Here is a 57,671-nt window from a genome sequence, read left to right as displayed (position 1 = left end):
TCGGCGGCATCATACCATTTTGGACAAGTTCTGCACAAAATTATTAGCGATACTTTTGATGCTACTCAAGTGGCAGTCATCACAGATGCTGGTAATCATGCTGATGATGCACTTGCCAAGGCGTTCGGCTGCCTGCCTTTTGATAAGCTGATCTTCACAGGATCAAGCGTGGTTGGGCGAAAAGTGATGCAGCAAGCGGCGGCAAATTTAACCCCTGTGATTTTGGAGCTGGGCGGTAAATCTCCTGTGATTGTCCATCCATCGATGCCGCTTACCGATGTGGCTGAGCGTGTGGCGTTTGGTAAGCTTTGGAACGCAGGGCAAACTTGTGTTGCGCCTGATCATCTGTATTTACCGCGCGGCAAGGTCGATGAGTTTGTCAGCCTTTATCGCGCGCAAGTGAGTAAGATGTATCCAAGCCTTATTTATAATGATGATTATACCAGCATCATTCATGATCGGCAGTTTGATAAACTGTTTGGATTTATTAATGATGCTAAACAAAAAGGCGCGACCGTCACTGTGATTAATCCCGCTGAAGAATCTGATGATGCGCTGTCTGCTATGCGCAAGATTGCCCCAACAATAATCACAAATGTCAGCGATGAGATGACGGTGATGACTGATGAGATTTTTGGGCCGATTTTACCGATCATTGAATATGATGACATGGATGCGGCGATCGATCGGATCAATGCAGGCAATAGACCACTTGCGCTGTATTATTTTGACTATGACAAGCGTCGCGCGCAGTTGGTGGCAAGCCGTACGCATTCGGGACATTTTGGTGTCAATAGCGTGCTGACCCATGTTGCCCAAGATGATTTGCCATTTGGTGGGGTAGGTGCATCGGGCATGGGCAAGTATCACGGGCCAGAAGGGTTTTATAGTTTTAGTCATGCGCGCTCTGTGATGACGATGCCAAAGATATTTGGACTGCGGCTGATTTTACCACCATTTCATGAAAAACCTGCACTAGCTTGGATTGAAAAATTGTTTTTAAAAAAGTAGTAATTAATTAAAATAACTTAATTATAAAACACAGGAAGTTGCCATGAATTTACCATCATCCAATCTTTCGCCCAGCATGATAGACAAGGTACAGCCAAACGCAAGCACCAAAGCTCAAAGTCGCTATGTGGCGATGATGTTTGACATCGTCTCACGCAGTTTGGTATTGGCAAGTCGTATTGATACCGTAATCTTGGATGAAATCAGTGCGCTGCCTGATGGATTGGTGATTGCGATGAGTATTTATGGGACAAATTTAGGCTTTGCGCTCAAGATTACACCTGCATCAGATGGCGGTGGCAAAAGCCTAGCGCGCGTGACAGACTTTGATGAATCATATCTAAAAGCCGTACCAAAGCATCAGCTACTACACATTCGCTTTAAGCACTTGGCATATGCTTATCAAGTGCTATCGTTTCAAAAAAGCACCGCGGCGGCATTTGCAGCCAATCACATGGTGGTCGATGGTGATCTTGGCTGTGCGGTGACTTTGGTGCGATGTTTGAACCGCTTAGAGAGTGTGATTTTGCCAAAAGCACTGGCGCGCCGAGCGATTAAAGTCTATCCTAAGCAGCTGAGCCTTGCCCAAAAGCTGAATTTGGCATTGCGAATTTATGGCAAATTGATCGTTTCATTGACAAAATAATCTTAACAATCATCAAAGGATCTGATATGAAAGAGTATTATGAATTTTATTGTCCTGTTAAGCTGATTGCAGGGTCTAGTGCGCTTGAGAATATTCCTTTTGAGCTTGAGCTGCTTGGCGTGGAGCGGCTGATGGTTGTGACGGATGCGGGGGTGCGTGAGCATGGACTGCTTGCGATTATCATGGATGTGTTTGCTGCTGCAGGTCGCGCGATTACTTGTATTTATGATCAAGTGCCGAGCGACTCAAGCCTTGCGGTGATTGATGAAGTCAGCAGGCTGTACCGCGCGCATCATTGCCAAGCGATCTTGGCAGTGGGCGGCGGCTCGGTGATGGATACGGCGAAGCTTGCCAATATCTTGGTGAGTACAGGCAGTGATGATCTGATGCAGTTTGCAGGTGCGCATAATTTGGCGCAGTCGCTCAAGCCCTTATTGGTCATTCCGACGACGGCAGGCACAGGCTCGGAAGTGACGATGGTGGCGGTGGTCTCTGATACCGTGCGCCAACAAAAAATTGCGTTCGTCTCTTACCATCTCTTCCCCAATGCGGCGATCATCGATCCGCGCATGACCTTGACACTGCCGCCGAAAGTCACAGCGATGACTGCGATGGATGCACTGACGCACGCGATTGAAGCTTATACAGGGCTTGCGCACAATCCCATCAGTGATGCGTATGCTGTCGCTGCGATTGAGAAAATCAGCCAACATCTGCTGCCAGTGCTAGAGCGTCCATCTGATAGTGAAGGCAGGCTTCACATTGCTCAAGCGGCAACGATGGCAGGCATTGCATTTTCTAATTCGATGGTGGGGCTTGTGCACGCTTTGGGTCATGCCTTGGGTGCGGTGGCACATCTGCCGCATGGGATGTGCATGAATGTGTTTTTACCTTATGTGCTGGCGTATAATCTATCAACCGATCAAGCGCGGATCGCACAGCTACTCTTGCCATTGACCAATCATGAAGTGTATGTCAAGACATCGCCAAATCAGCGTGCCAAAGCTGCCATTGATACCATCTTACAGCTGCGTGATGAGATGTATGCGCGTACAGGGTTGCCACGCACGCTGCAAGAATGCATGACGGTGAGTCAAGATCAATTTGATGAAATCAGCCAAAAAGCCATCAATGATGGGGCGATCATTTATAATCATGCCGAATCGGATATTGATGATATTAAGCAAATCCTACAAGATGCGTGGGATGGGCAAGCTTGGCGTGATAGATTGAACAAGATGTAGAATGTGCATAAACAAAAAAGATGGCAAAATCTGCCATCTTTTTTGTTTAGATAAAATAATCAATCAGCGATTAATCGCGCGCCAACCGATGTCACGACGGTATTGCATGCCATCGAAACTGATGTCAGCAATCGCCGCCAAAGCATCTTTTTGGGCATTGGCGATATCATCTGCCAATGCTGTGATGCACAGCACGCGACCGCCATCAGTGACGATGTTGTCGCCTTGCTTTTTTGTGCCTGCGTGGAAGACTTTTAGGCTGTCTGTGTCATTGCCAAGCCCTGTGATAATATCGCCTTTTGAGCTCGATTCTGGATAGCCACGGCTTGCCAAGACCACACCAAGCGCGACTTTTTCTGACCAATTTGCACTGGCAGGCAGCGCGCCTTTTAGACCTGCTTCGATCAGCTCAACCAATGAGCTTTCTAGGCGCATCATGATCGGCTGGGTCTCAGGGTCGCCGAATCGGCAGTTGAACTCAATGACATATGGGTCGTTGTTTTCATTGATCATCAGACCCGCGTACAAAAAGCCTGTATAAGGCGTACCGTTGGTTTTCATCGCATCGACGACAGGGCGAATCACACGCTCGATGACCTTGTCATGCACATCAGCGGTGACCACTGGTGCGGGTGAATACGCACCCATACCGCCAGTGTTCGCGCCTGTATCACCTTCAAAAATGCGCTTGTGATCTTGGCTTGTAGCCATCGGCAAAATGTTGTCACCATCGATCATGCAGATGAATGACGCTTCTTCGCCTGCCAAGAACTGCTCAATCACCACGCGACTGCCCGCATCGCCAAACTTATTGCCCGATAGCATATCATCGATGGCATCAAACGCTTCTTGTTCGGTCATGGCGACGATGACACCTTTACCTGCGGCTAGGCCATCGGCTTTGATGACGATTGGCGCGCCATTTTTCTCAACGAACGCCTTGGCAGGGGTGATCTCGGTGAAAACTTCATAAAAAGCGGTTGGGATACCATGCTTTTGCATAAAGTTTTTGGCAAATGCCTTTGAACCTTCAAGCTGTGCACAGTATTTGGTCGGGCCCCAGACACCGATATTGGCCGCGCGCAGATCATCGACAATGCCTGCGACCAGTGGCGCTTCAGGACCGACGACGACAAAGGCGATGTTATTATTTTGACAAAATTCAATGACAGCTGCGTGATTGCTGACATCCAAATCAATATTAGTAAGTTTATCTTCAATATCTGTACCGGCATTACCGCGTGCGACATAGACAGTATTGACGCGGTTGTCTTTGGCGCAAGCCCATGCCAATGCGTGTTCGCGACCACCAGTACCCAAAACTAAAATATTCATAACGACCCCAAAAAGACTAAGAAAAGTTGGCAATATTTTAACAAAATTTCGCCAATAAAAAAACAAAAATCTGCACAGAGTTAATCTGTGCAGAGTGCGATAGTGGATATTATTTCATGGTCAAATGATACACATCATCATCTAATTTCACCACAAGCTGATCACCGCTGACCAATTTGCCCACACCTTTTGGTGTGCCTGTATAAATCAAATCGCCTTGTCTTAAGCCAAAGTACTTGTGTAGAAATTTTAATTGATACAGCACATCAAACAGCATCTTATCGGTGCTGTCATGTTGGCGGATTTCATTATTGACCGATAAATACAGCGTGCAAATATCAGGAATGCCTTGTGTCAAAGGAGATAGCCATGCTGCATCACGAAAGCCTTTGGCAAGCGACCACGGCAAGCCTTTATTTTTAAGATTTGATTGAATGTCTCGCGCGGTTAAATCCAGACCCACGCCATAGCCTGCGATACACTCAAGTGTCGGCGTGGCATCATCTGCGACATCCTGCCCGATATATACCACAAGCTCCACTTCATGATGAATGTCATCAGAAAATGTCGGCAAGGTCAAGCTATTCGCTTGGCTTAATGAAGTGGTCGGCTTCATAAATACTACAGGCTCGCCTGTCGGTGTATTGCCAAGTTCGCTGATGTGCTCTGCATAGCTGCGACCGATGCAGTAGATATTGGCGATAGGGGTCCTTTTGCCGTCTTGAAAGCTGATTTGTTTCATTGCTCATCCTTATTTTGGCGTGTTTGTCAGTGATAATTTGCCACATCATAACAAACTGCCGCACTCTAAATCAAGCTAAAAGCAAGCGAAAAGTAAGCCAAAATAAACAGTGGCTTTATAATAATTTTTTATTATTTACAATGATTACTAATCAGATTAGCAAGATAAGGATGATAATAAGCAGGCAAATCATGCCCCATGCCACTGACCAAGACAAAATGCGCATTGGGAATGACTTTGGCAAGAAACTTACCATGACTTGGCGCAACCAAGCCATCTTTATCGCCATGAATCACCAAGGTATTGGCTCTGATTTGTTTGGTGAATTTCAAAATCGACCCTGATGCCAAAATTGCGGTCAATTGCTGTGCCACACCTAGCGGATGGAAATTGCGTTGATAGCGTTTCTCAGCGATGGCACGCGTGCCTTTGATGTCAAGATGCCCTGGTGAACCAACTGCTGTCATGAACCACACGCTATGACGCACCATATCACGCTCCGAATGGCTCTCGGGGCGACGCACAAAGGTCATGAACTGCTTAGGATTGGGCGGTCGCAAAAACGCACGGTTGGCAGTCGAAAATAGCAGGGTGAGATTTTTGATGTATTTTGGGTAGCGAGCAGCGACGATTTGGGCAATCATACCGCCCATTGATGCACCGATGAGATTGACTTCAGATAGATGCATGGTCTTAATCAGTCGCGCCACATCTTCTGCCATGTCGGTGAGTGTATAGGGTACTTGCTCGCCTTTATTGGACAGACCTGCTTGCACCTTGAGCATCATTTTGAGCTTATTGAGCCGTGGTAGGCCTTCGATTTGGATTTTGCTTGACAGTCCCGTATCTCGGTTGTCAAAGCGAATCACAAAAAAACCAGCATCAATAAACAGCTTCAGAAAACTGTCCGACCAAAACAGCATCTGCGAACCAAGCCCAGTCACAAAAATCATCGGCGGATGCTCAGGATTGCCCCCAGCTTCGACACATAGCTGTATGCCATCACCGATATCAATGATGGCTTGATACAGATGCTCGGAGAGATCTGATGGATACCAGTGGATATCACCGAATTTCTGCCAACCGTCGGGTATGGCATTTGGCTGTGTGTGAAAAGGTGTTTCGCGAATCATGGCGATTGATTAGATTTCGACCATTTCAAAGTCGGCTTTACCGACACCGCACTCAGGACATAGCCAGTCTTCAGGAATATCTTCCCAGCGAGTGCCAGGGGCAAGACCTTCTTCTGGACAGCCAAGCTCTTCGTCATAAATCCAGCCGCAGACGATACATTGATATTTTTTCATAATTCACCTTAGTGCCTTGATTGTGCCAATCTTGGACTGGCACAATGCTGGGTAACAATCATCAGATGATTAGTTTACAGATGTATCGAAATTTTGCAAGTAAAATTTTTGAATTTTAAAAGTTAATCAAAGTTTGACAGTGTGAGAACGCACGCTGAACTATCTGGATTTACTCGATCTACTGAATACTCACAAGAATAATCTAATTTTTTGTTCTTATCTAGCATACGGATTGTATTACCCTTAATTTGGTAATAATACTCACCGCCTTCCATTGGTAGTAGATTTTTATATTTTCCTTTATAAAGCGTGATTGATGACCCAGCTTCAGCTTTAACAGTTACATTACCCTTTTTTGTGATGGTAATGCTTTCCCAAGTATCCATACCGCCTGCAATATTAAAATGACGAGTGCCAACAAACGGTAATTTTTGTGCTTTTGCCAAAGCAGGGTTGGTAGCGGTTAATAGTGCAAGTGCAATGATAGCAGGTTTTAGCATGATAATTTCCTTATGATGGCTTAATAATTAAGATAGTATCATTAACTATTTACCAAATCAAGAAAAAACCGCTTGCACTAGTTAGCACAAACGGTTTTGAAGTTGGCTTGATTTATAAACCTGCCAATTGCTCGACCAACTTTTCACGAGCAGCGACAAAGCCATCAATCCCCTTAATCAGTAGAGAGTTTAGCGGATGCGACTCTTGGGCTTGCTCAAAGTCAGCTTGGCTTAGCGGTGTTGGCTTGCTGCTGATTTCGCTATTTTGGATAAGCTGTTTTGTGACAGGTAGTTGACTGTTTGCCAATTCATCGAGTAGGGCAGGCGAGATGGTCAATAAATCGCAACCTGCCAACGCGATGATTTGTTCGATACTGCGAAAGCTTGCCCCCATCACTTGGGTGTGGTAGCCGTGTGATTTATAAAATTGATAAATCGACTTTACAGAGTTTACGCCCATATCTTCACCGATGGCGATGTCTTGGCGGTTTTCGTGTGCTTTTTGCCAATCGGTGATACGACCGACAAATGGCGAAATCAAAGTTACGCCAGCATCCGCACACGCACGGGCTTGGGCATCAGTAAATAGCAGAGTTAGGTTGCAGTGGATGCCTTGTTTTTCAAGCTGTTCGGCGGCTTTGATACCTTGCCAAGTGGATGCGATTTTGATCAGTACTCGCTCTTTATCGACGCCAAGTTTGGCATAGCGATCGATATAATCATAAGCTTTGGCGATGGTGGCATCAGTGTCAAACGATAGGCGTGCATCCACTTCGGTAGAGACACGGCCTTGGATCAGAGTGCTGATTTGATGACCCAGTGCCACGGTCAGCGTATCAATGGCGGTATCAGTATCCAAGCCTTTGATTTGGCTTAATAATTCATCATGTTCGCCACTGGCAAAGGCGGCGGTAATCAGGCTTGGGTTGGTGGTGGCATCAACAGGCTTTAGGCGGGCAATGGCAGATAGATCACCGGTATCGGCGACGATGGTGGTGAGCTGTGATAATTGTTCTAAGCTATTCATAAAAACTCTCAATGGTCTAAAAGGTGGGTTAAAAGTAGCACATTTGGGCGATTTTCGCTACTGGTTTTGATATGATTGGCAGTCAATTCTTATATCAATCGATTGAATAACACCTTTGTATCGCCGTGGTGCGCTGTCGTATCGGCTAAAACGATTATAAAAGAAAGTTTGCCAAAATCACTACACCAAAACATAAAAATCGTGTATCATTGACATATTTATGTTGATTTAAAAAGGAAGCTGTCATGAGCGAAACGCCAACCTTGCCGATTAATACAGACGAAATCAAAAGCTACCGCAATCAAATTGATAGCATCGACGAACAAATTCAAACCTTGATCAATGAGCGTGCAAAAGTCGCCCAAAAAGTCGCCATCGCCAAAAAGAACCATGAAGATCATCCGATTTTTTATCGTCCTGAGCGTGAAGCTCAAGTGCTAAAAGCGGTGATGGCGCGTAACGAAGGCCCATTATCAGGCGAGAAGATGGCTCGCTTATTCCGTGAAATCATGTCGGTATGCCTTGAGCTAGAAGCACCACAAAAAGTGGCATATCTAGGGCCTGTGGGTACATTCACTCATGCAGCAGCACTGAAGCATTTTGGCAAGGCGGCGACCACCGTATCACTTGCCACCATCACGGATGTGTTTCGTGAAGTTGAATCAGGCAGTGCGATGTATGGCGTCGTGCCAGTTGAGAACTCATCAGAAGGTGTGGTCAATCATACCCTAGATGCATTCCTTGGCTCTAGCCTAAAAATCATCGGTGAAGTGGAGCTACCTATCCATCATAATTTTTTGGTCGCTGAGCATACGAAGGTGAAAAACTTAAGCTGCATCTATGCGCATCAGCAAGCCTTGGCACAATGCCGTCATTGGCTGGATGTCAATTTCCCAAGTGTGGAGCGTATCGCAGTATCAAGTAATGGCGAAGCGGCTCGCCGTATCCAAAATGAATGGCATTCAGCTGCTATTGCAGGGGATGTGGCAGTGGCAGAATACGGCCTACACAAGCTACACGAAAATATCGAAGATAATCCAAATAACACCACGAGATTTTTGATCATTGGTCGTGAAGATGTCGGTGCATCTGGCGCGGATAAGACATCAATCATGGTCTCAAGTCCTGATAAAGCAGGTGCGTTGATTGAGATTCTTGAGCCGCTGCGTCGCCATGGCGTATCGATGACCAGTATCGAGACTCGTCCAGAGCGTCCGAACAAATGGGCTTATGTGTTCTTTATTGACATGAATGGCCATATCAGTGATGCTCATGTGGCTGCTGCTATCGAAGATATTCGCCCATTGGTCAAGGATTTGCGAGTGCTGGGTTCTTATCCAAAAGCCGTATTATAATTGATGATATCTCTTAGTTTTTGTTAAGAATTGAGTGATTATTTTAATGCAAATTATCATCAGTCAAATCGGGAAATATCACCAATGGATGAGATGACAAAGCCGCTATTTGCCCATCTGTGCGTGATTGGGCTTGGGCTGATTGGTGCGTCGCTGGTGCAGGCGGTGCATAATGCCAATCAGCGTCGCAGTACACCGCTCGTCGGTAAAATCACTGCAATGGATACCAACGCCACAAGCATCAAAGACGCCATCAATGCTGGTGTGATTGCTGATGGTAGCACCCAGATTGACAAAGCTGTCAAGGGTGCGGATATCGTGGTGATTGCTGTACCTGTCAAGGCGATGGCATCTGTGATGCACTCGCTCAAAACGGCGATGGATGCAGGTGTCTTGGATGCAGACTGTCTAATCAGCGATGTTGGTAGCACTAAGCAAAGTGTTGCAGCACTTGCTGATGAAGTTTTTGGCGACCATCATCATTTTATCGGTGGGCATCCGATTGCAGGTGCTGAGAACTCAGGCTTTCATGCCAGAAATGGCGAGCTGTTTGTACAGCATAAACTGATACTATGCCCGACAGACAGTACGGATTTGACACGACTTGCAAAGCTGCGTCAGCTATGGCAAGGCGTGGGTGCTGATGTCATCGAGATGGATGCCAAGCGTCATGATGAGATTTTGGCTTATACTAGTCATTTGCCGCATTTATTGGCGTTTAGCTTGACGCATCAGCTGGCAAGCCATGATGATAATTTGGATATTTTTCGTTATGCCGCAGGGGGCTTTCGTGACTTTAGTCGCATTGCCGCCAGTCATCCTGTGATGTGGCATGATATTTTTATCGCCAATAAATCAGCACTGCTCAACTCTCTAAATGAGTTTCAACAACATCTGAATGAATTTAAAGAAATTATCGAGACACAAAATTCAGAAAAATTACTTGATTGGCTGGCGACCTCTCGCCATGCACGCCGTCATTTTGGGCATATGCTTGCCAAAAAATCCACACACAAACCCAATAGCATCATCACAACCGATGCCATCAAGGACACGATTATGAGTCAAAGCTACCATATCCGCCCCCAAAACCACATTGCAGGTACCATCACCGTACCAGGGGATAAATCTATTTCACATCGCAGTATCATGTTTGGCTCGCTTGCTGATGGCGTGACTCATGTGAGCGGTTTTTTGCAAGGTGAAGATGCACTGGCGACCTTACAGGCATTTGCTGATATGGGTGTCAAAATCGAACGCGATGGCGATAAAGTTACCATTCATGGCGTAGGTATCGATGGCTTACAAGCACCAAAAGAGCCGTTGTATATGGGCAACTCAGGCACAAGTATGCGTCTATTGGCAGGGATTTTATCTGCTCAACGCTTTGACAGTGTCATGACTGGGGATGTAAGCCTATCTAAGCGTCCGATGGAGCGTGTCGCAAAGCCACTGCGTGAGATGGGTGCTGTGATCCAATCGACAGGCGAAAAAGGTACAGCACCGCTATCAATCACAGGTTCGCAGTCATTGACAGCGATTGATTATACCTTGCCTGTGGCATCAGCACAGATTAAGTCATGCTTGATCTTGGCATCACTTTGGGCAAATGGCACGACCACCATCCGTGAGCCTGAAGTCAGCCGTGACCATACTGAGCGTATGCTGAACGCCTTTGGTTATCCTGTACACACTGATGGTAATGTCATCACAGTGACAGGTGGCGGACGCTTGACAGCGACGGATATCATCGTACCTGCTGATATCTCAAGTGCGGCATTTTTTATGGTGCTGGGTGCAATCGGTGGTGGTGAAGGCTTGACCATCCAAAAAGTCGGCATGAATCCAACTCGTACTGGTGTGATTGACATCCTAAAGCTAATGGGTGCTGACATCACAGTGACTAACGAAACCATCGTCGGCGGCGAGCCAATCGCTGATATTACTGTTAAGCCATCGGATTTGCACGGCATTGATATTCCTGAGCATCTCGTGCCGCTAGCGATTGATGAATTTCCTGTACTGTTTGTCGCAGCCAGCTGTGCCACAGGTACAACCAAGCTGACTGGTGCCAAAGAACTCAGAGTCAAAGAATCTGACCGTATTGCAGTGATGGCAGATGGTTTGGCGACTTTGGGCGTAGAATCAACTGTCCTAGAAGATGGCATCATCATCCAAGGTCGTGGTGTGGCAGGCGAGCGTAATGCCATCTTTGGCGGTGGTGTGATTGAATCGCATCATGACCATCGCATTGCCATGAGCTTTGCGGTGGCATCGGCTCGTGCATCTGATGAGATCATCATCCAAGGTACTGAGACGGTCAATACCAGTTTTCCAAACTTTGCCGAACTTGCCAATTCGGTCGGTCTAAGCATTGATGTGAAATAACCCTCTTTATATTTCATTCATTGAGATATGATTTGTGCTTGATGATTGACCCATGAGCTCATCACTGTTTGTATCGTCAAATGGTGGTGGGTCAATAAGGAAAATACATCGTGAATCAGCCAACCAAAACGGTCAAGACTACCACCCAAGGCATCATCACCGCTTTGGTGGCTTTTTTGTTATGGGGTAATTTCCCCTTATATTTTAAAGAGTTAAGCCATTATGATGCCGTCGAAGTCATCGCGCATCGCGTGGTGTGGACTTTTGTGCTGCTTGCAGTGTTCTTACTGGTTACGCGCCGCACGGCATGGCTTGGGGTGATTCGCCACAATCCCAAGTGGCTTGCTTTGACTTTCATTGCTGCACTGCTGATTGGGACCAATTGGCTGACTTATGTGTGGGCGGTGACGCACGATCAAGTGCTGGAAGCCAGTCTTGGCTATTTTATTAATCCGCTGATGGGCGTGGCGTTATCATTGGTTTTTTTGAAAGAAAAATTAAGAAAACTACAAAAAATCGCCGTGCTGCTTGCCGCCATCGCGGTTGGCATCCAGGTAGTGTGGCTTGGCGGCTTGCCGTGGGTGAGTTTGCTTCTGGCATTAAGCTTTAGCATCTATGGGATTTTGCAGCGGCAGACACCGTTTGATGCCATTGATGGCTTGTTTCTTGAGACGGCGCTGCTGTTGCCGATTTGTCTGTTGTGGCTGTCGCAAGCAAGCGTGGCAAGCTCAAGCCTTGATTTGTGGCTGTCGCATGACATTTGGTTATTGATGCTTTCAGGGCCGATCACGCTGATTCCGCTATTGCTTTATAATAAATCCACCAAGATGGTAAGTTTTACTTTACTAAGCTTCATGGGATATTTAACGCCAAGTATTGTATTTTTATTGGCGGTGTTTTTGTACCAAGAGCCATTTACGCTCCAAAATATCGTGGTATTTGGTCTGATTTGGTTGGCATTATTGATTTTTAGTGTGGATTTGCTGAACAAACAACGCAAATCGACGGCAGGATGACAGATGAGTGATATTGTTTTTATTGAAGGTTTGCAAATTAACACTTTGATCGGCGTGTATTCGTGGGAGCGCGCCATCAAACAGCAGCTGATCATCGATGCTGAGATGGTCTGTGACATGACGCACGCCATCAAGGATGATGATGTGGCGCATGTGATCAATTATAAAACCGTCTGTGAAGACATGGAGCGGCTATGCCACGAGATTCAGGCTGAACTGCTTGAGACCTTAGCAGATAAGATTGCTGATCATGTACTACGCCATTATCCATGCAGTCAAATCACGCTCACCATCCATAAGCCGAACGCCATCAAGGCAGCCAAAAGCGTCGGTGTAAAAATCGTCCGCAGGGCAGCTGTATGAGCGATAAGCAGGTTAGCGAAATCGTCATCGCGCTTGGTAGTAATCATGATGCCGAAGCAGCTTTTGCCTGTGCAACCGATGCGCTCAGTCAGCTTGGGAAGGTAATGATGTCTGATATAATATCAGGGCGCGATTTCACAGGGCGCAGTAAACGCATCTATCATAATTCTTGTGCGTATATTGTACTTACACAGACTGTTAATTATACAGACATAGAAATTAAGCTTAAAACCATCGAGCGGCTATGCGGTCGTGATCCAGCCAAAAAATGCGCCGAGTACGATTATCAAGTGGCGATGGATTTGGACATCTTGGCGGTGTGTGTCGATGGCAAGTGGCAGCCAAGCAATGCACGCCTACCGTTCAAAAATCATGATCTACAAGGATTAAGACAGGTCGCGGCTTTTTTATTAGACTAAAAATGGAGTGGTGATGTTTATTCCAAGATCATTTAGCCAAACTGATCAATCAGCTATTGTTGATTTGATCAAAAATCATCCATTGGCAACCATCATCACAAGTGCCAATGGCGTACCTGTTGCTAGCCATGTGCCTGTGATTTATGTCAATGATGAGAAAGGTGAGCGACTGATCACTCATGTTGCACGCGCCAATGATATGTGGCAACATACTGATATGCCTTGGCTGATCGTATTTACAGGGGCGAGTCATTATATCAGCCCAAACTGGTATCCAAGCAAGGCTGCCACGCATAAAGAAGTGCCGACTTATAATTATCAAGCGGTGCATATCACCGCACAGCCAAAGATAGTCGATGGCGTGGGTGCGGTAGAAATCTTGGCAAAGACAACGGACTTTTTTGAAGAAAAGCTTGCCAATCAAGCACCCGATCATCAGCCGTGGCAGCTGAGTGATGCGCCTGATAATTTTATCCAAACCATGTGCAAGGCATTGGTGGCGATTGAGTTTGATATCGTTGATATCAAGGCGGCTTTTAAACTGAGTCAAAATAAGTCTGATGAAAATCGGGCAGGTGTGGTGGCAGGCTTACAAGCATTGGACACGCATGATGCGCGTATTATGGCGGATTTGGTCATGGCTGCAAAATAACGCGATAATCTACCGCACTAAGCAATCTTAAAATTGGTCTTAAAACGGAATATCATCATCAGGATCTGAAATGCGATAGCTATTCAGCTCAATGATATGTTCGACTTGTGCCAGCGTGTCTGGATCAATGACTTCATCATAGTCATCAATTTCATAAAAACAATCATAATCATCAATCATCAGATAATAGCAGCGTGTCTCATCGATGTCTTTTTGGCTGGCGGCTTGATATAGTATTTCGCTTAGCTGATCTAGACTGGTAAAGCTTTGGTACAGCCCGCGCACACCAAACTGATCGATGGATTTTTGGTTGTTTTTAATCAATAAATCTAAAAAATCATCTGCCAATACTAATTTACAATTATACCGCTTAAGCTGAGTTTGTACTTGTACAAAAGGCGATATCGGACTGTTTAAAAAGATGTCCGTGAGCATACTGTGATCAAGCGGACTCATGATGATGATCTTGCCCATGCGACCGATCAACTCATCAGGCAAGCCAAACTCTGCAAGGCTTTTCAGGCTTGTGGGGACGAATTTTTTGCCATCACTGGGTGCGGCGATCTCTTGGGTAAAGCCGATGCTTTGGTTCGGTCTGAAGTGCTGTGCAAAGCTACCACCTAGAATGAACAGCAGATTTGAGCTGTCAAAAGATGCGTTATCATCTGTAGGAAAAGGTGCTGTTCCTTCAATAATACTTAACATTTCCATCGCCAAAGTTCGTCGATATTGTCCATGCTGATCTCTGGCATCTGTGGCGAAAAGTTTATCAAATTCATCAAAGAACACCACGGAGTGGCGCAGCTTGACAGCGTCATTCTCAGCCATCGCTTTTAGCCGTTTGCCGACATGCACCAAGTTTGTGCCGCGATAGCTGGCAGGGCTGAGATGGGTAGAATCGACGATGATAAAATTGATGTCAAACATTTGGCACAGCTGCTTGACCAAATGCGTCTTGCCGCTACCTGTACCGCCTGTCAAGAAGATCGGCGGCTGCTTTGTGCCAGTGGGCCTGGGCGGTGAATAGCGCGTGGCATCACCTGATAGCTCCAACTTGTCTTTTTGCGTCCGAAGCTGATCATATAACAGCCAGCGGGCGTTGTATTTTTGTTGATTTTCGATGGCTAATAACTGCGTATGGATCGCACTGGCAAGCTGTTTGAGTGCAGTATCTTGGTGCAAGATCACCTTAGATGCACGCTCAAAGATTTCTTGGGGTGTCGGAACTTCGCTCTCATAGGGGTGAGTTTTTAGACCGACTGCCAATTTGTGCAAAAGTTTTGACATAATACATTATTTACCAAATTTAAATAATTACCAAACTGTATTGGCAGGCTCGTAATGCATCACTGATGTGATGTGGTTATGCCCATCGACCAAGACAACATTGGGCTTATGAGTCTGTGCCTGTTCATCACTCATCATAACATAAGACATGATGATGACGATATCACCTGCTTGTACCTTGCGCGCGGCTGCACCATTTAGGCATACCACGCCGCTGCCGCGTTCGCCTGCGATGGTATAAGTTTCAAAGCGTTCGCCGTTGTTATTATTGACGATGCTCACCTTTTCATTGACCAAAATTCCAGCAGCGTCTAGCAAATCGACATCAATGGTGATGCTACCGACATAATTTAAATTGGCTTCGGTGACGGTAGCGCGGTGAATTTTACCACCCAAAAGTGTGCGAAACATAGTGTTCTCCTAAGTTTATTTATAAATAATTTAAAATATACAATCAATCATGAATAATATTTTGTGCCATCGGCTTGGTTCTTGTAGCGGCGGTGAAACCACATCCACTGGCTGATATCTTTTAAGATATTCTGTTCAATCAAACGATTGACGCGTTCGGCATCTGCCACTTCGTCCGCCGATGGATAATCAGTCAGTGCAGGGCTTAGGCTGATGTGATAATGCGGACGGCGACCTGATGGAATGTGATCGGGCGTTTGGCGCACCATATCCATCATCAGCACCGCAGGCGGATTGGCTTTATCACCCATCTTGGCAAGGCGGCGCTGTGCGGTGATGGTCGCGGCAGGTACGCCAAAAAATGTCGCCATCACACCATTTTCTAGCCCAAAATCTTGATCAGGTGAGTACCAAATCACGCGACCAGCTTTGATGCGTGAAATCAGCTTTTTCATATCGCGGCTTGAGATTTGCTCATCAAAAATCCGACGACGCGCGTTATAAATAAACCACTCAAACAGTGGATTATTTTGGCAGCGATACACACAATCTGCACCAAAAAACTGTGTGCATAAACGACCGCCCAGATCAAGCGTGGTATAGTGTCCGCCTAACAAAATCACCGCTTTGCCGTCCTGCTGCGCGCGTACTAGGTGCTGCAGACCTGAGATGCTAAAGCTTTTGATAAAGACATTCGGGCGATACCAAGCACATAGGCTTTCAAAGATACCGATGCCTTGATTGATGAACACTTGGCGGGTGATTTGCGCGCGTTCATCATCGCTTTTATTGGGAAAAGCTAGGCGCAGATTGGTCATCGTGTCCTTGACGCGGCGTTTGGCAAGGCGATGCACAAGCTTGCCGATGGCTTTACCGATCATAAACTGCACGCGCAGCGGCAGATAAATCAAAGGCAAAAGCAGCAGTATCGCGCACCAAATGCCCCAATAGCGCGGGTGCAAAAACGACCACTGAAACGGCAATGGCTTGGCAAGGTTGGTTTGCTTGTGATTGTCCGTCAGTTTTACCGCGCCTTTGGTCGATGTGGGCGTCGGGGTATTACCGCATGAATTTGTAGATCTGCAGCTCATTTTGCAATGCTCTCAAGTTCGTCCCAGCGTTCTAGTTTGTGAAGTAATTCTTCATCAATCGCGCCCAATCGCTCGCTTGCTGCTGTCGCTGCTGCAAGGTCGGTGGTGAACCAGCTGCCATCTTCTAATTTGGTAGAAAGTTCGGCTTGTTCAGCTTCTAGCGCGGCGATCTCATCAGGCAGGCTGTCAAGTTCGCGCTGCTCTTTATAAGACAGCTTACGCTTTTGGGTGGTGTCGGCTTTGGCAGCAGGTTTGGGGGCTGCAGTTTGGTTGTCGGGTTTTGCTTCAGTTTTATCCGCAGGTTTGGCAGGCTTGGGATTGGCTGCCAAAAACCGCTCATGCTGCACCAAATAATCTTCATAACCGCCGACATATTCGCGCACCACGCCATCGCCGTGCTTGTCAGTGTCAAATACCCAAGTCTGCGTCACCACATTGTCCATAAAGGCGCGATCGTGGCTGATGAGTAGCACCGTGCCTTCAAAGTTCACCACAAAGTCTTCTAATAGCTCAAGCGTCGCCATGTCAAGGTCATTGGTCGGCTCGTCAAGCACCAGTACATTGGCAGGCTGTAGCAAGAGTTTGGCGAGTAGAACGCGCGCTTTTTCACCGCCTGATAGTGCTTTGACAGGGGTGCGAGCGCGGTTTGGCGTGAATAGAAAATCTTGTAGATAGCCTAAAATATGCGTCTTGCGACCCGCGACTTCGACATGGTCTGAGCCTTCAGACACATTGTCCGCCACGGATTTTTCAGGGTCAAGATCATCTTTGAGCTGATCAAAAAAAGCGATGTTCAGATTCGTGCCAAGCTTGATCTTGCCGGCCTTGATCGCCGATTCATCAAGTCCTAAGATGGTCTTGATTAAAGTGGTTTTGCCCACGCCGTTTTTGCCGATAATACCAACTTTATCGCCACGAAGTAGCAGGGTGCTAAATTCTTTGAGCAGAATTTTATTGTCGTATTCTAGCGTTAAGTGATTGACTTCACAGATGATTTTGCCTGATTTTTCAGCGGTATTTTGGGCAAGGCTGACATTGCCGACGACATCACGGCGTGCTTTGCGCTCTTCACGCATTGCCTTTAAAGCACGGACGCGACCTTCATTACGCGTGCGGCGCGCCTTGATGCCTTGACGAATCCATGCTTCTTCTTGGGCAAGTTTTTTATCAAATTCAGCAAAGCTTTTTTGTTCACTGGCAAGCTCTTGTTCTTTAAGCTCTTGGTAGCGTGCATAGCCGCCTGAGCCTTGATTGACATCGTAGCTTGACAGCTGACCACGATCAAGCTCAATGATGCGCGTGGCAAGTTTATCGACGAATTTACGATCGTGGGTGATGAATAGCACTGTTAAGCGTTCGTTTAATAAGAAATCTTCTAGCCAATCAATGCTTTCGATGTCGAGATGGTTGGTCGGCTCATCAAGCAGCAGCACATCAGGCTCGGTCACCAGCGCGCGAGCCAATAGTACACGGCGCTTACGACCACCTGATAATTCTGACAGCTCAGCATCAGCATCAAGCCCCATGCTATCAATGATGGCGCGCGCTTTTCGTTCAAAGTCCCAACCGTGTAGCACATCTAAAGTATGCTGTAGATGACTCATCTCATCACAAGCCTTGTTATCACCAAGGCCGCACGCATCGCTCGCCGCATGATAGGCTTTGAGCGCATCGGCGATTTGTGGATTGCCACCCATCACCACATCCAAGACGCGCGCTGATTGATTGGGGACATCTTGGGCAAGCATGGCAATTTTTGTGCCATCTTTAATCAAAACTTCACCATCATCCGCATGCAGCTCCCCTGTGATGAGCTTAAACAGCGTCGATTTGCCTTCGCCATTTCGCCCAATCAAACACACGCGTTCAAACGGCTCAAGGCTAAAATTCACGCCATCTAAAATCGGCGCAACTCCAAAAGCCAAATGGATATTTTTTAATTGAATCAGTGCCATAATAATTAATCAATCGTCATAATTTATAAAAATTGTCGTTCAACCTTTTATCATATCAAACTTTGGCGGTGATTTGTGCGAAAAATTGTGACGATTTTGTGCAAAATAGCGTAAAATAAGCGGTCAATTTACCCATGTTTTCGCCTTTAGTGGTGATTAAAAGTCATTTATCAGAGTAATTTATGCCAAAGACAACCCATGCTGATCACAGTGTAGAAGACGCACTGATAGAGCTGCAGACGCGTATCAGTTTTTTGGAAGATATGTGCGATAAGCTTAACGATGTCATCGCGCGCCAAGACCGCCAATTGACCGATTTACAAGACCAATTGCGCCTTGTGTATCAGCAAGTAACCACCAAAGATGAAGTGGGCATTGCACCATTTGATCTGCTTGCTGATAAGCCGCCGCATTATTAATATACATAAGCTGCGCATAAGTGATGGTGTCCAAATTGCGAGCAATGACGAATCAGTATTCAAAAATTTCAAACTATTTCTTGAATTTGTGCATTTTTTCGCTTGTGTTGCGTTTTGTTTTGTTTTAACATACGAAAGACAAGACGGCTGCCGAACTAAAGGAATATGGCGCGTTTTGTTTTTAGGGAACTTTTATTGGAGATTAATATGACTGTATCATTTGGCTATAAAGCACTAAGCCTGGCTGTCGTTGCAGGATTGGCAGCGACCACCGCCCAAGCGGCAGGCTTAGATCGTTCAGGTCAAGATGTGACTGCATTTTTACAAGATGGCACTTATGCGGAAGCGGTTTATACCTATATCGACGCTGATGTGACTGGTAAAGACACCAGTGGTAACAGTGTGGGTGACGCGGCTGAAGCGTATGACTTTTTCCGTTTCGGTGTCAAAGGCGATATCAATGATCGCTTTAGTGTTGGTGTGTTGTATGATGAGCCATTTGGTGCAGCGGTCGAATATCACGGCGACAATAACTTTGTTGGTCAAGGGGCTGATGCTACCATTGCAGCATTAACCGGTGGAAAGGCTACAACCATAGCAGATGCTCAAGCTAATCTAGGCAAGTTGCAAGATGGCTTAGCGAGTATCGAAATGGCAAATGGCAGGATTGCCGATCTAGAACAAAAGCAATCTTTATTAACTGCTGGTATTGCTCAAGCAAAAGCCGCAGGTGCTGATGCAACCGCTTTGGCTTTGAATGAGCAATTAAAACAGGTTGAAGGCGGCCTGGCTCTTGTAAATAAAAATTTGTCAGCGGGTGAAGCTGCGTTATTAGAAGCAACAGGAGCAAAGGATTTAGACGGTGTTAAGAAAGCTGCTACTGATTTAGGGACTGCTATCAAAGCAGCAGGGCTTGCTGAAGCCACTAATGGTGAAGGCACTAATGTAGAAATTCGTACCAACAATGTTACTGCTTTGGTCGGTGCTAAATTTGGTGAAAAGCGCAATTTCCAAATCTACGGCGGTCCAGCGATTCAACGCCTAAATGGTCAAGTACATCTGCGCGGTGTGACTTATCAAGGTTCACAAGGTTATGATGCACGCATGAGTACTGATACTGATGTGGGTTGGGTAGCAGGTATTGCTTATAGCAAGCCTGAGATCGCTCTAAAAGCAGCACTGACTTATCGCTCTGAGATCGAGCACGAAACGCACATGGCTGAGACTTTCCCGAACTTGGCATTGCGCGGTATCGAGCCAACCACAGGTCGTAACTTTAAAGTAAAACTACCAGAGTCGGTAAACCTTGACTTCCAAACAGGTGTCAATCCAACCACGCTATTGACTGCCAAAGTACGCTATGTGCCATGGTCAGACTTTAACATCACGCCGCCAACTTATTCAGATGCAGCGCGTATGTCTAACCCAACCGCTTATCCAAATGGCTTGCCAATCGTCAGCTATTCAAAAGACCAATGGTCAGCTGAAGTGGGCTTGGGTAAAAAGCTAAGCGACAAACTGGCAGTATCGGGCGCAGTGGGCTATGACTCAGGCGCAGGCAACCCAGCAACTTCTCTAGGCCCAATCGAAGGCTACTGGAGCTTTGGTCTGGGTGCTAAGTATAATGTGACCCCAGAATGGTCAGTGTCAGTAGGCGGTAAATATCTGAAATTCGGTGATGCAACCGCGCAGCTGCCGACTGGCGCGCATGTGGGTGAATTCACGGATAATGACGGCTTTATCGCTGGTGTGAAACTTGCTTATCAAGCAAAATAATCCGTCGATGACACACGAAAACGGTTTGGCTCATTGCCAAGCCGTTTTTGTTTGTGCTGAATTTCTTTTCGTTTGGGTATAAATTTGGTATCATAAGCGAAATTTATCATTATTTTGGAAAACTGATTATGACCAAGCCTTTTTTGATTGCACCATCGATTCTTTCAGCTGATTTTGCCCGTCTTGGCGATGATGTCAAAGCCGTGATGGATGCTGGTGCTGATGTGGTACATTTTGATGTGATGGACAATCATTATGTACCCAATCTGACCTTTGGTGCGATGGTTTGCCAAGCGCTCAAAGACTACGGCATTACCGCACCCATTGATGTGCATCTGATGGTATCGCCTGTGGATCGTATGATTGAAGAGTTTTTAAAAGCTGGAGCGGATATCATCACCTTTCACCCCGAAGCGACTCAGCACATCGATCGCAGCTTACAGCTGATCAAAGATGGCGGTGCTAAGTGTGGCTTGGTATTCAATCCTGCCACGCCGCTACATTATTTGGATTATACCATTGATAAAGTGGATCAAATTCTATTGATGAGCGTAAACCCTGGCTTTGGCGGTCAAAAATTCATCAATGGCACGCTCAATAAACTCAAAGAAGTGCGTCAGCGTATCGATGCTAGTGGTCGTGATATTCGCCTAGAAGTTGATGGCGGTGTCAATGTTGCCAATATTCGTGCGATCGCTGAAGCGGGTGCGGATATGTTTGTTGCAGGTAGTGCGATTTTTAATCAGCCTGATTATAAAGCAGTCATCGATGCGATGCGTGCTGAGCTTGCCAAGGTAGGTGCTTGATGAGCGGACAAAAAAGCGTTGTACCGATGAGTTTCACCATCGGGCTTTGCTTGGCGAGTATCTTGCTGAGTATAGCAGGCTATGGCTTTCGCTTGATGTTCGGTGATGATGTGGCTGCGGTGATGCGTCATGCGATGGTGGTTGTGCCGTTTTTTGTCATCGTATTGCCTGTGCTGATGTGGCTTGGTAGTGTCGGGATGAATAAAATGGGCAAGGCATCGATTCATCCACGCAATGCTTTGACACTTGGCTGGCTATTGTCAGTGGTGGCATTATTATCCATTATGGGGGTGTATAGCTGATGATTAACAAGCTGATTCCTGATGCGATTACGCCAGTCGGCATACCCAAGGGATTGATTTTCTTACTGATTCTTTCTTGCCTATTGATTGGGCTATCGGGTCTGCGTTATGGTGGGCTGGAAGGGTGGCTGCACGTACTTGAAAATTGGCTGGTTTGCTTGATTATCATCCCTGCGTGTACAGCACTCGTGGCGATGCCGATGAAATGGCGTGATGATAGCTTTGATATCAAGATGGCGTATTATTTGGGGATGTTTGTGGCGTTTTTATTTATGATGGCAAAGCTTCGCTACTGGCGATGAGCTTGAAAATCTCAAAATAAGCCTTATAAATAGGACAAATTGGCTAGGAAAAACAACAAAGATATGTACAATACCGAACAATTACAAGAATGGCAAGACTTAACCATCGCTGAGCGTCTGCAGATGATCAGTGATTTGTGCAGTGCGGATCTGAGCGATGATGACGCGCTGGCGGTGCTGCATGAGTTGTTTTTTATGGAAATGGAGTTTGGTGCCAATCCTAAAGTCACCGATGCACTGGCGATGGCGATCGCTGAACGCATTGATCCACAGATTGTCGAGAAAATGGCAGAAGGGCTTGGCGTGCCATCGCCTTTGGCTGCCAATGATGCACCAAAAAAACGCCGTACGCGACGCAAAAAAACTGCTGATGCTGATACTGATGCTAATGCAGCACAAAATGATCAATCAGCTTTAGCGGGCGCTGATCAAGCCGAAACCACACCAAAAAAACGCACGCGTCGTAAAAAAGTCGCTGATGGTGAAAATACTGCTTCCGATGTCGATACCGATGTCAAAGCAGAGCAGTCTCAGGCAGAAACCGACGCACCCAAAAAACGCACACGCCGTAAAAAGTCTGACACACAAACCAAAGGCAAATCAAGAAATCGTCAGCTTGCGCAAGAAACGATGCTGGAATTTGTCGAAAATGAGCAAGGCGTGATGGTGCTGCGAGAGATGGGTAGTGATGAGATGCTTGTGAGTATCGAGTTTTCGGATAAAGTCAAAGAAATGCTTGGTATGGATGTGCGCATGGTCGGACAAGCCATGATTCATGCAGCGATCGCAAGTGTGGTTCAGCGTCAGGCGAATTTTTGGCACGCACACGTCTATGACGAAGAGCCGGCGCATTATAGCTAAATCACTGACGCTTGAATTAGGTATAAAGCTCAAATCATAGATTTGGGCTTTTTTGTTTGGGCCGTGTTATGTAAAACCTTGTCCAAAAATCCCTAAAAATGCTACAATTTGCCAATTTATCATTGATATACCATAGGAAAAATTCATGGCAAAGGCCAAATCTAGCTATGTCTGCCAAAATTGCGGTGCGATGTATGGCAAATGGGCAGGGCAATGTACTGACTGCGGTGAGTGGAATACACTGATCGAAGCGCCTAACACTGCCTTACCACATCACACCAAAAAATCAAGCAGTACAGTAGCTACACCCCGTAAGACTGCCAACTATGCAGGGGCAACCAGTGGCGTGATGACGCTGGATAATGTCGGCGTGACGCTTGAGACTCGGATGCCGACAGGGATTGGTGAGTTTGACCGTGTACTGGGTGGCGGACTTGTGGCAGGGTCGGTGGTACTGATTGGCGGTGATCCAGGGATTGGCAAATCGACGATTCTATTGCAAACTGCCATTAATATGGCAGCAAGTGACAGCCTGTCAGGCTCTGCGCTTTATATCACTGGTGAAGAGAGTCTGTCACAGGTGGCGATGCGCGCCAAGCGATTGGGCTTACCGACTGACCGCTTGCGAGTGCTGGCTGAGACCAATGTCGATACCATCTGTATGGCGTTGACCGCAGAGCAGCCTGCCATTGCGGTGATTGATTCGATTCAGACGCTATTTACTGAGATGATACAGTCCGCACCCGGGGGTGTGGCACAGATTCGTGAGTCGGCGGCGATTTTGACTCGCTATGCCAAGCAGACAGGCACAGCGCTGTTTTTGGTGGGTCATGTGACCAAAGAAGGGGCACTTGCTGGTCCAAGAGTGCTTGAGCATATGGTGGATACGGTGCTGTATTTTGAAGGGGAATCGGACAGTCGCTTTCGTATGATTCGTGCGGTGAAGAACCGTTTTGGGGCGGTCAATGAACTGGGCATCTTTGGCATGACGGATACGGGGCTAAAAGAAGTTGCCAACCCATCGGCGATATTTTTAAGTCGTTATGATAAGCCCATCGCAGGTTCGGTGGTGATGGTGAGCCGTGAAGGCACTCGTCCGCTACTGGTTGAAGTGCAAGCCTTGGTGGATAGCTCGCAAGCTCAGCCACGGCGTATGGCACTGGGTCTGGATTATCAGCGTCTTTCCATGCTCTTGGCAGTCATGCACCGTCATGGTGGCATTCATACCAGTGGCATGGATGTCTATGTTAATGTCGTCGGTGGTGTCAAGGTGATGGAGACAGGCTCGGATTTGGCGGTATTGCTCGCCTGTGCATCCAGCATCCGTGAAAAAGCTTTACCAAATCGTCTGTGCGTATTTGGTGAGGTAGGTCTGTCAGGGGAGATTCGCCCTGTGCCAAACGGTCAAGAACGCCTAAAAGAAGCCATGAAACACGGCTTTACCCATGCCATCGTCCCCAGAGCCAACGCTCCACAAGCAGGCAGTCGTCAGTTTGCAGGTATCACCATCATTGCGGTAGATAGACTAGATGATGCGATTTATCAAGCGTTTGAGATTGACGGATAGGGTGGTATTTGGATGAATAAAACACCCCAAAGGCTTATCTTAAGCGTTTGGGGTGCAGGCTCTTAGCTTGGCTTATGAATATTTGATGCTCTACATTGCTGCTTTAAAGATTTCCACAACTTGTGCATGCGTGGCTTTTCTTGGATTGGTTAGCATACAAGCATCATTTTGGGCATTGGTTGCCATGACATCCAAATCCTGCTCTTTGACGCCCAGTTTCGTCAGACCATTTGGAATGCCAACATCGGCCGCCAAGTCCTTGATGGCATCAATGGCAGCATAGCCTGCTTGCATCGGTGTCAGTCCATAAGTGTCAACACCAAGAAGCTCGGCGATGGCAGCATAGCGTTCAGGTGCGGCGATGAGGTTGAATTCACATACATGTGGCAATAATACGGCATTACACACGCCATGCGGTAAATTATAAAATCCACCAAGTTGGTGTGCCATCGCATGTACATAGCCCAGTGATGCATTATTAAATGCCATACCTGCCAAATATTGGGCATAACTCATCGCTTCTCTTGCTTCAATATTTTCGCCATTAGCCACCGCTTGACGCAGCCATTTTTGGATCATGACGATGGCTTTTTCGGCACAAGCATCAGTAATTGGCGTGGCATCGGTTGATACATACGCTTCTATGGCGTGCGTCAATGCATCCATACCAGTTGCCGCTGTCAGTGAAGCAGGCTTGGGCACCAATAAGCGAGGATCGTTAATAGCGATCAATGGCGTGCAACGCCAGTCAACAATCGCCATCTTTACATGCGTATCGGTATTGGTAATAATACAAAAACGGGTCATTTCAGACGCTGTGCCAGCGGTGGTATTGACAGAAATCAGTGGCGTCATCGGTACGCTGCTTTTATCCAGTCCTTCATAATCTCGGATATTGCCGCCGCCTGCTGTTACCAGCCCAATGCCTTTGGCACAGTCGTGCGATGAGCCACCACCCAAGGAAACAATAAAATCACAACCTTGATCGTTAAATACATCCACGCCATCATGAACATTTTTGTCAGTTGGGTTGGGTTCGGCACCTGAATAAATATGGCTATCCACATTGGCTTTTTTTAGATGCTCGGCGATGGTATCGGCAACACCAGCTTTGTGCAGACCTTGGTCAGTAACAATTAATGCTTTTTTTGCACCCAAATTTTTGGCTTGTTCGCCAATCTCTTGGACGCAACCTGCACCAAATAAAGAAACGCAAGGGATATAAAAACCACGGGTGTAGTCTTGAATTTGCTTAAACGCCATAACAACTCCTTTGAAATTAGCTCAGTTAAATGATAAATTCCGTTATCATGTAACCGCTTTCCATTTAAAATACACCATAAACAGTGTGTATTAACCCACCACTTGCAGCACATGTGAAATTAACTGAATGAACAAGTGATAACTTAATATACTGATTTCATCCGATTATGGCAAGTTAAATTTTTGTCATAATTCTTGATTATTTGTTATTTTTACATAATAAATCATAAAATTTACACTTGCTTAAGGTTCTTTGCATCACAAGAATCCTCAAAATAAAGCAGCAGCTTAGATTAATTCCAGCTGCTGCTTGATATAAATGACAAACAAGACAGATTTATCTAAACTGATTCAACGGAATCTTAAGATAGCTGATGTCATTATCCTCTGCTTGTGGCAAATTACCCGCTTGCAAATTGAACTGAATGGATGGCAAAAGTAGCTTAGGCATGGCTAGGGTGCGATCTTTGGCATCACGCATGGCAACGAATTCATCTTGGCTGATGGTGATATTGGCATGGATGTTGTGCTGCTTTTGTTCGCCGATGGTGGTTTTGAAGGCAAACGCTTGCCGTGACGGTGGTAGATAGTCATGGCACAGATAGACGGTGGTGTCATCGGGCAGCTGGTAGAGTTTTTGGATAGATTGATACAAAGCACGGCTACTGCCCTTAGGAAAATCACAACGAGCTGTGCCATAGTCTGGCATAAATAGCGTATCACCAACAAAGACAGCATCATCAATCCAATAGCTCATGCATGCTGGTGTATGACCCGGTGTGGCAAGTGCTCGAGCGGGCAGTGTGCCAATGTTAAAGTACTCATCGTCTTCAAAAAAATAATCAAACCCCATCATTGCATTGGCGGACTTAAAATCCAGATGATAAATCTCACCAAAGATACTTTGTACTTCATCAATGCGATGACTGATGGCGATTTTGCCACCAAGTTTTGATTTCAGATAACTGGCAGCACTTAGATGATCGGCATGAATATGCGTCTCAAGATGCCATGCCACCGTCCATGCTTGTGCATTGATATAGGCGATGATGTCATCGGCAAGTGTGGTATCAGTGCGAGCACTCGGCATATCAAAGCCAAGCACACTATCAATGATGGCACAGATACCACTTGTGTCATCAGCGGCAACATAGCTAAAGGTTTGACTATCTTTATCAAAAAACTCTTTAATAATCATCTGATTATCCTATATTGAGAATATCATGCAGAGACATGGTTATCAGCATTGGCAACATAAAATACAGTGATTGCAGTTGACCCAGACCCACTAGGCTGATCGCAGGTGCAGGACAAATCCCCACCAAGCCCCAACCAACACCAAACAGCATCGCACCAATAATCAGCCGAGCATCGATGACGGTTGCCGTCGGCAAGCTGAAAGTTTCACCCATCAGCGTATGTGCTTGTCGTTTGGCAAGGCTAAATGGCAATATGGCAACCCCAATCGCACCTGCCATGACAAAAGCAAGGCTGGGATCCCATGTACCAAATATATCCAAAAAACCGATGACTTTGGCGGGATTTGCCATACCAGACACTAGTAAACCTGCACCAAACAAGAGTCCAAATCCAAGCGCTAAGATGTTTTTGATCAATTGACTCATCATGCACCTACACCACTATAGCCAATAATCGCATCATAAACACGGTCAATATCCCTGCTGTCATAAAAGTCAATGTCGCTACCACTGATCGCAAGGATAGTCGTGCAATGCCGCAGATACCATGACCGCTTGTGCAGCCTGAGCCGAGCCGTGTGCCCAAACCTACCAGCACGCCTGCTATGATGAGCAGACCAGTTGAGTCTGTCAGGATGATGTCATCTATAGTTATCCAGCCAAACATCGATGCCAATAGGGCAGATAAACCAATACCGATCAGAAAAAATAAGGCAGGGCTGATTTTGGTTTTGGGCAAAGTTGCAATCATGCCACTGATGCCAACGACTTTACCAGTGGTATGCAGGTAGCCGACAGTCGCTGAGCCAATCATCACACCACCAAGTAGAGCTAATAAAAACGGATGCATTTCAATTCCTAATTCACAACAATTTATTTTATTATAATATATAAAATTATATAATGATAGTCGATTTTAACGGTAAATATGTTAAAATATGCCAAGCTTATAGCCCAACTACCTCTTGAGGATTTCAATGGATCAAAATAACAAATCCAAACCGTTTGATAAAGATATAAATTTTGACGCTTTACCACGGGTCATGGATGTGCTCAAAATACTTGCCAATCCTGAGCGACTGAAGATTGTTTGCGTACTTGGTGGGGGTGTTCTTAATGTCGGTGAGATTGAAGTCTTGACTGGCGTGACACAGCCAACGCTATCGCAGCAGTTGGGGATTTTGCGTAACTCAGGGATTGTTCACACCCAAAGACAGGGCAAGTATGTTTATTATTGTGTGGCAGATCAAAAAGTAGTACAGCTCATCACTCAGCTTCACGAATTGTATTGCCAATAAGCTACCGCATTTTATTACCTAGAGCAGGTTAAACCATGCCCAAGAGTATGGTATTTTTGGGTATTTTCAATATAATTAATAATTATTTTAAAAACAATTATTAATTTACCCAACCGAATCATGCCATACTTTACTATAGTTAATCAAAAACGCTTCAAACGCCATGACAGCAGGAGAAGTTGAGCGATAGCGATGTTTGTATAACAAAAATTTGTAGCTGATTTGTGGTTCGCTGATGGGCACCATGACAAGGTTCTGTTCATCGACCCAAGCTTTGGCATAGCCCAGTGCCATTGTCATACCCAAGCCTTGCTTGACCATACCAAGTGCCGTGGATAAAAAATTGACTTCATAATCACTGCGAAATACCTTAGTACTGATATCAAGTGGCAGATGATCGGCGATATAGTTGGCAAATGGCTCTTGTAAGGTGATTAATTCGCCATCGCTCATCTCACTCCAAGTCAAATCAGAGCGAGATGCCAAGGGGTGATCAGGGCGTACCACCAAGCGAAATGGCGATGAAAACAGCTCAGTCGCTGACAAATCGGTATGATAAGCAAACGCAGGACCAACGCCCAGATCCGCTTCTAATGTCTGCACCGAGTTAATGACATCTTCGACAGAGCAATCAATCAGATTGACCTGAATATCTGGATAAGCCTGTTTAAACTGCTTAATCAGCTCAGGCATGGCAGATGCGGCAAGCTGCTGTGGTGCTGCGATGCGCACTTTGCCTTGATGAAAGTCCTTGAGGTCGGCAATCTCATTACCCAGTACCTGCATATCATGGATAACTCGTAGGGCATGGGGTAAAAGTCGCTCGCCTGCTTCTGATAGATGCATCTGCCGTGTGGTGCGGTCAAATAGCCGAGTATCCAGCTGATTTTCCATCTCTTTGATCAGTCCGCTCAATGATGACTGAGTCAAGTGCAGCTCATCGGCGGCTTTGGTAAAGCTTTTGTGACGAGCGACGCTGACAAAGGCTTTGAGCTGGCGAAAGGTGATATTCATGGTAAAATCCGATAAATTCAAGAAAAAATCAATTTGTGCATAAGCTTGCGCTATTTTAAGATAAGGCACATATCCTTTACAAGTATCGAGGGATTTATTTTTTGAACCAACCAAGGAATGATTATGGCAGATTTATTCGAAAACCCAATGGGATTGTGTGGCTTTGAATTTGTAGAATTTGCAAGTCCGACACCAAATGTGCTTGAGCCACTGTTTGAAAAAATGGGCTTTACGCTCGTTGCCAAGCATCGCTCAAAAGATGTGCTACTGTACCGTCAAGGCGGCATTAATTTTATCGTCAATCGTGAGCCGAAGTCTGAGGCGATGTACTTTGCCAATGAGCATGGACCTTCGGCGTGCGGTATGGCGTTTCGGGTGCGTGATTCGCAGTTTGCGTATCAGCGTGCTATTGAGCTTGGTGCTCAACCTGTACAGATTCCGACATCGGTGATGGAGCTTCGCCTGCCTGCGATCAAGGGCATCGGTGGTGCACCCTTGTATTTGATTGACCGCTATGAGGATGGCAAATCGATTTATGATATTGATTTTGAATTCATCGAAGGGGTGGATCGCCATCCGGTCGGTTATGGCTTTTCGGTGGTGGATCATCTGACGCACAATGTCTATCGTGGGCGGATGGATTATTGGGCGAAGTTTTATGAAAAACTGTTCAATTTCCAAGAAATTCGCTATTTTGACATCAAAGGCGAATACACGGGATTGACCAGTCGTGCGATGACTGCACCAGATGGCTTGATTCGCATCCCATTGAACGAAGAGTCCAAGCAAGGCGGCGGTCAGATTGAAGAGTATCTGATGGCGTTCGGCGGTGAGGGTATTCAGCATATTGCGTTATTGACCGATGATTTGCTTGGTGCGATTGATAAGCTCAGAGCCGCTGGCATTCCGCTGATGACTGCGCCTAATGATGCCTATTATGAGATGCTTGATGAACGCCTACCAAATCATGGAGAAGATGTCAAAGCACTACAATCTCGTGGCATTTTGCTTGATGGTACGACCGAAGGCGGTCAGCCACGCCTATTATTGCAGATTTTCTCAGAAACAGCACTTGGCCCGGTATTCTTTGAATTTATTCAGCGTAAAGGCGATTATCGCGAGGGCTTTGGTGAGGGTAACTTTAAGGCGCTGTTTGAGAGCCTTGAGCGAGATCAGATCCGCCGTGGTGCTTTGGATGTCGATGCCGCTAAATAATTGGTCATCAGGCCGCTTGGTGAGTATTTGCCAAGCGGTTTTTTTGTTTTTAAAATCAAGGGATTAACTGTGTTACAATTAGGGATGATGGTTGATGATTGTTAAAATAACCACTGTGCCGTTTTGCTGTGCTTGATGGTTGTTTTAAATTTTTCAACCAAAGTCTGATGGGGTTTGAAAATCAAAATTTTTATAAATTTGTTGATAATCTCATTAGGCAAAATTTTCATCCATGAAGTTGTAAGGATATGGATATGAATGATAAAACCACGACATTATTGACCATCAGCCCGACTCAAGCGGTGGTGATGGCAGGCGTGATGGTGGCTGTGCTATCGGTGACGATGATTGCATGGGGTTGGGTGCCGCATTTATCGCTGCTTTTGGTGATTTTGGGCTTACTTGTGTTTGGATTTGTCAAAGGTCTGACATTTGACGCCATGCAAGATAAGATGATTGGCGGTGTGGCGACAGGGCTTGGGTATTTTGCCTGCGCTGCTTGATGGGATGCGCCACATTCTCACCAAAGCCAGTCGTGGTGTGGCAGCGACAGCATTCACATCCTTGGGCATCAATGTCTTGGTCGGTGAGCAGTATTTAAGCTTATTATTATCAGGCAATGCGTTTTTTTGCCTGAATACAAGCGGCTGGGCTTACATCCAAAAAACCTATCTCGTACCATTGAAGATGCAGGCATGGTCATCAATCCGCTTGTGCCGTGGGGCGTGTATGGGGGCTTTTTTTGCAGGGACATTTGGCATGCCTGTGATTGACTATGTGCCGTATGCGTTCTTTTGTTATCTATGCTTTGTCTTGACGCTGATTTTTGGATTTACAGGCTTTACCATTACCAAGCTGCCATCGCAAGCAAAATAAGCAATATGAAGTTTACATCACTGATATATGGTTTTTTTTGCAATATTTATCAGTTTTTGTGGGTTATGAAGTGGTGATTTTTTGATATAGTATTGCTATCAATTTGATGGGTTTCAAAGCTTGGGAGTGCTTTGGGATTTGTTAGTAGAATGATTGGATATGTCAAAAGGAATGCGTATGAAACTATATTCTTATTTTCGCAGTTCAGCATCTTATCGCGTGCGTATCGCACTCAATCTAAAGGGATTATCCGCCGATATCATCCCTATAAACTTGGTTAAATCGGAACAAAAAGACGCTGATTATACTGCCAAAAATCCCCAAGGGTTGGTGCCAAGCCTTGAGATTGACAGCACAGCAGGCAGCATGGTGTTGGCGCAGTCACTTGCGATCATCGAATATCTTGATGAGCTTGATTCATCTGTGCCACTGCTGCCAAGTGATCGTGATGGGCGCGCTATCGTGCGCAGTCTTAGTCAACTGATCGCTTGTGAGATTCATCCATTGAATAATTTACGCGTGCTAAAATATCTGACAGGTGAGTTGGGTGTCGATGAAGCGACAAAAAATGCATGGTATGCACACTGGATTCACGAAGGATTTCGCGCGCTAGAAGCAGAATTAAACAAGCACGCAGGGCAGTTTTGTTATGGTGATACGCCAACGATGGCGGACTGCTGCTTGGTGCCACAGGTGTTCAATGCCAAGCGCTTTGAAGTGGATTTGAGCGCATATCCAACCATTAATCGCATTGTGACAAATTGCCAAAGCCTAGATGCCTTTATCCAAGCTGCACCTGCCAATCAGCCTGATGCGCCAAGTGCTTGATTGAAGTTTGATATTAAGCGCCAACTTTAATCGAATCGTAAATCTTAAACTCCAAAACCCCAAGCCAAAAAGCCGTTTGGGGTTTTGTTTTTGTACCATGATATTTAGCAGTTACAAAGCTATGATAAACTTATGCATAAAGCTGGGACAAATATGCTAAAATGGCACAATTTTATCGCCATTTTCACCAATCGCTAAGCTACCCATCATGACCATTCGCCCATTTCGTCTGATTCGCCACTATGCACGGCATTATGCGCTGGTGCTGGCTTTGCTTGTGCTGTGGCAAGCGGTGATTGGTGCGGGACTTGTGCCTGATTATTTGCTGCCAAGCCCATGGCAGATCATACAGGCGCTGATCGATGATGCGCCGCTGCTTGCCATGCACGCCAAATATACGCTTGCGACGGCGTTTATCGGTACACTGATTGGGCTGTTGCTCAGCTTTGTGCTGTCGATTTTGATGGATTTGTCGCGCATTTTTCGCCAAAGTGTCTATCCGCTACTGCTACTGAATCAAACCATCCCAACGATCGCGATTGCACCGCTATTGGTGATTTGGCTTGGCTACGGTATCGCGCCAAAAGTGGTACTGGTGGTGCTGTCGGTATTTTTCCCGATGACCATTGCGCTGCTTGATGGCTATCGTTCGGTGAGTGCTGATGCGCTCAATCTGTTTCGCTCGATGAATGCCACGACTTATCAGACTTATCGCCACCTAAAGATACCGTCGGCGATGGGATATTTTTTTACAGGATTAAAAGTTGCTTTAAGCTATGCCTTAATATCAGCGGTGGTGGCAGAGTGGCTTGGCGGTTATCATGGGCTTGGCGTGTATATGACGCGTGTGCGCAAATCGTATGAGCTTGATAATATGTTTGCGGTGATTTTTTTGATCAGTTGCTTGACTTTATTGTTAATCGCACTGGTCAAATGGTGTGAAAAACGCGTGATGGCGTATCAATTTGTTAAGTAATTTTATAAATTTAAGTGTAATGATGATGAAATTTATCGGTAAAAAAACAGGCTTAAAACCCACCACTTGGCTAAAACCTGCCGCGCTGTTATTGGCGATGGCTACCTTGAGCGCCTGCCAAGACAAACCCGCTGTCAGCGCCGATGGCAAGACGCTTGAGCCGTTGGTGATTGCGCTTGATTGGACGCCGAATACCAATCACACAGGGTTGTATGTCGCGATCGAAAATGGCTATTTTGCCAAGCAAGGCATCGATGCCACAATCGTACAACCAAGCGAAGACAGCACATCGACATTGGTTGCCAATCATCGTGCAGATTTGGGTGTGTATTTTCAGCCAAATATGGTCAAGCGATTGAACAAAGGCGAGCCAATTACCGCGATTGCTGCCATCACTCAGCATAACAGCGCAGGGTTATTATCTTTGGCAAGCTTGGGCGCGAACACACCGCAAGATCTGCATGGCAGGCGATATTCGACATGGGAAGATCCGATCGATGATGCGACAGTGGCGGCGGTGGTCGGTGCGCCATTGAACAAAATCCCTGGTGAAGCGACTGACGCGACGATGGCGCTGCGCATGGATCAGTTTGATTTTATCCTAGCCTATTATGGTTGGGACGGCATTCACGCCAAGATCAAAGGTGTGGATACGAAGTTTTTTTATCTAAAAGACGCAAACCCTGTTTTTGACTATTATTCTCCGATTCTCATCGCCAATACCGATGCGCTCAAAGAGCAGCCAGACAAATACAAAAAAGCCTTAGCCGCGATCAAAGAAGGCTATCTGTACGCTGCCAACAATCCTGAACAAAGTGCCGAAATCCTACTCAGGCACGCGCCTGAGATCAATCCTGAGCTTGCTAAGCAAAGCCAAGCTTATCTGTCTGGTTTATATCTGGATGATCAAGGCGATTGGGGGCGATTTGACTATGCGCGTTGGGATCGGTTCTTTGGCTGGGTGAATGCGCAGGGCTTGACAGATAAGCCGCTGCCACCACAAGCAGGCGTGACCAATGACTATTTGCCATAATGCAATGATGTCGCCAGTATCGTCTGTACCAAAACTACAGCTAGATGACATCAGCCATCGATTTGGCAGTGATGGCGTAGCGATTTTTGAGCATCTGACACTGTCAGTGATGCCGCGATCGGTGGTGAGCATCATCGGCACAAGCGGTGTGGGCAAGACGACACTGTTTGACATCGCAGCAGGCTTGTTGCGCCCAAGTACAGGGCAGGTGCTGATCGATGGGATGGAGCACACAGGTCTAACAGGGCAAGTTGGCTATATGCTACAAAAAGACTTGCTGCTGTCGTTTAAACGCGTTTATGACAATATTGCACTGCCATTGACTTTACAAGGTAAAGACAAAGTGCAGATACGATCGCAGATTGAGCCATTATTACCAATCTTTGGGCTAGATGGCTTGACGGATAAATTTCCCCATCAGCTCTCAGGCGGTCAGCGCCAGCGCGCGGCATTGCTACGCACTTATCTATCCAATGCCGATCTGATGCTGCTTGATGAGCCGTTTTCGGCATTGGATTTCGTGACTAAGACCGAGATGTATGACTGGTTCACGCAGTTTCGCCAAAAACAAGGCTTAACTTGTCTGCTCATCACTCATGACATCGATGAAGCGATACAATTATCCGATGAAATTTATGTCTTAAAGGGTGCTCCTGCAGTGTTGGCGAATCATTTTTGTTTGCCACAAGATGATGATTTTGTACAATCGGCGGCGTATCTGCAACTAAAACAAGCGATTTTGAACGCTTATCGCACTTAACCGAACACATTAAAATTAAGCCAAAATCAGTTACAAACTGCGCACATCAAATCGCTTGCAATTTTTAAAAAACCAAGTACAATAGCGGACAATTAACGAAATCTAAAGCCTTGCCAGATGAAAGTTTGGCAAGCTTTTTTGCATTTGATTTTTAATTTTGATTTCACAGAGTGAGACTGCAAGGAAAAGTTATGCAACGCTATCCGATGACCCCGCAAGGACACCAAGCGCTTGAAGAAGAGCTTAAGCAACTTAAAACTGTAGAACGCCCACGCATCACCATCGCCATCGCTGAAGCGCGCGAACATGGCGACCTAAAAGAAAATGCCGAGTACCACGCCGCACGCGAACAGCAAGGTCTGTGCGAAGCACGCATTCGTGACATCGAAGCGAAGCTTGGCGGTGCGCAGGTGATTGATCCGACCAAATTGCCACAAGATGGTCGTGTGGTGTTTGGCGTGACAGTTGAGCTTGAGAACCTTGACGATGGCGCAAAACGCCGCTACAAGATCGTCGGCGATGATGAAGCGGATTTTAAAACTGGTAAAATCTCGGTCAATTCACCGATCGCGCGTGGTCTGATCGGCAAATCAGAAGGCGACGAAGCCAAAATCCAAACCCCAAGCGGTGTGGCTGAGTTTGAAATTCTAGAAGTGATCTACGAATAAGGCGCGTGATGAAACATTTTCATATGCTACTTGCGGTGCTGACGCTCATCATTTTTGTGTGTCAAGCGCTGCCGATTTGGATGGGTAAGACCGCCAAGCGATCGGCGATGATCACAGGGGCAAGCCATCTGATCTATACGCTGCTGATGCTGACAGGCTTGTGGTTGTTTTGGCAGCTGTATCAAGTGGCGGGCGTGCAGCATTGGGCGATCGCTAAGCTTGTACTGCTGGTTGTTGCGGTATCAGCAATCATCAAAGCACTGCGTAATCAAGCTGTACAGCCATCACAAGCCAAAGCGGGCATGATGATCGCTGCGGTGGGGTATGTGGGTATTTTGTATTTGGCGATGGCAAAGCCACTGCTTGGCTGATATGCTGATGGCGACTATTAAGCCAAATTTTACAAAAAGCAAATCCAAGACAAATTCTAAGCTTAGAATTTGTCTTTTTTCATGTTCAAACTCAACAATTACAAAACCTGCATTAACCTTCGATGAAAAATATGCTAAAATCACCCGTTTTTGAATAATTTATAAGTTATTTGAAATAATGTAACACTAATTTTACCAAAGAATTGCCCAAGGCATGACGACTGATAGAGTAACGAAAAGTGACAATGCTTAGCCTAACCGCTGATAATGTGCGTATGCAGGCGACTGCCCGCACCAAAGATGAAGCACTGCTGGTGCTCAGTGAGATTTTACACGCCGATGGATTGACGCAGCTTGACTATTTACAAGGTCTAAAAGATCGTGAAAATCAATCATCGACCTACTTAGGGCAGGGCATCGCCATTCCGCACGGCACGCCCAATTCACGCAGCAGCATTTTGCAGACAGGTGTGCGCTTGGTGCATTTTCCTGATGGCGTGGTGTGGAATGATGCAGGTGATGTAGTGTATCTAGCGGTGGTGATCGCGGCACAGTCTGATGAGCATTTGCAGATTTTACAGAGCTTGACGCGCGCGCTTGGTGATGACATCAGCGAGCAGATTCGCGATGCTAAGACAGCCGATGATATTGTCAATGCGCTAGTCACCAAATCAAGCTTGCTGCTACAGGACAACCTGATCAAAACTGATAGTGCCGCAAGTCAAATCGATGAGCTGTATCTACAGGGCTTAACACTACTAAAATCACAAGGCATGATCACATCGCTACTGATGCCAGCACATCAGCCGACGGCACTGAGCCACGCCATGCACTGTGTGGTACTAGAGAATCCTGCGGTCAAAGAATCGGCGATGGCATTGGTTGCCAATGCGCGTGAAGCGCTGGCGGTGATCAGTGCGACACCGAGCATTGATCGTGCCAAATTATTATGGCTACTTGACGCATTGATCGATGAAAATCTGATCCAAGCGCTACAAACAGGCAATCGCACGGCGGTGCATAATCTGCTTGGCATCGAATCACAAGCTGATTGGCCAAGAGAAAGCGTCGTGCTGATGAATGAGCATGGCTTGCACGCGCGTCCTGCCACGGCGTTATCTGACCTTGCCAAGCTTGTCGCAGGCGAAATTAAAGTCGCTGTCGATGACGGTGAGTTCGTCTCAGCCAAAAGCCTAACGCGCTTGCTGTCATTGGGTGCACAAAAAGGTCAAACCCTAACTTTCATCGGCGAAACCAATACCGATGCAGTGGCACATCTGCCGAAGCTGATCGCCGCGGTGCAAGCAGGTCTTGGCGAGAATGTACAAGCTGCACGCACAGCGACGAATCCGCTGCAAGTTATGCCAAGCCAAGACATCATTGCCTATGGCACTAAGACGCCTGCGGTCAGTGCATCACATGGCTTGGCGGTCGGTGAAGCTTATACGCCGAAAGTCGAACGCCTAAGCTATCCACTGACAGGGCAGCTGCCATCTGAAGAGATGTCGAAACTCATCGCTGCGATCAATGCTGTGAAGTTCGATCTAAAAGGACTGGTTGCCAGTGCGACCAATGCTGACATTGCGCAGATTTTCACCGCGCACATCGCATTACTAGAAGATGAAGAAGTGGTCTATGGCGCAAAAGATGGCATCGATGAAGGGCAATCAGCACCAGCGGCGTGGCACGCGTTTATCGAACAATTGGCAAAAACTCAAGCATCGCTAAATAATGCACTGATGGCTGAGCGCGCCCAAGATTTGCGCGATGTCGGCACAAAAGTAATGTACAAACTGCTTGGCAAAATCCCACCAAGCGCGCCTGATAATCCGTATGTGCTGATCAAAGAAGACCTTGTACCATCGGATGTGGCAAGTCTTGATCCTACGCGTGTGGCAGGTATCATCACTGCAGTGGGCGGTGCAAGCTCGCACAGTGCCATCGTGGCGCGCGCTTTGGGTATTCCTGCTTTGGTTGGTGCAGGTCAAGGCGTGTTATCAATTGATAATGGCACGCCTGTACTGCTGGATGGCGGTGAAGGCTGGTTCGTGGTTGAGCCAAGCCAAACTTTGATCCAAGATTGCCAACAAGCACAAATCGAACGCCGCGAACAAAAACGCTTAGCATTACAGTACGCGAGCGAACCTGCGATCACGACAGATGGTCATCAAATTGAGATCGCTGCGAACATCGGCAATGTCAGTGATACTGCCAATGCCGTGGCAAATGGTGCTGAAGGCGTGGGGCTATTGCGCACCGAGCTTGTATTCATGTCGCATTCACAAGTACCTGATGTTAAGACACAAATCGCTGATTATGAACAAGTTTTTGATGCGCTGGATGGTCGCCCATTGGTGGTGCGCTTGCTTGATATCGGTGGGGATAAGGCGTTGCCATATCTACCGATGCCAAGCGAAGAAAACCCATTTCTTGGCTTGCGCGGCGTGCGATTATTGTTAAGTCGTCCTGAATTTTTACGCGATCAATTAACCGCATTGATCCTAGCGTCAAAAGGTCGCGATCTGCGTATTATGTTACCGATGATCGGTCGCATCGAAGAGTGGCGAGCGGCGCGCGCAATTCTTGATGAAGTATTGGCAGAGTATCCACATGATAAGCTACAAGTTGGCATCATGCTAGAAGTACCAAGCGCGGCAGTAATGGCAGATCAGTTGGCGCGCGAAGTGGACTTTTTCAGTGTCGGTACGAATGATTTGACACAGTATGTGTTGGCGATTGACCGCGGTCATCCTTTATTATCTAAGGATGCTGACGGTTTGCACCCAAGTATTTTGCGCTTGATCTCAATGACTGTCGAAGCGGCGCACAAGCATGGCAAATGGGTCGGCGTCTGTGGTGAGCTTGCCAGTGATCCAAAAGCTGTGCCGATTTTGCTTGGCTTAGGCGTCGATGAATTATCGATGTCAGGCTCAAGCATCGCCTTGACCAAAGCCTTGGTGCGTACGCTGAGCTTTAGAGCAGCACAGAACCTTGCCACACGCGCCCTAGAGTGCCAAACAGCAAGCGAAGTGCGCGCTTTGTCGATGGATGGTGATGCATGAGTAAGTCAGTTTTGTGCATCACACTAAACCCTGCGATTGACATGACCATGACGGTTGATCAGCTGACACTGGGTGAAGTCAATCGCGCAAGCCGTGTCCAAGTCGATGCAGCGGGCAAGGCGCTCAATTCGGCGCAAGTGCTGAGCGAACTTGGGCTGACTTGCCATGCGACTGGGTTTTTGGGCGCGGATAATGATGCGATTTTTAAGAAATTATTCAGCCAAAAAACTACACGCGGCGATATCTTGCACGACAATTTTATCAGCGTGGCAGGCGAGACGCGCACCAATGTCAAGCTTGTCGATGACGGCACAACAACTGATGTCAATGGCAAAGGCTTTATCGTGGGCGCATCAGATATTCAAGCCTTGTTCGATCAAGTAGGCACGCTTGCCAAAACTTGTGATGCAGTGCTTGTTGCGGGTAGTTTGCCGTCTGGATTCTCACTAGACGATTTTCAAGAGTTACTACAGATTTTAACTGATGTCAATGATCGAGTTGCTGTCGATGTCAGTGGTGATGCGCTAAAAATCGCAATCAACCATCCGCTATGGCTGATCAAGCCCAATGAAGATGAATTGGCGGATGCTTTTGGTGTGCAGGCAGATACTTTGGATGCGCAGCGCACACTGTTCGCCGATCTGAATACCAATATTGAGCACATTGTGATTTCGATGGGTGCGCATGGTGTCAATTGGCTGCATCGCGACCAAGTTTTGGTTGCTAAGCCCCCAGTGATGCAGGTACAAAGCACAGTTGGTGCTGGTGATACTTTGGTTGCGGGCATGATTTTTGGGCTATTATCCGATGCTGATCCTAGTGCTGTTTTGCGTCAAGCGGTGGCATTATCAGCGCACGCGGTGAGTATCGTTGGTTTTGGTGTGCCCAATACCGATGAGTTGCAATCATTGATCGCGCAAGTACAAATTCAGTGACGATTGGCACAGCCAAATATTAGATAAATTTATCATCAGTTAAACAAGATTATTTTTCATTTATTGTTAAGGATTTTTCAATGCAAAATCCACTTCCCCAAGCAGTCGCCATCAGCGTCATCAGCACATCAGCGCATGGCGTATTATTGGCAAAAAAACTTCAGCAAAGCTTGCTGCAACAAGGCATCAGCGCGACCATCATCGATGCAGATAGCGCATCTGATGCACAGCGTATTTTTATCGCTGATCATGCATCAGCACGCCAAGATGGCATCGTGATTAATGCTAATGAGCATGATGGCAGTGCTTTTACAGATAGCTATTTTCAGCAAATTTTTAATAATCAAACTGCACCGACAAGCACAGCCACTGATAAGCCACTACATTTTGTGGCAATCACCGCTTGCCCAACAGGTGTTGCACATACCTTTATGGCGGCAGATGCGCTGAAGCTTGGTGCTGAGCGTCGCGGCTATAGCATTGATGTCGAAACCCAAGGTTCTGTGGGTGCAAAAAATATCTTAACCCAAGACAGCATTGATCGCGCAGATTTTGTGATTTTGGCGACAGACATCGAAGTCAATACCGATCGATTTGTTGGTAAAAAAGTCTATCGCTGTGGTACAGGCGTGGCGCTCAAGCAGACCGATAAAGCATTCGATGATGCCATCAGTACCGCGCAATTATTGGCAAGTGCCAAATCAGCAAGTGCTGATAAAACCGATGGCGCAAGCACCCAAAAAGCAGGCGTCTATAAACACCTTTTGACAGGGGTGTCATATATGTTGCCGATGGTCGTGGCAGGTGGTTTGTTAATCGCGCTGTCGTTTGTCTTTGGTATCAATGCCTTTGAACAAGAAGGTTCATTGGCGGCGGCTCTGATGGGTACAGGTAAAGCTGCTTTTGGCTTGATGGTGCCTTTATTATCAGGTTATATCGCCTATTCGATCGCCGATCGTCCAGGTTTGGCGGCAGGTCTGATCGGTGGCGCACTGGCTGGCACACTGGGCGCAGGCTTTTTGGGCGGTATCGCGGCAGGCTTTTTGGCAGGTTATGTGTCATTATTTCTTGCCAAACAGCTGAAGCTGCCTGTAACGATGGAAGCATTGAAGCCGATTTTAATTATTCCATTATTAAGTAGCCTAGTGGTTGGTCTTGCGATGTATTATGTCATCGGCGCGCCTGTTGCTTATCTATTAAACCAAATGGAGCATTTCCTTGCCAATATGGGTACGGCGAATGCGGTGATTTTGGGCATGATTTTGGCAGGCATGATGTGTGTTGATTTGGGTGGTCCAATCAACAAAGCTGCTTATGCCTTCTCGGTGGGCTTATTGACATCAGAAAGCTATTTTCCGATGGCGGCAGCGATGGCAGGGGGTATGGTACCTGCGATCGGTATCGGTATTGCCACCATCTTGGCTGCCAAAAAATTCACCGATAACGAGCGCAATGCTGGTAAAGCGGCGATGGTGCTTGGTGCATGCTTTATTTCTGAAGGGGCGATCCCATTCGCTGCCAAAGACCCTGTGCGCGTCATCCCATGCTGTATCGCAGGCGGCGTGCTGACTGGTGCATTGGTGGCGTTGTTCGACATTACTTTGGTTGCACCGCATGGTGGTGTGTTCGTGTTATTAATCCCTGGTGCGGTCAATCATGCCTTGATGTATCTGGTGGCGATCGCAGCAGGTAGTGTACTGACAGGCGTGGCGTACGCTTTGGTGAAGCAAAAAGATCCTGCACTGACAGCACCAGTTGCGACACAAGCGTGAAGCCATATAGTTGAAAAGCTGTAAAACAAATTGACAAAAAGATACAAAACCTGCCATTTGGCGGGTTTTGTGTTATTGATCATCATGTTACAATACCGAACCAATGCTAGGTTATGATTTTGACAGCCATCGGCGTTTGGATAAAGATTTGATTTTTTGTGTTATTTTAATAAAAAGTGATGTGGAGAAAACAATGCGCGCAGTGACTCAGTCGGCTCATTCGATGAAGATGGCAACGACGGCGACGGTTTTGATGGCTTGTGTTTTAGCAGGGTGCGCCAGCAAGCCCAGTTATAACAGCTCAACAGGTCAAGGCGGCTCATCGCGCAGCACTCAAGTCATCACGGACAAAAAGGGCGTGCCAAATCGCTATCAAGTCAAGCAAGGCGATACTGTGGGTAAGATTGCACAGCGTTATGGATTAGACTGGCGCGAAATCGGTCGTATGAATAATTTGAACAGTAATTACACCATCTACACAGGGCAATGGCTGACGCTATGGACAGGCAGTGTCAGCGCACGCGATCGCAATACGCGCAGCAGCACAACGCCACGCGCCCAAACCCAAACCACCCAAACGACAACGCGCACCACCACGCCGACCGTTGCACCACAGCCAGCACCGCGTACACCGCCAACCATCGCTGCACCAACAGCCAGTACCGCACCATTTGCCACAGGCAGCTCAGGCGTGATGCAGTTCCGCTATCCTGTCGGCACAAGCAACCCTGTCGTACGCCGTTTCGGCACGCATAACATCAATGGACAAATGGTCTCATCGAACGGGATGTGGTTCTCAGGCAAAGAAGGCGATGCCATCAACGCAGCGCGCGCAGGCACAGTGATTCATGTCGATAAAGACAGCGTGGCAGAATCAACGATCCTAATTCAGCATACCGACGGCTTCGTCTCTAGCTATGTGTATATCAAAGATGCGCGCGTCAAATCAGGCGATGCTGTCAATCAAGGACAGCGCATCGCCGGTATGAAAGCTCAGCGCGGCGGTGTTGCCTTATTTGAGTTCCGTGTTGCGCGTAACAATGTCTATGTCGATCCTTTGACCGTGTTGAAGTGATTTTTAAATACCAAAAACTTCATATGTCAAACCGATGAGTCAAATCATCGGTTTTTTATTGGTAAAATTACAAATTCATGAGCAAAATTTTACCCCCAGTTGATCACAAACAGGGGGTAAGGCATAAAATTGGTCAAGCTATCATCAGTCGATGCGCTCGATGGTGACATTGCCGACATTGCCTGTCATGCCGATGGCTTTAGCAGCACCATAAGATAGACTCAGCGCGCTGCTGCCTGATGATGGGCGATCGTTGATTTTCACTACGACAGATTTGCCATTGTCACGGTTAGTGACGCGAACATAGCAGTTCATTGGCAATGAGCTGTGTGCGGCGGTCATGGCATTCATATCAAAAGTTTCGCCACTTGCAGTCTTGCGACCATGGAACTGACGACCATACCATGAAGCCAAGCCAGTTTGCTTGAATTTATTGACAGTACTAGAAGCAACAGCGGTGAGTTTTTCTAGAACAGGAGTGTCTGAATCTGCTTTTTTGGCATTTTTAGCACTTTGTGCCATCAATGGGCTGTTTAGTGCCAATGATGCAGGTTGGCGAGCAGTTTTTACCAAGCGCGATGCATTATTATGCTGTGCGGTCAGCTGCTCTAGGACATTGTCGATGTTCGTTGGGTTTGAATCACCTGCATAAGCGCAGAAACTAGCACTGGCGATTAGTGTGAATCCAAACAAAGATTTGCCAACTGTTTTCATGGTTGCCTCTTTAGTGTTGAAAGCTTTATATGGCTACTTGCCAACGAGCGTCATCAATAACGAAATAAAGTCGCTACTATCAAGTATCAATACCATTGTAAAAGTATTAATAACAAGTAAGTTTACATTATCCCAAGTCATCCAACTTACAAACAAGATGATCGGGGTTTAAAAATGACACAAACTACAATAAAGCAAAGACTTCAATCAGTTTGTACACAGTTTTTGACTTGTAAAACATTGCCAAATTTATGCCACATTTTGTTACATTTTTGGCGATGCTCAATAAGCCATTGATCAAAACATTTTTTTACAATCTTATATTAGCACCATTTTTCGAAAATACAAGGGTAAATTGGCACAAAAAATGACTGTTTTGTTCATTTTGTGTAGTTTTTTCGGGGATTTTGGGTGATTTATCGATAATTTATTGATAAATTGCATGATAGCGCGCACGGAAATTGATGAAAAATTTGGCAAAAATCATCAATTTGGTGTAAGCTATAAGGCTATTTTTTGTGCTTATGCGATGGGTTGAATAGTCATGCGACAGTCGTCATCTGTGTTATCTCAGAATCGTTTGATCTATGATCAATTGGAGCTTGTGCTGTGGGCGAATCGTACACAGCCGACGATGCGCATCATGCCAGCTGTTGGACTTAAACAAGAAAATCATCAGACAACAACTTCAGCACAATCAGCACAGATAATTAAGAATAACTTAAGCGTAGATAATAAGACAAGAAAAGAGCAGGCTTCAGCACGCCCAAATGCTGTATCTTATACTGAAGTGTCGTCTTATCTTGATAAATTGGCAAAAAAAATCAGTACAAATCAAGATATCATCCAAAACACCGCCCAAGATACCAGTAATTCTAAAAGCACAAACACCACACAACCAAGCGATGCCGCAGACTTGTTTATCGACACCATTAAATTTCATCTGCAAGCGTTTAGCTATTGTGATTGGATGGTGTTGATCGATCACACCGATCTTGACAGTGCAGAGCTTACTACTTGGCAATCGCTGACTGCCGCGCTCAATAAAAGTCAGCAAGGCGCGTTTGCGATGCGTGAGATGCATTATCCGTCTTTTGATGATGATCCGTTTGCCAATCAGCTGTCGGCGGTGAACAGCGGTTTCAAGGGATTTATTTTTGGGCTGCGCCTAAAAAGCCCACAGGTGGATAAATTGGCGGTATTGACCGCGTTGCCATCGTGCTTAAACTTGGATGAATTAAGTATGTTTAAACAAATTAATCATCAATATTCCTTAAATGCTATGCAAAATGATCCGCAGCTAAAAAAACAATTTTGGCAATTATTACACACCTAATGCCTTTGGTCATATCAGTCTGATTGGTTGATCGATAAATAGAGCAATTCAAGTAAATTGCCAGTAAATTCTTTGCCAAAGCTTATGCATTTCATGCTAGAATAAGTAGAATTTTTCACCCAGATTAAGGATATTTTCATGACCCGTTTAGCGAATTTTTGTGCAGGTCCTGCCAGTATGCCGACAGCTGTGCTTGAGCGCGCCCAAGCTGAGATGCTTGATTGGCAAGGCATTGGCGCATCGGTGATGGAGCTGAGCCATCGCAGTGCTGATTATATCGAGATGGCTGAGCGTGCCGAAGCCAATTTGCGTAAGCTGATGAATATCAGTGATGAATATGCTGTGCTGTTTTTACAAGGTGGTGCGGCGCTGCAATTTTCTAGTATTCCTTTAAATTTGCTAAATAATGGCACAGCGGATTATTTGGATACTGGTGCGTGGTCAGCCAAGGCATATAAAGAAGCCAAGCGCTATGAAGCATTGGGTCTTGGCAAGGTAAACTTGGTCGCGCAAGGTGATGGCAGCGATGTGCCAGCGTTTGATACTTGGCAGCTAAGCGATGGCGCAAGCTATTTTCACTATTGCCCAAATGAGACCATTCATGGTGTGCAGATCTTTGATGTGCCACAGGTGAACGCGCCGATTGTCGCTGATATGTCGTCGTGCATCTTGTCAGAGCCTGTTGATGTGAATCAGTTTGGCATGATTTATGCAGGGGCGCAAAAGAACATTGGCCCTGCAGGTCTGACATTGGTCATCGTGCGTAAGGATTTGCTTGAGCAGGCAAGCCCTTGGTGCCCAAATGTGATGAATTATAAAAATCAATTTGAAAATGATTCAATGCTGAACACGCCATCGACCTATGCGTGGTATCTATCAGGCTTGGTGTTTGAATGGCTGCTTGAGCAAGGCGGTGTGGATGCGATCGCCAAGGTCAATCGTGCCAAGGCAAAAGCGCTGTATGATGCCATCGATGGCAGCGATTTTTATACCAATAAAGTCAATCCTGTGCACCGCTCTATCATGAATGTGCCTTTCCAATTGGCGGATAGCAATCTTGATAAGCTATTCTTGGAAGAAAGCAAGGCGGCAGGCTTATTAAACCTAAAAGGTCACCGCGTCGTCGGCGGTATGCGCGCTAGTATCTATAATGCTATCACCCTTGAGCAAGTGCAGGCGTTGGTCAGCTTTATGGCAGAGTTTGAGCGTAAGCACGGCTGATATTATTAACTTTAACTTAATATGCCATTATTTCAGCGATATGGACAACAGCCACGAACCTGCAAGGTAGGTTCGTGGTTTTTGCCATGTTTGCTGACCGTATATTTGCTTCCGTGCTTGGTAGCTTGTAGCGATACTGATGGTAATAGTGGGCAAGCTGTGCAATCAGTCGCTGTCAAGCGATTGGACGCTGCAAATCTAAGCGATGCCCAAAAGCATAGCCACTTGGCAGATGGTGTCATCACCACGACGACGCTTACGGTGAATAATAGCGTGCAATATGCTGACGCGACCCATCTGCCCTATGCCAATCCGAATGCGCCTAAAGGTGGCGTGCTGTCAATGCCTGCCATCGGGATGTTTAACAGCGTTAATAGCTTTATTGATCAAGGCGTGCCAGCGACAGGGACTTTTTATCTGTATGATACCTTGATGGCAGGATCGCTTGATGAAGCCTTTGTGCTATATCCGCAGCTTGCCAAGAAAGTCATGCACAATCCTGATGATAAAAGCTGGATCATTTATCATATCCATCAAAAGGCAAGATTCTGGGATGGTAGTGCAGTCACGGCTGATGATGTCAAGGCTACTTTTGAGCATATCTTAACAAATGGCTTGATGTCGTGGCGATCATTTTTGGGCGGTATCATCGCCATCGAGACACTAGATCAGCATCGCGTGAAGTTTTATTTTGATGAGGGTGCATCAGCTGATCTTGGCATGACGGTGGGTTTGATGCCGATTTTTGCCAAAAAAGACATTGATGCGCGCTTTAGTCAGTCAAGTCTGACACCGCTCTTGGGCAGTGGTGCATATCGGCTTGATATTGCTGAGCCATCACGCCGCATTCGCTATGTGCGCGATGCCAATTATTGGGGTGATGATGTGATGGTCAATCGTGGGCGGTTCAACTTCGATGCCATTGAATATCAGTACTTTGCCGATGAAGCGGTGGCGTTCGAAGCGTTCAAATCAGGGCAATATCAGTTTCGCACAGAAGCTGATATTAAGCGTTGGGCAAGCTTTGATCCTAAGCAAAATAATTTACCGATTATTAAAGCAGAACTAAGCAATCAAAATCCTGTCTTAATGCAGGGCTTGGTGATCAACTTACGCAAGGCGAAATTTGGCGATATTCGCGTGCGTCGCGCGCTGAATTTGGCTTTTGATTTTGAATGGGTAAATGCGCAATTATTATACGGTGAATATCAGCGGCTTAATAGCTATTTTTATGGCTCAAGCATCGCCGCCAAGGGCAAGCCTTCAGCAGAAGAGTTGGTGATTTTACAATCATTACCTTTAAGTGAAATTGAACAATCAGCACTTGATGGTGTGCCTACTCAGCCAGTATCCGCAGGCGATGGCATCAATCGTGATAATTTGCTCAAAGCGCGGCAATTGCTCTTGCAAGCTGGGTTTGGTTATCAAAATGGACAATTGATCGATCAGCAAGGCAAGGTGGTCAGTATTGAGATTTTGGTGGCTGATGATAAGCACCAAGCGATTTTATTGCCTTATGTGAAAAACTTACAAAGGCTTGGGTTTGACGCCAGTATTCGCCGCATGGACAATGCCAGCTATCTTGCGCGCAAGCGAGCATTTGACTTTGACATGATCATCGACAGCTTCATGCAGGGCAATGCACCGGGGGCGGAGCAGGCGTATCTGTGGGGGTCGGCAGCGGCTGATGAAATGGGTAATCAAAACACCATCGGCATCAAAAGCCACGCCATCGATGCCATCATCACAAAGCTTGCCCAAGCTACCACGCGCCACGATGTCGAAATCTATGCCAAAGTGCTTGATCGGCTTCTGCTCGCGGGCGAATATATGATACCATGGTATGGGAAAAACTCCACCGATGTCATGTATTATCACGGCTATCAGCACCCAAATCGCTTGCCGACGAGCAGTATTGGGCTGGATTATTGGTGGTATGATGCACAGTAAGAATAAAAATACTATTTGGAATTGTTTATGAAAACTTATCAAATACACGCGATTAAGGCTTTTGATGATAATTATATTTGGGTGATCGTTCGCGATGATCAAGCGGTGATTATTGATCCAGGTTCGGCAGCAGAAGTTGAGACATTTTTACAAGATCATCAACTAAACCTACAAGCCATTTTAATTACTCATCATCATAATGATCATATCGGTGGCGTGGCAGCTTTGATGGATAAATACAAAGACTGTGTATTGTACGCACATAGTCATCACGGTGTAGCCCAAGCCAATGCAGTCGATGAAGGTGATATCGTCACGGTGCTTGGACTTAAGTTTGCTGTGTGGCAAAGCTTTGGACATACGGATAGCCACATCAGCTATCTTGTGCAAATCGACGGTGCTATGCGCGTGTTCTGCGGCGATACACTGTTCAGCGGTGGTTGTGGACGCGTATTTACAGGGACGATCGAGCAGCTGTTCGCAAGTTTTCAGCGCTATTTGACCCTATCTGATAATACGCTATTTTATCCTGCGCATGAATATACGCTGTCAAATTTACGATTTGCCAAGGCGGTGGCAGTAGATGGTGATTTGCCACAGATTGATAAGATGTATGATCAAGTGAGCAAAACTTTAGCAGATGGTGGCATCAGCTTGCCTGTGAGCCTAGATCATGAAAAGGACTGCAATGTCTTTATCCAAGCTTGCAATGCTGATAAAGCAAAACAAATCGCCATGAAAAATAACTTAACAGACAGCTCACCACTTGCAGTGTTCACTTGGCTGAGAGAATCCAAGAATAATTTTTAATTTAAATAAATAATATTGAGTAAAATATGAGTTGGTTTGCCCTGATTGTCCTGGCTTTTGGTATGTCGATGGATGCCTTTTCGGTCGCCATCGCCAAAGGTGCGGCAGCGCGCGGCATGACTTTTACCAAGGCGATCAAGCATGGCTTGGTATTTGGCGTGGTGGAAGCGATCGCGCCGATTTTGGGTTGGCTACTTGGCATGGTAGCGCAGCAGTGGATGGCAAGCGTCGATCATTGGATTGGCTTTACATTATTGACCATCCTTGGTATACGCTGTATTTATGAAGCGATTTGGAGTGATGACGATGATGACGATGCGCCGAATCGTACGGGGATTTGGCTGTTCATCACGGCGATTGCCACCAGTATTGATGCGATGGTCGTGGGCGTATCGCTTGCCTTTTTGGAAGTTAATATTTGGCTTGCAGCACTGATGATTGGTCTTGCGACGACGACGATGGCGACGATTGGCTTGTATCTGGGACGACAATTGGGCGAGCGATTCGGCAAGGGCGCGATGATTGCAGGTGGCTTGGTGCTAGTTGCGATTGGTTCATCGATATTGTATTCTCACTTAACAGCCTAAGGGATTATCGTGCATTATTTGACTAATCGTATTCTGCTAATGATACCGACGCTTTTTGTCATTTTGCTAATCAATTTTGCCATCGTACAAATTGCACCCGGTGGGCCGCTTGAGCAGCAACTTGCCAAAATCCAAGCCGAGCAGCAAGCACTATCCGCACAAGGCTTTCAGCTTGCCACGATCAATTATCAAGGGGCAAGCGGTCTAAGTCCTGAGATGCTTGCTGAACTAAATACGCGATTTGGCTTTGATTTGCCTGTGGTTGAGCGATTTTGGCTGATGCTATCGCAATTTGCGCGCTTTGATCTTGGGCAATCATTTTTTCAAGGGCAGGCGGTGCTTGATTTGATCACCCAAAAACTCCCCATTACGCTACTGTTTGGCGCGCTTAGCCTGATTGTGATGTATGGCATGGGTGTGTGGCTTGGGGTGCATAAGGCGCGTCGGCATGGTTCGCTGACTGATACGCTGACCACGCTGCTGCTTGCCGTGCTGCACGCTTTGCCTGTGTTTATGCTGGCACTGCTTTTGCTTGTGCTGTTCGCAGGCAATGAATTTTGGCGCATTTTTCCCATGCAGGGCATCATGTCGGCAAATTTTTATGAGTTAAGTTTATTTAATAAAATTAAAGATTTGCTTTGGCATCTCACCTTACCTGTCTTGGCAAGTAGTGTTGGCTCTATCGCAGGCATTGCGTATTTGACCAAGTTCAGCATTTTATCACAAGTACAATCCCCTTACGTCTTTGCCATGCAGGCCCAAGGCATCAGCCGAAGCCGCCTGATTTATTCACAAGTTCTAAAAAATGCTTTATTGCCAGTTGCTGCCAATTTACCAATGGCGGTGATCGGCGTGCTGTTTTCGGGTAATTTTCTGATTGAAGTGATTTTTGGCATTGATGGGCTTGGTAGATTGGCTTTTGATGCGGTGATGCAGCGTGATTATCCACTGATGTTTGGCATCTTGTATGTCTTTACCTTGATTGGCATGGTGGTGCAGCTTGTTTTTGATTTGTTGTATCAATGGCTTGATCCACGCGTGGACTTTGGGCGGTGATGATGGCGCAGCATTTTTCACTCGATCAATCGCAATATCGCACACGCTGGGCAAGATTTCGCAAGCAGAAGCTAGCTGTGATTTCATTGTTTATCTTTATAATCATTTTTGTATTATCATTAGGTGCACCACTGATCGCTAACGATAAACCACTATTGGTATCTTATCAAAATTCGCTGTATTCGCCGATCATTCATAATTATCCTGAGACTACTTTTGGCGGGGTATTTGAGACCAGTGCCGATTACCAAGATCCAGCGGTGCAGGCGATGATTAATAAGCATGGCTATATAATATCTGCGCCACTGCCTTATGGTGAATATAGCCTTGTATTAGATGCGGATACGCCACACCCGAGCGCGCCAAGTATGAGCCATCCGCTTGGTACAGATGATGTGGGGCGTGATGTGCTTGCGCGAATTTTGTACGCACTGCGTGTATCTTTGCTATTTGGTATTGGTTTGAGTGTGATCGGTTCGATGATTGGTGTGCTTGTCGGTGCGGTGATGGGTTATTTTGGCGGCGTGGCTGATTTATTAGGTCAAAGGCTGCTTGAGATTTGGATTGGTCTGCCTCAGCTTTTTGTGTTGATAATTCTTGCCAGTATTTTTGTGCCATCGACGCAGGTGCTGTTTTTGCTATTATTGAGTTTTGGGTGGCTGACGCTTGTGCCGATGACGCGGGTGCATTTTATGAAAATGCGCCGTGAAGGCTATGTGACAGCTGCGCAAAACCTTGGCATTCATCCTGTGCGTATCATGCTGCGCCATATTTTGCCAAGTACGATTTTACTTGTGCTGTCGCAGCTGCCCTTTGTGATGGTGATGAATATTTCTGCTTTGACGACGCTTGATTTTCTTGGTTTGGGCTTGCCTGTGGGCACAGCAAGTTTGGGTGAATTATTGGCACAAGGCAAGAACCATCTGGATGCGCCGCATTTGGTGTTATCAGGCTTTGTGGTGCTTGCTGTGGTGCTGTCGTTGTTGATTTTTATTGGGGAAGGGCTGCGCAATGCATTTGACATCAAGCACTAAGCCTGGTTTGATAAGTATTAAAAATTTATCAATTTATCTTAATAGTGAAAATCATAATAAAACTATTATTGATAAGCTAAGCTTATCAATACCAAGCGGTGAAATCTTCGGCATCTCAGGGCGTTCGGGTATGGGTAAGACAAGCCTGATGCTCTCCTTGTTAGGACTATTGCCCAAGTCATTTGCTGTACAAGCTGAGCAAGTCAGCATTGATGGACAAGTGATTGACATAGCCAAGCAGGGCGATGATGGGGTGTTTGCTGCGGTGCGTGGTAAACGGATTGGCTATATTTTTCAAGAGCCAAAAGCGGTATTTAGCCCGACGCACACAGTGGCGCAAAGCTTTGAGCGGATTTTTCGCAGTCAATCTAAAGGAGCGTTGCCAAAATCTGCTTGGCGTGATGAGATGATAAGACTGCTAAAGCTTGCGCAGCTGCCTAATCCCAGTGGGTTTCTGCGCCGTTATCCGCATGAGCTGTCAGGCGGTGAAGCGCGTCGCATTAGTGTTGCACAGGTGCTTGCCCTACAGCCACAAATCATCATCGCCGATGAACCGACAGGTGCGTTGGATGCTGAGCTAAAAGATGAAATTTTAAAACTACTGGTATCTATCGTGCGCACGCAGGACATGGCTTTGGTACTAATCAGTCATGATTTGCCAAGTCTTGTGGCACATTGTGATCGCTTGTTGGTGATGGATCAATCGCAGTGTTTTATTGGTGCTATCAATCAAGTGCGTGCACATTCATTGGGTAGGCAGTTATTGGCAGCGGATTTTGGCAAACCTATCATTTATCATACCACTGATAAAAATATCTTAACCGTTCAAAATCTAAGATTATCTTATCAAAAATTTTGGACGCGTAGCACTTATAGTATCAATATTCCAGATTTTCACATCAATCATGGCGAAATCATCGGATTGATGGGAGGCTCTGGGCATGGTAAATCAAGCCTTGCGCGCGCGATCACGCGCCTAGATCCACGATTAACTATAGCAGGTCAAATCATCATCAATGGCGATGACATCAGTAAATTTCGCGGCACAAAGCTTAGAAGTTTACGAAAACAAACACAGCTTGTCATGCAAGAAGTCCGTTCAAGTTTTAATCCATATTTAACAATCTTAGACAGTCTGCTTGAAGCGGTGGATGGTGGACGAAGTACCGCTGTGATGCCGATGATATCTGAATTGCTTGAGTTGTGTGGTTTATTGCCAAATGTGCTATCAAAACTACCGCACGAGATTTCTGGTGGTGAATGCCAACGCCTGTGCATTGTTCGTGCTTTACTGGCAAGACCCGGTCTCTTAATCCTTGATGAGCCGACCACCATGCTCGATCGCATTGCTACGGCACAATTTTTGGCATTACTGCGTAAAATCAACCAAGAAAAAGCCACGGCAATCTTACTGATCAGTCATGATCGAGAAGTGATTGATGCTGTGTGTCATCGGGTGGTTTTGTTGTAGATTTTATATCCATCCAAACCATATTTAAGCTACACCGCTGAACGGCTAAATACTTCTCGCAGCTCAAAACTGGTGTGTAGCTGACTGACGCCATCAATTTTACTAAGCCTGTGTAGTAGAAATTCTTCATAATGACGCATATCTTTGACCAAGACCTTGAGTAGATAATCTTCACTACGACCCGTGACGACGCTACAACTGACCACTTCATCAAAGGTGCGAACTTGGCTTTCAAATTCGCCAAAACGCTCAGCGGTATGTTTATCCATGCTCACCGCCACATAGACCGACAGCGTATAGCCCAGTGTGGCAGGGTCGGTGTGTGCATGATAGCCTGTGATGATGCCAAGCTCTTCAAGCCGTTTGATACGGCGGATGGTGGGCGTGGCGGATAGGTTGATGATTTCGCTGATCTCGCTGATGGATGCTCGTGCATTGTTTGTTAAAATCCGTAAAATCTTACGATCGATGCCATCAAGTGTCACGATGTCTTGGGCGGTTGCCATAACTGATAAATCTCTTAAAATGAGTGAATTTCACTATATATTATCAAAAAATTAGTGATTTGTACTCATTGATGCTAAAAATAATGCAAAAATAGGTAAAAATTGCTATACTAAATTTGTTATGATACCAAGCATCAAAAATTACGATTAATTTGCTTTTAATTTGGAGCCATCATGCCACATATTACCCCAAAAAATCCTGCATTTGATTTTACCAAATATCGCCCTTTTGAATTTGCACCCAAGCTAACTGACCGTACTTGGCCAGATAAGACCATTACTAAGGCACCGATTTGGGCGAGTGTTGATTTGCGTGATGGCAACCAAGCCTTGATCGATCCGATGAATATTGAGCAAAAATTAAAATTCTTTAAATTGCTTATTGATATCGGTTTTAAAGAAATTGAGATTGGTTTTCCTTCTGCGGCACAAGTCGAATTCGATTTTACCCGTCGATTGATCGAAGAAGGTCATGTGCCTGAAGATGTGACTTTGCAAGTATTGGTACAGGCGCGTGAGCATTTGATTGAGCGTACTTTTGAAGCGCTACAAGGTGCTCGCCGTGCCATCGTCCATGTGTATAACTCAACTTCAAAAGTCCAACGAGACAAAGTCTATAAGATGGACAAAGAAGAAATCAAACAAATCGCCATCGCAGGGGCGACGATGCTTCGCGACAAGGCAAAAAATTATCCAGATACCGAATGGGTGTTCCAATACAGCCCAGAGAGCTTCAGCCAAACCGAGACCGACTATGCGGTCAAAGTGTGTGATGCTGTTTGTGAAGTGTGGCAACCGCAAAACGGACAAGCGGTCATCCTAAATCTACCTGCCACTGTCGAAGCCAGCACACCAAACATCTATGCCGACCAAGTGGAATATTTCTGCCGTCATCTTAAGCAACGAGAGCACGTCATCATCAGCCTACACACGCACAATGACCGTGGTTGTGCAGTGGCAGCGTCCGAGCTTGGCTTGATGGCAGGTGCTGATCGTATCGAAGGCACACTACTTGGCAATGGTGAGCGTACGGGTAATATGGACATCCTAGTGATGGCGATGAACCTATATACCCAAGGCGTCGATCCTGAGCTTGATTTTAGCCAAGTCAGCGAAATGGTGCAAATCGTCACTGAGTGCAATAATTTGCCAGTACATCCACGCCATCCGTATGTCGGCGAGCTTGTGTTCACTGCATTTAGTGGCTCACACCAAGATGCCATCAAAAAATCACTGGATTATAACGAATCGCACAAAGAGACAGATAATCACTGGGATGTGGCGTATTTGCCAATCGATCCATTGCACATCGGTCGTGGCTACCAAGATGTCGTGCGTATTAATAGCCAGTCAGGCAAGGGTGGTGCAGCGTATATTCTACAGCGTCATTATGGCTTTAATTTGCCACGCTGGACGCAGATTGACTTTGCGCGCGTGGTGCAATCCCAAGCCGAAAGCTTGGCGCGTGAGCTAAAAACTGAAGAGCTTTTGGAAATCTTCACCCAAACTTATCTATCTCAAGATACTTTCCGATTGAGCGACTACACCATCAACAACAAAGGCGGTGAAGTGACATTCCAAGGTCAAGTGGCAGCACCGACCGAAGTGTTTGAAGTCATCGGTCAAGGCAACGGTGCATTGTCAGCGTTCATCGATGGACTTGTCAAAGCAACTGGCAAGCAAATCCATGTCACCAACTATGCCGAACACGCCATCAGCCAAACAGCACAAAGCGACAGCGATGACGGCAAGGACAACCAAACGCACAATGCTGCCGCCGCTTACATTCAGCTGTCTGTCGATGGTCAAATCTACTCAGGCATCGGCACCTGTAACAGCACTGTCTCAGCGATGCTAAAAGGCGCGTTGTCAGCATTGGCACAGGCTTGGTAATTGACCATTTTCATACCCAAAAAAGCACAGATTACAGTCTGTGCTTTTTTATTGGTCGGTTTAGTCTTTGATGGCTAGAATGCCTTGGTATTCATTGGGTAAAATTTCTATCAAAACCAATATCGATAATTGCAACAAAATTCACAATTTTTTGCCAATTTATGCTATAATAACTCGTTAAATTTTCGGGTACTTTCCCAGTGATTTTCAAAGGATTTTTATGAGTGATTCAGTCAGTCCGATTGGTATTGTCGATGAGTTAAAGCGGTCATATTTAGACTACGCCATGAGCGTCATTGTCTCTCGTGCATTGCCAGATGTGCGTGACGGACTCAAGCCTGTGCATCGCCGTATCTTGTACGCCATGCATGAGCTGGGCAACGATTATAACAAAAAATACCTAAAATCTGCCCGTGTGGTCGGTGATGTCATCGGTAAATACCACCCACACGGCGACATCGCTGTCTATGATGCCATCGTGCGTATGGCACAGGATTTCAGCCTACGCTATATGCTGGTCAATGGTCAGGGTAACTTCGGTTCGATGGATGGAGATCCACCAGCGGCGATGCGTTATACCGAGATGAAGATGCAGAAGCTGACGCATCGTATGCTTGCTGATCTGGACAAAGATACCGTCGATTGGGAAGATAACTACGACGGCTCTATGAAGATGCCAAGCGTTCTGCCTGCTCGTATCCCAAATCTACTGGTCAACGGTGCAGCAGGTATCGCCGTGGGTATGGCGACCAATATGGCACCGCACAATCTCACCGAAGTGCTAAACGCCTGCCTTGCTTATGCTGACAATCCAAATATCTCGACAGATGAGCTGATTACCCATATTTCAGGCCCAGATTTCCCGACGGGTGGTATCATCTATGGTCGTAGCGGCATCATTGATGCGTATCGCACGGGCAAGGGTCGTCTGCACATCCGTGGTCGCTATCACATTGAGCCGATGAGCGATAGCGGTGCAAACAAAGACCGTGAACGCATTGTCTTTACTGAGATTCCTTATCAGGTCAATAAGGCAAATCTGATTAAGCACATCGCTGACTTGGTCAATGCCAAAAAAATCGAAGGCATTAGCGAGATTCGTGACGAATCGGACAAAGAAGGTGTGCGAGTCGTGATTGATTTACGTCGTGGCGAAAATTCGGAAGTCATGGTCAACAATCTATTCACCCAGACACCGCTAGAGTCAAGCTTTAGCATCAATATGGTGGCACTGGATAATGGTCAGCCTAAGCTGATGACTTTGCGTGATTTGGTGGCGGCATTCATCCGTCATCGCCAAGAAGTCGTGACACGTCGCACCATTTTTGAATTGAACAAAGCCTTGGCTCGTGGGCATTTGCTCGAAGGTCTGACCATTGCGCTTGCCAATATTGATGAAGTCATTGAGACCATCAAGCAGTCATCAAATAGAGCTGAAGCGCGCGAAAGATTACTTGAGCGTACTTGGCAGTCAGGTGGCGTGGTGGCGATGCTTGAGGCAGCTGGTGCCAGCTCGATTCGCCCTGAGTATATCGAGGGTGAGGATCTGAATGCGCCTTATGGCTTGATTGACAATAACACACGCTATCGTCTATCGCCTGAGCAGGTCAATGCCATCTTGGATATGCAGCTACATCGCTTGACAGGTCTAGAGCAGGATAAGCTGACGGGTGAATATCAAGAAATCTTGGCCGAGATTGCTCGTCTTGAGCTGATTTTGAATGACTTTGATGTACTGATGGGTGTCGTGCGTAGTGAGCTGATTGAGATTCGTGATGAATTTGGTGACGAGCGTCGCACAGATATCGTCGATGCGCGACATGACTTCAACCGTGAAGATCTGATTCCAGAACAAACTGTTGTCCTTACCGTCTCACACACAGGCTATGCCAAGACGCAGCCAATCAGTGATTATCAAGCCCAAAAGCGTGGCGGTAAAGGCCGTTCAGCCACCGCAATGAAAGAA

The 57,671-nt window shown here is 46.3% G+C and carries 56 protein-coding genes and 1 pseudogene (2 of these 57 only partly in view); 40 read left to right on the top strand and 17 right to left on the bottom strand.

Annotated features, from left to right (window positions below; genetic code table 11):
* The 3 genes in view from NKU06_RS11235 to NKU06_RS11225 are tightly spaced (at most 43 nt apart) and all read left to right on the top strand, a layout consistent with a single transcriptional unit that may run on beyond the window.
* Window positions 1-1,011, top strand: the 3' portion of a protein-coding gene (locus tag NKU06_RS11235) for a coniferyl aldehyde dehydrogenase (RefSeq protein WP_371928014.1). 435 nt of this gene lie to the left of the window's left edge; the window shows 1,011 of its 1,446 coding nt (coding positions 436-1,446); the start codon falls outside the window, past its left edge; it ends in the stop codon at window positions 1,009-1,011.
* A 43-nt stretch (window positions 1,012-1,054) separates the two neighbouring features.
* Window positions 1,055-1,657 carry a hypothetical protein gene (locus NKU06_RS11230; RefSeq protein WP_254731164.1) on the top strand — a complete coding sequence of 201 codons (603 nt, stop codon included), beginning with the start codon at window positions 1,055-1,057 and terminating at the stop codon, window positions 1,655-1,657.
* Window positions 1,658-1,683: 26 nt separating this feature from the next.
* Window positions 1,684-2,901, top strand: coding sequence for an iron-containing alcohol dehydrogenase (locus NKU06_RS11225; RefSeq protein WP_254731161.1), 1,218 nt, complete (start codon window positions 1,684-1,686; stop codon window positions 2,899-2,901).
* Window positions 2,902-2,964: 63 nt separating this feature from the next.
* Here NKU06_RS11225 and purD read toward each other — a convergent pair whose 3' ends face one another.
* The 6 genes from purD to NKU06_RS11195 form a co-directional block, all read right to left on the bottom strand.
* Window positions 2,965-4,236: a phosphoribosylamine--glycine ligase gene (gene purD, locus NKU06_RS11220; RefSeq protein ID WP_254731158.1), complete on the bottom strand. Its 1,272-nt coding sequence runs from the start codon at window positions 4,234-4,236 to the stop codon at window positions 2,965-2,967.
* Window positions 4,237-4,345: 109 nt separating this feature from the next.
* On the bottom strand, window positions 4,346-4,978 hold the full coding sequence (locus NKU06_RS11215) for a fumarylacetoacetate hydrolase family protein (protein ID WP_254731155.1): 633 nt from the start codon (window positions 4,976-4,978) through the stop codon (window positions 4,346-4,348).
* 131 nt (window positions 4,979-5,109) lie between these two features.
* Window positions 5,110-6,111 (bottom strand): alpha/beta fold hydrolase, encoded by a 1,002-nt coding sequence (locus tag NKU06_RS11210; RefSeq protein WP_254731153.1) that lies wholly within the window; start codon window positions 6,109-6,111, stop codon window positions 5,110-5,112.
* A gap of 9 nt (window positions 6,112-6,120) precedes the next feature.
* On the bottom strand, window positions 6,121-6,285 hold the full coding sequence (rd, locus tag NKU06_RS11205) for a rubredoxin (RefSeq protein ID WP_078253585.1): 165 nt from the start codon (window positions 6,283-6,285) through the stop codon (window positions 6,121-6,123).
* A 122-nt stretch (window positions 6,286-6,407) separates the two neighbouring features.
* Entirely contained in the window at window positions 6,408-6,785 is a 378-nt protein-coding gene (locus NKU06_RS11200; protein WP_254731150.1) for a copper resistance protein NlpE, read from the bottom strand.
* 112 nt (window positions 6,786-6,897) lie between these two features.
* Entirely contained in the window at window positions 6,898-7,812 is a 915-nt protein-coding gene (locus NKU06_RS11195; RefSeq protein WP_254731148.1) for a transaldolase, read from the bottom strand.
* 245 nt (window positions 7,813-8,057) lie between these two features.
* Here NKU06_RS11195 and pheA point away from each other — a divergent pair, with 245 nt between their 5' ends.
* The 6 genes from pheA to NKU06_RS11165 all read left to right on the top strand — a co-directional run bounded on the left by pheA (window position 8,058) and on the right by NKU06_RS11165 (window position 14,005).
* Window positions 8,058-9,167 carry a prephenate dehydratase gene (gene pheA / locus NKU06_RS11190; RefSeq protein ID WP_254731145.1) on the top strand — a complete coding sequence of 370 codons (1,110 nt, stop codon included), beginning with the start codon at window positions 8,058-8,060 and terminating at the stop codon, window positions 9,165-9,167.
* 84 nt (window positions 9,168-9,251) lie between these two features.
* Window positions 9,252-11,555: a bifunctional prephenate dehydrogenase/3-phosphoshikimate 1-carboxyvinyltransferase gene (locus tag NKU06_RS11185; RefSeq protein WP_254731142.1), complete on the top strand. Its 2,304-nt coding sequence runs from the start codon at window positions 9,252-9,254 to the stop codon at window positions 11,553-11,555.
* Window positions 11,556-11,665: 110 nt separating this feature from the next.
* Window positions 11,666-12,571, top strand: a complete 906-nt coding sequence (rarD, locus tag NKU06_RS11180; protein ID WP_254731140.1) for an EamA family transporter RarD — start codon at window positions 11,666-11,668, stop codon at window positions 12,569-12,571.
* Between the two features lie 3 nt (window positions 12,572-12,574).
* Entirely contained in the window at window positions 12,575-12,934 is a 360-nt protein-coding gene (folB, locus tag NKU06_RS11175; protein WP_254731136.1) for a dihydroneopterin aldolase, read from the top strand.
* Complete coding sequence (locus tag NKU06_RS11170) at window positions 12,931-13,353, top strand: 2-amino-4-hydroxy-6-hydroxymethyldihydropteridine diphosphokinase (protein ID WP_254731134.1); 423 nt, start codon at window positions 12,931-12,933, stop codon at window positions 13,351-13,353. The genes folB and NKU06_RS11170 overlap by 4 nt, the downstream gene beginning before the upstream one ends.
* Window positions 13,354-13,366: 13 nt before the next feature.
* Window positions 13,367-14,005, top strand: a complete 639-nt coding sequence (locus tag NKU06_RS11165; RefSeq protein ID WP_254731132.1) for an FMN-binding negative transcriptional regulator — start codon at window positions 13,367-13,369, stop codon at window positions 14,003-14,005.
* A gap of 39 nt (window positions 14,006-14,044) precedes the next feature.
* On the opposite strand, the gene NKU06_RS11160 is transcribed toward NKU06_RS11165, so the two are convergent.
* The 4 genes from NKU06_RS11160 to NKU06_RS11145 are packed head-to-tail and all read right to left on the bottom strand — an operon-like array spanning window position 14,045 to window position 18,749.
* Entirely contained in the window at window positions 14,045-15,292 is a 1,248-nt protein-coding gene (locus NKU06_RS11160; RefSeq protein ID WP_254731129.1) for an AAA family ATPase, read from the bottom strand.
* A gap of 27 nt (window positions 15,293-15,319) precedes the next feature.
* Window positions 15,320-15,703, bottom strand: coding sequence for an aspartate 1-decarboxylase (panD, locus tag NKU06_RS11155; protein WP_253223711.1), 384 nt, complete (start codon window positions 15,701-15,703; stop codon window positions 15,320-15,322).
* A 47-nt stretch (window positions 15,704-15,750) separates the two neighbouring features.
* On the bottom strand, window positions 15,751-16,794 hold the full coding sequence (locus NKU06_RS11150; RefSeq protein WP_254731126.1) for a lipid A biosynthesis acyltransferase: 1,044 nt from the start codon (window positions 16,792-16,794) through the stop codon (window positions 15,751-15,753).
* Window positions 16,791-18,749, bottom strand: a complete 1,959-nt coding sequence (locus NKU06_RS11145) for an ATP-binding cassette domain-containing protein (RefSeq protein WP_254731123.1) — start codon at window positions 18,747-18,749, stop codon at window positions 16,791-16,793. The genes NKU06_RS11150 and NKU06_RS11145 overlap by 4 nt, the downstream gene beginning before the upstream one ends.
* A 182-nt stretch (window positions 18,750-18,931) precedes the next feature.
* Here NKU06_RS11145 and NKU06_RS11140 point away from each other — a divergent pair, with 182 nt between their 5' ends.
* The 7 genes from NKU06_RS11140 (at window position 18,932) to radA (ending at window position 24,782) form a co-directional block, all read left to right on the top strand.
* Complete coding sequence (locus NKU06_RS11140) at window positions 18,932-19,168, top strand: SlyX family protein (protein ID WP_254731120.1); 237 nt, start codon at window positions 18,932-18,934, stop codon at window positions 19,166-19,168.
* Window positions 19,169-19,375: 207 nt separating this feature from the next.
* Window positions 19,376-20,944 (top strand): outer membrane protein transport protein, encoded by a 1,569-nt coding sequence (locus NKU06_RS11135; protein ID WP_254731117.1) that lies wholly within the window; start codon window positions 19,376-19,378, stop codon window positions 20,942-20,944.
* A 128-nt stretch (window positions 20,945-21,072) separates the two neighbouring features.
* The gene (rpe, locus tag NKU06_RS11130) at window positions 21,073-21,750 is read left to right on the top strand and encodes a ribulose-phosphate 3-epimerase (RefSeq protein ID WP_254731114.1); all 678 of its coding nucleotides are present in this window, start codon (window positions 21,073-21,075) and stop codon (window positions 21,748-21,750) included.
* On the top strand, window positions 21,750-22,052 hold the full coding sequence (locus NKU06_RS11125; protein ID WP_254731111.1) for a hypothetical protein: 303 nt from the start codon (window positions 21,750-21,752) through the stop codon (window positions 22,050-22,052). Before rpe ends, NKU06_RS11125 begins: the two co-directional genes overlap by 1 nt.
* A complete protein-coding gene (locus tag NKU06_RS11120) occupies window positions 22,052-22,354 on the top strand; it encodes a hypothetical protein (RefSeq protein ID WP_254731108.1) in 303 nt (100 codons plus the stop codon). The genes NKU06_RS11125 and NKU06_RS11120 overlap by 1 nt, the downstream gene beginning before the upstream one ends.
* A gap of 63 nt (window positions 22,355-22,417) precedes the next feature.
* On the top strand, window positions 22,418-23,215 hold the full coding sequence (locus NKU06_RS11115; protein WP_254731105.1) for a hypothetical protein: 798 nt from the start codon (window positions 22,418-22,420) through the stop codon (window positions 23,213-23,215).
* 145 nt (window positions 23,216-23,360) lie between these two features.
* Window positions 23,361-24,782 (top strand): DNA repair protein RadA, encoded by a 1,422-nt coding sequence (gene radA, locus NKU06_RS11110; protein ID WP_254731102.1) that lies wholly within the window; start codon window positions 23,361-23,363, stop codon window positions 24,780-24,782.
* A gap of 90 nt (window positions 24,783-24,872) precedes the next feature.
* Here the strand turns inward: radA and NKU06_RS11105 are convergent, their stop codons facing one another.
* From NKU06_RS11105 to NKU06_RS11090, 4 genes are all read right to left on the bottom strand, one after another.
* Window positions 24,873-26,045: an iron-containing alcohol dehydrogenase gene (locus tag NKU06_RS11105; protein ID WP_254731099.1), complete on the bottom strand. Its 1,173-nt coding sequence runs from the start codon at window positions 26,043-26,045 to the stop codon at window positions 24,873-24,875.
* Between the two features lie 337 nt (window positions 26,046-26,382).
* Entirely contained in the window at window positions 26,383-27,243 is an 861-nt protein-coding gene (locus NKU06_RS11100) for an MBL fold metallo-hydrolase (RefSeq protein ID WP_254731096.1), read from the bottom strand.
* Window positions 27,244-27,247: 4 nt separating this feature from the next.
* The gene (locus NKU06_RS11095; RefSeq protein ID WP_254732081.1) at window positions 27,248-27,658 is read right to left on the bottom strand and encodes a DUF6691 family protein; all 411 of its coding nucleotides are present in this window, start codon (window positions 27,656-27,658) and stop codon (window positions 27,248-27,250) included.
* Between the two features lie 19 nt (window positions 27,659-27,677).
* On the bottom strand, window positions 27,678-28,094 hold the full coding sequence (locus tag NKU06_RS11090) for a YeeE/YedE family protein (protein ID WP_254731093.1): 417 nt from the start codon (window positions 28,092-28,094) through the stop codon (window positions 27,678-27,680).
* A 193-nt stretch (window positions 28,095-28,287) separates the two neighbouring features.
* Here NKU06_RS11090 and NKU06_RS11085 point away from each other — a divergent pair, with 193 nt between their 5' ends.
* Complete coding sequence (locus NKU06_RS11085; protein WP_254731090.1) at window positions 28,288-28,542, top strand: helix-turn-helix transcriptional regulator; 255 nt, start codon at window positions 28,288-28,290, stop codon at window positions 28,540-28,542.
* 105 nt (window positions 28,543-28,647) lie between these two features.
* Here the strand turns inward: NKU06_RS11085 and NKU06_RS11080 are convergent, their stop codons facing one another.
* Window positions 28,648-29,556 (bottom strand): LysR family transcriptional regulator, encoded by a 909-nt coding sequence (locus NKU06_RS11080; RefSeq protein WP_254731087.1) that lies wholly within the window; start codon window positions 29,554-29,556, stop codon window positions 28,648-28,650.
* A 123-nt stretch (window positions 29,557-29,679) separates the two neighbouring features.
* On the opposite strand from NKU06_RS11080, the gene hppD reads away from it, so the two are divergent.
* From hppD to NKU06_RS11015, 13 genes and pseudogenes are all read left to right on the top strand, one after another.
* Complete coding sequence (gene hppD, locus NKU06_RS11075; protein WP_253223696.1) at window positions 29,680-30,771, top strand: 4-hydroxyphenylpyruvate dioxygenase; 1,092 nt, start codon at window positions 29,680-29,682, stop codon at window positions 30,769-30,771.
* A gap of 254 nt (window positions 30,772-31,025) precedes the next feature.
* Window positions 31,026-31,274 (top strand): hypothetical protein, encoded by a 249-nt coding sequence (locus NKU06_RS11070; RefSeq protein WP_254731084.1) that lies wholly within the window; start codon window positions 31,026-31,028, stop codon window positions 31,272-31,274.
* Window positions 31,243-31,647, top strand: a pseudogene (locus NKU06_RS11065) (Na+/H+ antiporter NhaC family protein); the annotation flags it as partial. The gene NKU06_RS11070 and the pseudogene NKU06_RS11065, both read left to right, overlap by 32 nt.
* Before the next feature lie 177 nt (window positions 31,648-31,824).
* Complete coding sequence (gene maiA / locus NKU06_RS11060; protein WP_254731078.1) at window positions 31,825-32,475, top strand: maleylacetoacetate isomerase; 651 nt, start codon at window positions 31,825-31,827, stop codon at window positions 32,473-32,475.
* Between the two features lie 208 nt (window positions 32,476-32,683).
* Window positions 32,684-33,451 (top strand): ABC transporter permease, encoded by a 768-nt coding sequence (locus NKU06_RS11055; protein ID WP_254731075.1) that lies wholly within the window; start codon window positions 32,684-32,686, stop codon window positions 33,449-33,451.
* A 22-nt stretch (window positions 33,452-33,473) separates the two neighbouring features.
* Window positions 33,474-34,484 carry an ABC transporter substrate-binding protein gene (locus tag NKU06_RS11050; protein WP_254731072.1) on the top strand — a complete coding sequence of 337 codons (1,011 nt, stop codon included), beginning with the start codon at window positions 33,474-33,476 and terminating at the stop codon, window positions 34,482-34,484.
* Complete coding sequence (locus NKU06_RS11045; protein ID WP_254731069.1) at window positions 34,468-35,244, top strand: ABC transporter ATP-binding protein; 777 nt, start codon at window positions 34,468-34,470, stop codon at window positions 35,242-35,244. Before NKU06_RS11050 ends, NKU06_RS11045 begins: the two co-directional genes overlap by 17 nt.
* Before the next feature lie 191 nt (window positions 35,245-35,435).
* Window positions 35,436-35,912 carry a transcription elongation factor GreA gene (greA, locus tag NKU06_RS11040; protein ID WP_253223689.1) on the top strand — a complete coding sequence of 159 codons (477 nt, stop codon included), beginning with the start codon at window positions 35,436-35,438 and terminating at the stop codon, window positions 35,910-35,912.
* An 8-nt stretch (window positions 35,913-35,920) separates the two neighbouring features.
* A complete protein-coding gene (locus NKU06_RS11035; protein ID WP_254731066.1) occupies window positions 35,921-36,283 on the top strand; it encodes a SirB2 family protein in 363 nt (120 codons plus the stop codon).
* A gap of 245 nt (window positions 36,284-36,528) precedes the next feature.
* A complete protein-coding gene (gene ptsP / locus NKU06_RS11030; protein WP_254731063.1) occupies window positions 36,529-39,345 on the top strand; it encodes a phosphoenolpyruvate--protein phosphotransferase in 2,817 nt (938 codons plus the stop codon).
* Window positions 39,342-40,280, top strand: coding sequence for a 1-phosphofructokinase (gene pfkB / locus NKU06_RS11025; protein WP_254731060.1), 939 nt, complete (start codon window positions 39,342-39,344; stop codon window positions 40,278-40,280). The genes ptsP and pfkB overlap by 4 nt, the downstream gene beginning before the upstream one ends.
* Before the next feature lie 80 nt (window positions 40,281-40,360).
* Window positions 40,361-42,052, top strand: a complete 1,692-nt coding sequence (locus NKU06_RS11020) for a fructose-specific PTS transporter subunit EIIC (protein WP_254731057.1) — start codon at window positions 40,361-40,363, stop codon at window positions 42,050-42,052.
* 193 nt (window positions 42,053-42,245) lie between these two features.
* Window positions 42,246-43,127, top strand: a complete 882-nt coding sequence (locus tag NKU06_RS11015) for a M23 family metallopeptidase (protein ID WP_254731054.1) — start codon at window positions 42,246-42,248, stop codon at window positions 43,125-43,127.
* Between the two features lie 144 nt (window positions 43,128-43,271).
* On the opposite strand, the gene NKU06_RS11010 is transcribed toward NKU06_RS11015, so the two are convergent.
* Window positions 43,272-43,841: a septal ring lytic transglycosylase RlpA family protein gene (locus tag NKU06_RS11010; protein WP_254731051.1), complete on the bottom strand. Its 570-nt coding sequence runs from the start codon at window positions 43,839-43,841 to the stop codon at window positions 43,272-43,274.
* Window positions 43,842-44,385: 544 nt separating this feature from the next.
* On the opposite strand from NKU06_RS11010, the gene NKU06_RS11005 reads away from it, so the two are divergent.
* From NKU06_RS11005 to NKU06_RS10970, 8 genes are all read left to right on the top strand, one after another.
* Window positions 44,386-45,177 carry a hypothetical protein gene (locus tag NKU06_RS11005; protein ID WP_254731049.1) on the top strand — a complete coding sequence of 264 codons (792 nt, stop codon included), beginning with the start codon at window positions 44,386-44,388 and terminating at the stop codon, window positions 45,175-45,177.
* A 138-nt stretch (window positions 45,178-45,315) separates the two neighbouring features.
* Entirely contained in the window at window positions 45,316-46,398 is a 1,083-nt protein-coding gene (serC, locus tag NKU06_RS11000; RefSeq protein ID WP_254731046.1) for a 3-phosphoserine/phosphohydroxythreonine transaminase, read from the top strand.
* Window positions 46,399-46,557: 159 nt separating this feature from the next.
* Entirely contained in the window at window positions 46,558-48,348 is a 1,791-nt protein-coding gene (locus NKU06_RS10995) for an extracellular solute-binding protein (RefSeq protein WP_254731043.1), read from the top strand.
* Between the two features lie 27 nt (window positions 48,349-48,375).
* Entirely contained in the window at window positions 48,376-49,158 is a 783-nt protein-coding gene (gene gloB / locus NKU06_RS10990) for a hydroxyacylglutathione hydrolase (RefSeq protein ID WP_254731041.1), read from the top strand.
* 26 nt (window positions 49,159-49,184) lie between these two features.
* A complete protein-coding gene (locus NKU06_RS10985; RefSeq protein ID WP_254731039.1) occupies window positions 49,185-49,745 on the top strand; it encodes a manganese efflux pump MntP family protein in 561 nt (186 codons plus the stop codon).
* A gap of 9 nt (window positions 49,746-49,754) precedes the next feature.
* The gene (locus NKU06_RS10980) at window positions 49,755-50,801 is read left to right on the top strand and encodes an ABC transporter permease subunit (protein ID WP_371928013.1); all 1,047 of its coding nucleotides are present in this window, start codon (window positions 49,755-49,757) and stop codon (window positions 50,799-50,801) included.
* A gap of 2 nt (window positions 50,802-50,803) precedes the next feature.
* On the top strand, window positions 50,804-51,835 hold the full coding sequence (locus NKU06_RS10975; protein ID WP_254731036.1) for an ABC transporter permease: 1,032 nt from the start codon (window positions 50,804-50,806) through the stop codon (window positions 51,833-51,835).
* Window positions 51,836-51,965: 130 nt separating this feature from the next.
* Window positions 51,966-53,306, top strand: coding sequence for an ABC transporter ATP-binding protein (locus NKU06_RS10970; protein ID WP_254731033.1), 1,341 nt, complete (start codon window positions 51,966-51,968; stop codon window positions 53,304-53,306).
* Window positions 53,307-53,335: 29 nt separating this feature from the next.
* Here NKU06_RS10970 and NKU06_RS10965 read toward each other — a convergent pair whose 3' ends face one another.
* Window positions 53,336-53,812, bottom strand: a complete 477-nt coding sequence (locus NKU06_RS10965) for an Lrp/AsnC family transcriptional regulator (RefSeq protein WP_254731030.1) — start codon at window positions 53,810-53,812, stop codon at window positions 53,336-53,338.
* A gap of 174 nt (window positions 53,813-53,986) precedes the next feature.
* Here NKU06_RS10965 and leuA point away from each other — a divergent pair, with 174 nt between their 5' ends.
* Together leuA and gyrA are read left to right on the top strand one after the other, a co-directional pair.
* Window positions 53,987-55,705, top strand: a complete 1,719-nt coding sequence (gene leuA, locus NKU06_RS10960) for a 2-isopropylmalate synthase (protein WP_254731027.1) — start codon at window positions 53,987-53,989, stop codon at window positions 55,703-55,705.
* A 220-nt stretch (window positions 55,706-55,925) separates the two neighbouring features.
* A protein-coding gene (gyrA, locus tag NKU06_RS10955) for a DNA gyrase subunit A (protein WP_254731024.1) crosses the window boundary here: on the top strand, window positions 55,926-57,671 show its 5' portion. It continues 933 nt past the right edge of the window; the window shows 1,746 of its 2,679 coding nt (coding positions 1-1,746); it begins with the start codon at window positions 55,926-55,928; its stop codon lies off the right edge, out of view.

Origin of the sequence: Moraxella sp. FZLJ2109, from assembly GCF_024296965.1 — a bacterium.
Lineage (GTDB): Bacteria > Pseudomonadota > Gammaproteobacteria > Pseudomonadales > Moraxellaceae > Moraxella.
The sequence above is the reverse complement of the archived record's forward strand: the minus strand, read 5'-3'. Positions and strand labels throughout refer to the sequence as shown.

Coding starts and splice junctions, on each gene's coding strand:
- pheA (WP_254731145.1), top strand. CDS start 8,058: ATGAGCGAAACGCCAACCTTGCCGATTAATACAGACGAAATCAAAAGC.
- NKU06_RS11230 (WP_254731164.1), top strand. CDS start 1,055: ATGAATTTACCATCATCCAATCTTTCGCCCAGCATGATAGACAAGGTA.
- NKU06_RS11085 (WP_254731090.1), top strand. CDS start 28,288: ATGGATGTGCTCAAAATACTTGCCAATCCTGAGCGACTGAAGATTGTT.
- greA (WP_253223689.1), top strand. CDS start 35,436: ATGCAACGCTATCCGATGACCCCGCAAGGACACCAAGCGCTTGAAGAA.
- NKU06_RS11005 (WP_254731049.1), top strand. CDS start 44,386: ATGCGACAGTCGTCATCTGTGTTATCTCAGAATCGTTTGATCTATGAT.
- NKU06_RS11185 (WP_254731142.1), top strand. CDS start 9,252: ATGGATGAGATGACAAAGCCGCTATTTGCCCATCTGTGCGTGATTGGG.
- NKU06_RS10965 (WP_254731030.1), bottom strand. CDS start 53,812: ATGGCAACCGCCCAAGACATCGTGACACTTGATGGCATCGATCGTAAG.
- leuA (WP_254731027.1), top strand. CDS start 53,987: ATGCCACATATTACCCCAAAAAATCCTGCATTTGATTTTACCAAATAT.
- NKU06_RS11160 (WP_254731129.1), bottom strand. CDS start 15,292: ATGTCAAAACTTTTGCACAAATTGGCAGTCGGTCTAAAAACTCACCCC.
- gloB (WP_254731041.1), top strand. CDS start 48,376: ATGAAAACTTATCAAATACACGCGATTAAGGCTTTTGATGATAATTAT.
- NKU06_RS11170 (WP_254731134.1), top strand. CDS start 12,931: ATGAGCGATAAGCAGGTTAGCGAAATCGTCATCGCGCTTGGTAGTAAT.
- folB (WP_254731136.1), top strand. CDS start 12,575: ATGAGTGATATTGTTTTTATTGAAGGTTTGCAAATTAACACTTTGATC.
- NKU06_RS10985 (WP_254731039.1), top strand. CDS start 49,185: ATGAGTTGGTTTGCCCTGATTGTCCTGGCTTTTGGTATGTCGATGGAT.
- NKU06_RS11035 (WP_254731066.1), top strand. CDS start 35,921: ATGAAACATTTTCATATGCTACTTGCGGTGCTGACGCTCATCATTTTT.
- rpe (WP_254731114.1), top strand. CDS start 21,073: ATGACCAAGCCTTTTTTGATTGCACCATCGATTCTTTCAGCTGATTTT.
- NKU06_RS11150 (WP_254731126.1), bottom strand. CDS start 16,794: ATGAGCTGCAGATCTACAAATTCATGCGGTAATACCCCGACGCCCACA.
- NKU06_RS11145 (WP_254731123.1), bottom strand. CDS start 18,749: ATGGCACTGATTCAATTAAAAAATATCCATTTGGCTTTTGGAGTTGCG.
- radA (WP_254731102.1), top strand. CDS start 23,361: ATGGCAAAGGCCAAATCTAGCTATGTCTGCCAAAATTGCGGTGCGATG.
- pfkB (WP_254731060.1), top strand. CDS start 39,342: ATGAGTAAGTCAGTTTTGTGCATCACACTAAACCCTGCGATTGACATG.
- maiA (WP_254731078.1), top strand. CDS start 31,825: ATGAAACTATATTCTTATTTTCGCAGTTCAGCATCTTATCGCGTGCGT.
- NKU06_RS11210 (WP_254731153.1), bottom strand. CDS start 6,111: ATGATTCGCGAAACACCTTTTCACACACAGCCAAATGCCATACCCGAC.
- NKU06_RS10970 (WP_254731033.1), top strand. CDS start 51,966: ATGGGTAAGACAAGCCTGATGCTCTCCTTGTTAGGACTATTGCCCAAG.
- NKU06_RS11215 (WP_254731155.1), bottom strand. CDS start 4,978: ATGAAACAAATCAGCTTTCAAGACGGCAAAAGGACCCCTATCGCCAAT.
- NKU06_RS11105 (WP_254731099.1), bottom strand. CDS start 26,045: ATGGCGTTTAAGCAAATTCAAGACTACACCCGTGGTTTTTATATCCCT.
- NKU06_RS11115 (WP_254731105.1), top strand. CDS start 22,418: ATGTACAATACCGAACAATTACAAGAATGGCAAGACTTAACCATCGCT.
- panD (WP_253223711.1), bottom strand. CDS start 15,703: ATGTTTCGCACACTTTTGGGTGGTAAAATTCACCGCGCTACCGTCACC.
- NKU06_RS11020 (WP_254731057.1), top strand. CDS start 40,361: ATGCAAAATCCACTTCCCCAAGCAGTCGCCATCAGCGTCATCAGCACA.
- NKU06_RS10975 (WP_254731036.1), top strand. CDS start 50,804: ATGGCGCAGCATTTTTCACTCGATCAATCGCAATATCGCACACGCTGG.
- NKU06_RS11050 (WP_254731072.1), top strand. CDS start 33,474: ATGATGAAATTTATCGGTAAAAAAACAGGCTTAAAACCCACCACTTGG.
- NKU06_RS11080 (WP_254731087.1), bottom strand. CDS start 29,556: ATGAATATCACCTTTCGCCAGCTCAAAGCCTTTGTCAGCGTCGCTCGT.
- NKU06_RS11125 (WP_254731111.1), top strand. CDS start 21,750: ATGAGCGGACAAAAAAGCGTTGTACCGATGAGTTTCACCATCGGGCTT.
- NKU06_RS11015 (WP_254731054.1), top strand. CDS start 42,246: ATGCGCGCAGTGACTCAGTCGGCTCATTCGATGAAGATGGCAACGACG.
- NKU06_RS11140 (WP_254731120.1), top strand. CDS start 18,932: ATGCCAAAGACAACCCATGCTGATCACAGTGTAGAAGACGCACTGATA.
- hppD (WP_253223696.1), top strand. CDS start 29,680: ATGGCAGATTTATTCGAAAACCCAATGGGATTGTGTGGCTTTGAATTT.
- NKU06_RS11055 (WP_254731075.1), top strand. CDS start 32,684: ATGACCATTCGCCCATTTCGTCTGATTCGCCACTATGCACGGCATTAT.
- NKU06_RS11225 (WP_254731161.1), top strand. CDS start 1,684: ATGAAAGAGTATTATGAATTTTATTGTCCTGTTAAGCTGATTGCAGGG.
- NKU06_RS11120 (WP_254731108.1), top strand. CDS start 22,052: ATGATTAACAAGCTGATTCCTGATGCGATTACGCCAGTCGGCATACCC.
- NKU06_RS11070 (WP_254731084.1), top strand. CDS start 31,026: ATGAATGATAAAACCACGACATTATTGACCATCAGCCCGACTCAAGCG.
- NKU06_RS11165 (WP_254731132.1), top strand. CDS start 13,367: ATGTTTATTCCAAGATCATTTAGCCAAACTGATCAATCAGCTATTGTT.
- NKU06_RS11200 (WP_254731150.1), bottom strand. CDS start 6,785: ATGCTAAAACCTGCTATCATTGCACTTGCACTATTAACCGCTACCAAC.
- NKU06_RS11100 (WP_254731096.1), bottom strand. CDS start 27,243: ATGATTATTAAAGAGTTTTTTGATAAAGATAGTCAAACCTTTAGCTAT.
- NKU06_RS11010 (WP_254731051.1), bottom strand. CDS start 43,841: ATGAAAACAGTTGGCAAATCTTTGTTTGGATTCACACTAATCGCCAGT.
- NKU06_RS11045 (WP_254731069.1), top strand. CDS start 34,468: ATGACTATTTGCCATAATGCAATGATGTCGCCAGTATCGTCTGTACCA.
- serC (WP_254731046.1), top strand. CDS start 45,316: ATGACCCGTTTAGCGAATTTTTGTGCAGGTCCTGCCAGTATGCCGACA.
- NKU06_RS11195 (WP_254731148.1), bottom strand. CDS start 7,812: ATGAATAGCTTAGAACAATTATCACAGCTCACCACCATCGTCGCCGAT.
- NKU06_RS11090 (WP_254731093.1), bottom strand. CDS start 28,094: ATGCATCCGTTTTTATTAGCTCTACTTGGTGGTGTGATGATTGGCTCA.
- rd (WP_078253585.1), bottom strand. CDS start 6,285: ATGAAAAAATATCAATGTATCGTCTGCGGCTGGATTTATGACGAAGAG.
- NKU06_RS11135 (WP_254731117.1), top strand. CDS start 19,376: ATGACTGTATCATTTGGCTATAAAGCACTAAGCCTGGCTGTCGTTGCA.
- purD (WP_254731158.1), bottom strand. CDS start 4,236: ATGAATATTTTAGTTTTGGGTACTGGTGGTCGCGAACACGCATTGGCA.
- ptsP (WP_254731063.1), top strand. CDS start 36,529: ATGCTTAGCCTAACCGCTGATAATGTGCGTATGCAGGCGACTGCCCGC.